This is a genomic window from Phytomonospora sp. NPDC050363 (assembly GCF_040655735.1).
GTDB lineage: Bacteria > Actinomycetota > Actinomycetes > Mycobacteriales > Micromonosporaceae > Phytomonospora.
The window spans coordinates 278,295-333,241 of sequence record NZ_JBFAKK010000005.1 but is presented as its reverse complement, the minus strand read 5'-3'; the positions used below and the strand labels follow the sequence as shown (position 1 = coordinate 333,241).

The following is a 54,947-nucleotide window of genomic DNA, read 5'->3' as shown; positions in this document are numbered from 1 at the left end:
CAGGAGCGTGTTGGGTTGCTCGGCGAGGAGGCGGAGTAGTTGGAGGCGCCGGCGTTGTCCGCCGGAGAGGTCGCGGACGTGGGTCCAGAGGTGTTTGTCGGTGAAGCCGAAGATCTCGGCGAGTTGTCCGGCGGTGACCTCGCGGTCTCCGAGGGTGAAGCGGTTGCCTTTTTCCTGGATGGCTTCGAGGAGGCGCAGGCCGCCGGGGAGGTCGTGGAGTTCCTGGGTGAGCATGGCGGGTTTGACGGTGGTGCCGGTGTCGACGGTGCCGTCGGTGGGTTTCTGGGTGCCGGTGAGCAGGCGGAAGAGGGTGGATTTGCCGGCGCCGTTGGCGCCGACGAGGCCGATGCGGTCGCCGGGGCCGGCGTGCCAGTCGACGTGGTCGAAGATTTTGCGGTCGTTGAATTCGACGGTGACGTTGTCGAGTTCGTAGCCGCGTTTGCCGAGGCGAGTCATGGCCAGGCGGGCGAGGGTGAGGGTGTCGCGGGGTTCGGGGACGTCGGCGATGAGGGCGTCGGCGGCGTTGATGCGGAATTTGGGTTTGCTGGTGCGGGCGGGGGCGCCGCGGCGTAGCCAGGCGAGTTCTTTGCGGACGAGGTTCTGGCGGCGTTCTTCGGTGGCGGCGGCTTGGCGGTCTCGTTCGGCGCGGGCGAGGATCCAGGCGGAGTAGCCGCCTTCGTAGGTGTTGATGGTCTGGTCGGTGACTTCCCAGGTCGTTTCGCAGACGGCGTCGAGGAACCAGCGGTCGTGGGTGACGGCGATGAGGGTGCGGGCGTTGGCGGTGAGCCAGCTGGCGAGCCAGTTGATGCCGGTGATGTCGAGGTGGTTGGTGGGTTCGTCGAGGATGAGGACGTCGACGGGGCGGGTGAGCAGGGCTGCCAGGGCGACGCGGCGGCGTTCTCCGCCGGACATGGTGTCGGTGGGGCTGTCGAGGCCGAGGTTGTGCATGCCGAGGCCGTCGAGGATGTTGCGGATGGCGGCGTCGCCGGCCCAGTGGTGTTCGGCGGTGTGCTCGGTGGGCAGCCATGCGTCGCCGAGGACGATGTCGGCGATGGTGGCGCCGGTGGGGTACTCGATGGTCTGCGGGAGCATGCCGACGCGCAGGTCGCGGCGGTGGGTGATGCGGCCGGTGTCGGGTTCCTCGGTTTTGGCGATCAGGCGCAGCAGCGTGGTCTTGCCGGTGCCGTTGAGCCCGACGATGCCGATGCGGTCGCCGGTGTTGACGCCGGTGGACAGGTCGTTGAACAGGGTGGTGGTGCCGTAGGACTTGCCGACGGTGTCGAGGTTGATGAGGTTTCCGGTGTTGGCCACGGTGTAACTGTAGGAGGGCCGGTGGCGGGCTGGTTTCAGGCTTCGGTGAGGGTGGCGCCGGGTACGGGGCTTTCGGCGGTGTGGATCTCGCGGGCGACGCGGCGGAGGGTGAGTCGTTTGGCGAGGCTTCCGGCGTGGCGTTCGTCGCGGGCGAGGAAGAGGCAGGAGGGGCCGGAGCCGGAGACGAGTGCGGTGAGGGCGCCTTCGTCGAGGCCGGCTTGGAGTGTGTCGGCCAGGCTCGGCATGAGGGTGGTGGCGGCTTGCTGCATGTCGTTGTGGAGGGCTTTGGCGACGGTGTCGGGGTCGCTGTTGCGGATGGCGGCGAGGAGCGCGTCGACGTTGTCGTGGTAGGTGCCGTGGCCGTTTTCGCGGAGGCGGTCGACTTCGCGGTAGACGGCGGGGGTGGCCAGTTCGCCGTGGGCGGTGGCGATGACCCAGTGGCGGGTGCCGGTGGACAGGACGGGGTGGAGTTGTTCGCCGCGTCCGGTGCCCAGGGCGGTGCCGCCGTGGAGGCAGAAGGGGACGTCGCTGCCGAGGGCGGCGGCGAGTTTGTCGAGTTCGGCGGGCGTGAGGCCGGTGTTCCACAGGGTGTTGCAGGCGATGAGGGCGGCGGCTGCGTCGGCGCTGCCGCCGGCGAGTCCGCCGGCGATGGGGATGCGTTTTTTGAGGTGGAGGTGGGCGCCGGTCCGGGTGCCGGTGTAGGCGGCGAGTTCGGCGGCGGCGAGGTGGGCGAGGTTGCGGCGGTCGGTGGGGAGGGTGTCTTGGCCTTCGCCTTCGATGGTGAGGGTGATGGTGTCGGCGGGGGTGGCGGTGAGTTCGTCGTAGAGGGAGATGGATTCGAAGACGGTGGTGAGGTCGTGGTAGCCGTCTTCGCGGAGGGGGCCGATGCCGAGGTGGAGGTTGATTTTGGCGGGGACGCGCACGCGCACGGTGGTGTCGGTGTGGGCGAGTGCTTCGGTCATGGTCGGTCCCCTGTGGGCTTGGCGGCGGCGATGGCGGCGAATTGTTCGATGGTGAGGGCTTCGCCGCGGGCGGTGGGGTCGACGCCTGCGGTGGTGAGGATGTCGGCGGCGTTGTTGGGGTTGCCGGCCCAGGTGGCGAGTGCGGAGCGGAGGGTTTTGCGGCGTTGGGCGAAGGCTGCGTCGATGACTTTGAAGGTGGCGTCGCGGTCGCCGGTGGGGGGTTCGTGGCGGGTGAAGGCGACGAGGCCTGAGTCGACGTTGGGGATGGGCCAGAAGACGCCGCGGGGGACGGGGCCGGCGCGTCGGGCGGTGGCGTACCAGGCGAGTTTGGCGCTGGGGATGCCGTAGGTCTTGTTGCCGGGGGGTGCGCAGAGGCGGTCGGCGACTTCGGATTGGACCATGACGAGGCCGTGGTCGAGGGTGGGGAGTTCGGAGAGGAGGTGGAGTACGACGGGGACGGCGACGTTGTAGGGGAGGTTGGCGACGAGGGCGGTGGGGGCGGGTCGGCCGATTTCGTCGCGGGTGACGCGCATGGCGTCGGCGGTGTGGATTTGGAGTTTGGGGGCGTCGGTGGGGGCGTGGACGCGGATGGTCTCGGGGAGGGCGCGGGCGAGTCGGGGGTCGATTTCGACGGCGTGGAGGTGGGTGCAGAGGGGGAGGAGGGCGAGGGTGAGGGAGCCGAGGCCGGGGCCGACTTCGATGACGGTGTCGCCGGGGTCGAGTTTGGCGGCGGCGGCGATGCGTCTGACGGTGTTGGCGTCGATGACGAAGTTTTGGCCGAGGGTCTTGGTGGGGCGCACGTCGAGGGCTTTGGCGAGGGCCCTGATGGTTGATGCGCCCAGTAGTTCGCTCACCGCCACGATCTTAGGGGGTGGTGTTTTCAGGCGAGGTGTTCGGCGAGGACGGCGCGTTGTGTCTCGCGGGCTTGGGCGTGTTTGGTGCGGCCGGTGTCGGTGATGCAGACGAAGATGGAGCGTCGGTCGTCGGGGCACATGCCGCGGTTGACGAGGCCGTCTCGTTCGAGTCGGGCGACGGCTCGGGAGAGGGCGCTTTGGGAGAGGTACATGTCGGTGGCGAGTTCGTTCATGCGGCGTTTGTCGCATTGGGCGTCGACGAGGCGGTCGAGGGCTTCGAATTCGCTCATGCCGATGCCGTGGGCGTCTTGGAGTGCGCGTTCGAGGGCGCAGGAGACGGCGGAGTAGCAGGAGAGGACGTCTCGCCACCGTTCTACGAGGTTCGTTTCGGGCGTCGCTGCCATGGTCGGCATCCTAGCATGAGCGTGCATTTGATGCAATTGCATTAACCAGCTTGCGCATCAAATGCACATGCATGTAGTGTCCGTCGACGTGACCGCTATCGCAACCACCCCCGCAACGCCCGCCCCCATCGGCGCCGATCCCGTCCCCGTCACGCCCGAGCGCTGGCCGCGCCGGATGTGGGGCCTGCTCATCGTCTTGTGCGTCGTGCTGTTCCTCGACGGTCTCGACATCTCCATGGTCGGCGTCGCGCTCCCCTCCATCGGCGGCGAACTGGGCCTGACCACCTCCAGCCTCCAGTGGATCGTGTCCGGCTACGTGCTGGGCTACGGCGGCCTGCTCCTGCTGGGCGGCCGCACCGCCGACCTGCTCGGCCGCCGCGACGTCTTCCTCATCGCGCTGGCCGTGTTCGCCGTGGCCTCGCTGCTGGGCGGGCTGGTCGACTCCGGGCCGCTGCTGATCGCCACCCGCTTCATCAAGGGCGTCAGCGCCGCGTTCACCGCCCCGACCGGACTGTCGATCATCACCACGACCTTCGCCGAGGGCAAGGCCCGCAACAAGGCCCTGTCGATCTACACCGTCTTCGGCGCCTCGGGCTACTCCTCCGGGCTCGTCTTCGGCGGGCTCATGACCGGGCTGGGCTGGCGCTGGACCTTCCTGCTGCCCGTCCCGATCGCCGCCGGCGCGCTGCTGGCCGCGTGGTTCCTCATCCCCCGCGACAAGCCCGCCACCGAAGGCGGACACGACATCCTCGGCGCCCTGTTCTCCACCGGCGGGATGCTGCTGCTGGTCTACACCGTCGTCGCCGCCCCCGAGCACGGCTGGGGCTCACCGCTGACGCTGCTGTCCTTCGCCGGCGCGATCGCCCTGCTGGCGGCGTTCATCGTCGTCGAACGCAAGGTCGAGCACCCCCTGGTACGCCTGTCGATCCTCAAGAAGGGGACGCTGCTGCGCGCCAACATCGCCGTCATCGCCCTGGGCGGGTCCTACATGTCCTTCCAGTTCATGGTCTCGCTCTACCTGCAGCAGGCACTGGGCTGGAGCCCCCTCGAAATGGCCCTCGCCCTGCTGCCCGCCGGACTGCTCGTCGCGTTCAGCGCGCCGTTCGCCGGCAACCTCATCGACCGCTTCGGCACCGCCCGCTTCATCATCGGCGGACTGACCGCCCTGACAGTCGGCTACGTGCTGTTCCTGCGCATCGACGTCCACCCCGTCTACGCCACCATGATCCTGCCCAGCGTCCTGCTGCTCGGCATGGGCTTCGCCCTGGGCTTCCCCTCCATCAACGTGCAGGCCACCGCCGGCATCCACGACGACGAGCAGGGCCTTGCCGCCGGTCTCGTCCAGACCGGCATGCAGGTCGGCTCCGCTCTCGTCCTGGCCGTCACCACCGCCATCATCGCCACCGACAACGCCACGCCCTCGGCCGAGGAGACCCTGAGCGCCTTTCGCCCCGGCCTGATCTTCGTGACCTTCGTGGCACTGGCCGGACTCCTCGTCGTCCTCACACCGCTGCTGCGCCGCCGCCGCGGCCGCCACGAGGCCGGCCGCGCCACCACCTGACCCGGGGAGGCGACACCCGAGGGCCCGCACTTGGTGGAGTGCGGGCCCTCGGCCTGTTCGGACCGCCCCACCCATCACCCGTCGACACCACGCCCCCTCCCCCGCAGCACATGCCACACCCCACCCGCCACCAGCGCGAGCAAGGCGACGTTCAGAAGCGCGCCCACCGGCCAGAACCGGGCGGCACGCCACAACGGCACCTCGATGAAGGACTCCCAAAGCAGCGAGAAGACGAGCACCGCGGCCACCACGAGGAAACTCGGCACCGCCGCCACCAGGCCCAGCCCCATCCAGAAACCCGACGGGTGCCCGCCGCGCCGCCCCACCGCCCGAGCGCCGCGCCACCCGGCGAACCCGCCCAGCACCGCGCCGACCAGGACCAGCCACGTATGCCACTGCGAAGGCACCCGCCACACCCCCACCGAGGGCGTCTCCCCACCCTCGGCGAAGAACCGCACGAGCACCCCGTCCCGGCGCCCCTCGACCACACCGGGGTCGGCGACGTGCGCCTCCCACCCCGCGGCGGCCAGCCGCTCCAAGGCCCCGGCCAGGCGGCGCTCATTGTCGGCGGGCGACTCGGGGTCGACGTGGGGCCGCCCTTCCGGCGCCTCCGCCCAGCCCTGCGGCGGCGGCCAGCCGACCAGGTGGCCACGGTCCTGCGTGTCATCACCGACCAGGGCCCGCAACCAGCCCGGCGCCGGCGGAAGGAGATCCTCGTGCGGGCCCTGGCTGTAGCCGTGGGAGCCCGGTTCGAGCGACCCGAGCGCGCGCTCGGGCCACACCGTCTCCGCGATCGCCACGACCTCGTCGCCGGAGGGCAACTCGCCCTCACCGTCGTCACCGGCGAGGGAACCGAGCATCGCGCCGAGAGTCAGGCCGACGCACGCGGCCAGCACGCGCACCAGCCTCCCGCCGGCCCGCGGCGGCACGCGATCCTCGAACCGCCGGCCCACCGCAAGCGCGCCCGGATCATCCGGCCAGGCGCCCGCCTGCGGCGCCGATCCCCCGAACCCGTCGACCACGAATCCACCTTCGCTCACTCGGATCTAGGACCGGCCGGGACGCGAACCGGACCCCGCTCGCCGCAGCACATGCCACACCACACCCGCCACCAGCGAGAGCAGGGCCACGTTCGAGAACGCCCCCAGCAGCCACATCCGCCCGTGCCGCCACAGCGGAACGTCGAGGTGCGGCAGCGCGAACAACAGGAGCACCAGCCCCGACCCGATCATCAGGAAACTCGGGACCGCCAGCACCAGGCCCAGCCCCATCAGGAAATCCGAGGGATGCGCGTCCCGCCCGGTATTGCGCCGCTGCACCAGCCGCGACCCGAAGTACCCGGCCGCGCCGCCCAGCAGCACCCCCACCAGAACGCACCACCCGTGCCAGTCGGAGGCCACCCGCCACACCGACATGAACGGCGTGTCCCCACCGCTGGCGAAGAACTGCACCAGGACACCGTCCCGGCGCGCCTCGATCATCTCGTCGTAGGGCCGGTGCACATCCCACCCGCCGGCCGACAGGCGCCGCTCGGCCTCGGCGAGCCGCCGCTCGTTGTCGGCGGGCGACTCGGGATCGACGTAAGGCCCGCCCTCCGGCGGCTCGGTGTAGCCCTCCGGGGCCGGCCAGTCGAGCTGGATCCCGGCGTCCTGCGTGGCGTCGCCGGCCAGGACCTGCAGCCAGCCTGGCACCTGCGGATAGATGTCCTCGTGCGGCTCCTGGCTGTAGCCGGGGCCGCCGGGCGCAATCGGGCCGAGCGCCCGCTCAGGCCACAGCTCCACCGCGATCGCGGCGACCTCGGCGTCGGAGGGCAACTCACCCTCGCCGTCATCGCCGGCCAGTGAGCCGATCATCGCCCCCAGCGTCACTCCGACGCAGACGGCGAGCACGCGAAAGACCTTGCGGGCGGTGGAGGGGGGTGTGGGGTCGTGGGGTGGCACGGCGTCTCCTCGACAGCGGGGCTATCGCGCTACTCTACATAGGGTCGCCGGGAAAGTCACCGCCCACAAGGGACGATCACGACCGGTAGGCGGTCTCCGTCGGCGGGCGGCGCTCGGGCTCCGCCGAGGGTGCCCAGCACTCGTAGACGCCCCGCTCGACGCACTCGGCGCCGGTCGTCAGCACCGAGCCCTCGTCGGGGGCGGCCAGTCGCAGGCGTGTCCACCCGTCCTGTTCACTCACCACCGACACGGCCACGCCCCGCCAGGAGGCCGTCTCGGCCGACCTGCGCACCGCGGTCACCGGGAAGCGCGCCGCCTGCGACTTCGCGGCCATCCGGAAGCCGTGCGGCGGGTCGGCCACCGCCGGGTGCCGCTGCCCCCGGTACTCCCCCGACAATCCCGCGAACGCGCTCGCGGGTACCGGGAACCACTCTTGGTGGGGTTCGACGCCGGGCAGTTCGGCCTGCACCTCGCGCCACCGCGAGCCCGCCATGCGCGTCCAGGCGCCCTGCTCCACGACGAGCTGGAACAAGGTCACCTCCGTTCCGTCACCGGTGTAGGCGAGGATCTCGCTGCGCGCGGGCAGCGGAACGTCGGCCAGGCCGGGGGTCACGAACTCCGGCAGCAGGTACTGGTTGCTCGGGGCGAACCCCGTGCCCAGGACCGGTCCGCCCCGCCGCGAGCTCCCCGGGATCCGGGCCAGGCCGGCGAAGGCCTCACCGGCCGGGACGATGTAGTCGGCGGGGTCACCGGCGCGCCAGCGCAGCGCGAAGGCCGCGAAGTCGTCGCCGGGCTGCGGGTCGCCGGCCAGGACCCGCCGCTGGCCGGGCGTGCGCAGATGCGCCACGTCGTGTTCGCGGAAGCAGAAGCCGGCCACCACCGGCGGCGAGGTCAGCAGGCGCACCACCTGGCGCGGCGAGAGCGGCTTGACCATCCGGGTGCCGCACCGCACGCGCGCCGAGTCGCGCACCGCGCGCAGCAGCGCCCGCGTCGGCTCGTCGCCGAACGGGGACTGGCTCTGCTCGTGGATGCGGCGCCACGACACGCCCGCCGCCAGCGGCGCCGACAGCAGCGACTCCGCGCACGCCACGATCGCCGACTCGCCCCCGACCTCGCTGACGTGCACGAAGCGGCGGTAGGGCCAGCGCGCCTCGGGACGTGGATTGGGCAGGAAACCCCGCGCGGGCTCGGCGGTGAACAACTCGTAGGCGGCACCGTCGGCGATCATCTCGGCCGCGTATCGCACACCCCGGTACTCGACAGTGGGCGGCTGTGTACTCACAGGAGGCACGCTAGGCGACCCGAGTGAATATCCGGTTAACCCGGCGCCTACGGTCGTGCCATCCTTGACCCGATGTCTCGATCGAATCGCAAAAGCGCAGGCCGCACCGGGGAGCGACCCCCGGCGCCCGAGCCACTGAACGTCGGCGTGCCCGACAGCCACACCCACCTCGACATCGTCTTGTCGGGCGAGTGGGGTGAGGACTCCGCCGGGCCGCCGGCGCCGGAGTCGGCGGCCGTCACCGCCGAACTCGACGCCGCCACCGCCACCGGGATCACCCGCGTCGTGCAGGTCGGCGTCGACGTCGGCAGCTCCCGCTGGGGCGCCGACCTCGCCGCCCACGACCCCCGCGTCGTGGCCGCCGTGGCCCTCCACCCGAACGAGGCGCCCGTTCTCGACGACCTGGAGGCGGCGCTGGCCGAGATCGACAAGATGGGCGCCGAACCCCGCGTCCGCGCCTTCGGTGAAACGGGACTCGACTCCTACCGCACCGGCGACGAGGGCCTGGCCGCCCAGGAGTACTCCTTCCGGCGGCACATCGGCATGGCCAAGGCGCACGGCAAGGCGCTGGTCATCCACGACCGCGAGATGCACGAGCAGGTCCTGCGCGTCCTCGACGACGAAGGCGCCCCCGACACCGTCGTCCTGCACTGCTTCTCCGGCGACGCCGACTTCGCGCGCGAATGCGTCTCCCGCGGCTACCACCTCAGCTACGCCGGCAACGTCACCTTCAAGAACGCCCAGAACCTCCGCGACGCCGCACTGGTGACACCCGTCGAGCAGATGCTCGTCGAAACCGACGCGCCGTTCCTCACCCCCATGCCCTACCGAGGCCGCAACAACGCGCCCTACCTGGTGCCCATCACGGTCAGGTACCTCGCCGAACTCAAGGGCGTCGACCTCGACGAGTTCTGCGCCGGCCTCGCCGCGACGGGGACACGGGTGTTCGGGGAGTGGTGACGCGGGGGACTGTACCGGCTTGTCCCGGCTTGTCCCGCCGGGGCGGCGGTGGACGCGCGCTCGCCGGCTTGACCGGTGACAGGCCCGCCGCTCGTTGCCGGTGAGCCGGTGAGCCGGTGAGAAGGACGTCAGGCGGAATCGGCTGACCGTTCGCCTCCCTCGCCGCCGAAGGCGCGGGGATGCGTCGGTCCGCCGACCAGGAGGAGCCGCCGAAGGCGCAGGGATGCGTAGGCCCGCCGACCGCGCAGCCCTCGCCCCGCCGACCGCCGCGTGGTCAAGCGGCCGTGCACCCCGCGGAGAGGCGGCAGGCGGAGAATCTCGCGATGCTGCGCCATCCGCCGCCAACACAACTCGCGCCGCCACCGGCTGCCACCTACATGGGTGGGCAAACGGGCAAACGGGGAGTGGGCAAGCGGGCGACGCCGGCCCGCGCTGCACGCCATGGCGCCACCTGCGTGAGGCGGGGGCGGCGGCCCGCCGCTTGCAAGCCGGCTTCGTCCAGCGCCGACCGCCGACCGCCGATCGCCCACCGCCGACCGACAGGCGGACGGGTGGGTGTGGCGGGCAGAGGGTCGCGAACTCCGCCAGTGCCTTGCCCTCGCCGGCGCCGGCGCCGTGGGAGTTCAACTTCCCCTCGCCGGCGCCGTGGGGAGGTTGACGGCGAGCGGCACCGCCGCAGGGACACACGCAACCACCGTCGTAGTAGGTACGGACGCGGGCGAGCGCGAAAGCGCGTCAGCAGACGGCGGGTTCGCACTGCGCCCACCATGGCGCCGCCAACGACGCAGGAGATAGCGGCGCCGTCCCCGACTGGCCGGTCTTCTCACCCAAGCGTCAATGGGGGGACCCGGCCACGCAATCTCTCCACCGCAGGCATAGCGGTCACGCGGTCACGCGGTCACGCGGTCACGCGGTCACGCGGTCACGCGGTCACGCGGTCACGCGGTGGATTGTCAAGCTCTCCAGCCCAGCCACCGTAGGCCGGCGGGCGACGGGTGGGCGCGAGGGCACTTCCGCCGCCCGAGATTGCCCGCAGTGCCGGCGACAACGAAGGGGATCCAGTTGCACAACCCGTCTGCCTCCGGCGTAGCCACCAGACGGACAGCCAGAGGATCGCCGTGCTGCCGAGCCCACCACCGCGCGCTCAGCGCCAAATCCCAGCGCCGGTGCTGGGCCCGGTGCCGACGCCGGGCCTGACGCAGGTGCAGGTGCAGGTGCTGAGCGGGGCGCAGGTCCTGAGCCCGGTGCCGGTACTGAGTCCGGTGCCGGGCCTGGCGCAGGTGCTGATGCTGATGCTGCAAGGCTCCGCAGATCCCGCCGCCGCAAGCGGCTAGGCGAGCAAGCGGGAGGCTCGATCGCGCTGCGCACCCCGACGCCGTCCAACGCGAAGCCGAAAGCCGCGGCGACCACCGGCAGCCGGCCAGCGCGCCAGGCGGCAAGGCGGCAAGGCACCAGCGATGGCTTCCGCTCAGCGCGGTCGGGCCGCAGTCCCGAGCGGGCCGGTCGGCCGGTCGGCCGGTCGGTGGATCGGTGGGTCGGTCGGGCCGCAGTCCCGAGCGGGCCGGTCGGCCGGTCGGCCGGTCACGAGAGGATTCGCCGGCCGGGCACCGCACTCGCGCCAGGACCTATCCGTCCTCGGGCGTCCGTCGGCGCTCACGGCGGCTCGCACTGCCATCCGCACGAACCTGCGCCGGCCCCACTACCCGCCAACCCGCTGCACCCACCGCCAGCCCACTGCACCCATGCCGCCCAACGCGCGGGGATGCCCGCGCCACTGCGGCGCCCCGCCAGTCGGCGGTCCACCGCACACCGGCGACGTCCGGCACCCGCGGAAGTCGGCCACGCGAAGCGCAACCCCAACCTGCCGGTGACGCCGTCGCCGTAGAACTCGACGAATTCGCCGACGACGCCGTGGCCCCGCACCCCGCCCCGCACCCCGCCCCTACCCCGCCGCCACCTCGCGCCCCTACCCTGTCTCCTCCAGCGCCTCCACGACCATGTCCACCGTCTCCTCCAGCCCTTCCGGGCTCTCCACCGTCACGCCGTCCTCGTCGGGGCGAAGCGGTTGGAGGTCGGCGAGTTGGCTGGCCAGGAGCTCGGGCGGCATGAAGTGGCCGGTGCGTTCGCGGACGCGCACGGCGATCTCCGCCGGCGCGGGCGCGAGGTGCACGAAGCGGACGCGGCCGGGGGCGGTGCGGAGGACCTCGCGGTAGGCGTACTTGAGCGCCGAGCAGGCGACGACCGTCGGCCGGCCCTCGTGGTCGTACTCGGCGGTCCAGGCGGCAACGGCGTGGAGCCAGGGTTCGCGGTCGGCATCGGTGAGGGGGTGTCCGGCGCGCATCTTGGCGACGTTGCGGGCGGGGTGGAAGTCGTCGGCGTCGGCGAAGGCGACGTCGAGGCGCGCGGCGAGGAGGCGGCCGACGGTGGTCTTCCCGCTGCCGCTGACGCCCATGACCACCAGATGCTCGGCCACGTCTACTCCTCCGCCTCCAGGCGGGCGAGTTCCTCGTCGACGACGGAGGGATCGAGTTTGGTGAAGATCGGGACGGGCTTGTCCAGGGGGGTGCCGACCTTGATGGGCGTCGACTCCCAGGCGGGGGCGCCGGTGTAGTCGCCGGTGATGACGGGGTAGGTGCGCTCGCCGATGGGTCCGGTGCCGTCGAGGTCGGGGACCTCTTCGATGCGGGGCATGGCGGCGAAGACGCCGGTGCCGCCGAGGAGTTCGTGGATCTTCTGGGAGGAGTGCGGCAGGAAGGGCGCCAGGAGGGTCTTGCAGTCGGCGACGGCCTGGAGGGTGACGTGCAGGATGGTGCCCTGGCGGGCGCGGTTCTCCTCGCCCTTGAGCTTCCAGGGCTCCGACTCCGAGACGTACTTGTTGGCCGCGGCGACGGCTTTCATGGCCTCGCCGATGGCGGCCTTCTGGCGGTGGCGGGAGATGAGGTCGCCGACGGCGGCGAACGCGGCGCGGGTGGTCTCCAGCAGCTCGCGGTCGACGTCGGTGAGCTCGCCGGCCTCGGGGATGCCGCCGAAGTTCTTGGCGGCCATGGCCACGGCGCGGTTGACGAGGTTGCCCCAGGAGGCGACGAGTTCGTCGTTGTTGCGGCGGACGAACTCCGCCCAGGTGAAGTCGGTGTCCTGGGTCTCGGGTCCGGCGACGGCGAAGAAGTAGCGCAGGGCGTCGGCGTCGTAGCGGGCGAGGAAGTCGCGGACGTAGATGACGACGCGGCGCGAGGAGGAGAACTTGCGTCCCTCCATGGTGAGGAACTCGCTGGAGACGACCTCGGTGGGCAGTTCGAGGGCGCCGAGGGCGCCGGGCTTGCCGCCCTTGGTGCCGCCGCCGTTGTTGCCCAGGAGCATCGCCGGCCAGATCTCGCTGTGGAAGACGATGTTGTCCTTGCCCATGAAGTAGTACGACAGGGCCTGCGGGTCTTGCCACCACTGGCGCCATGCGTCGGGGTCGCCGCTGCGGCGGGCCCACTCGATGCTGGCCGACAGGTAGCCGATGACGGCGTCGAACCAGACGTAGAGGCGCTTGTCCTTGCGGTCGCGCCAGCCGTCGAGGGGGACGGGGACGCCCCAGTCGAGGTCGCGGGAGATGGCGCGCGGCTTGAGGTCGCCCAGCAGGTTGCGGGTGAAGCGGACGACGTTGGGGCGCCAGCCGTCGCGGGTGTCGAGCCAGGCGCCGAGGGCGTCGGCGAAGGCGGGGAGGTCGAGGAAGAAGTGCTCCTCCTCGACGAACTTCGGGGTCTCGCCGTTGATGCGCGACACGGGGTTGATCAGGTCGGTGGGGTCGAGCTGGTTGCCGCAGTTGTCGCACTGGTCGCCGCGGGCGCCGTCGTAGCCGCAGATGGGGCAGGTGCCCTCGATGTAGCGGTCGGGCAGGGTCCGGCCGGTCGAGGGCGAGATGGCGCCGAGGGTCGTCTTGGGGAGGATGTAGCCGTTGTCGTACAGGGCCGTGAAGATCTCCTGCACCACCTGGTAGTGGTTGCCGGTGGTGGTGCGGGTGAACAGGTCGTAGGTGAGGCCGAGGGCGACGAGGTCTTCGACGATGACGCGGTTGTACTTGTCGGCCGCCTCGATCGCGGTGAGGCCCTCGTTGTCGGACTGGACGAGGATGGGCGTGCCGTGCTCGTCGGTTCCCGAGACCATGAGGACGTCGTGACCGGCCATGCGCATGTACCGGCTGAAGATGTCGGCGGGGACCCCGAAGCCGGAGACGTGGCCGATGTGACGCGGCCCGTTGGCGTAGGGCCAGGCGACGGCCGTCAAGACGTGACTCATGGTGCCCAAGCCTACCGGCGGCCTTCGCGGCCTCCGCCCCGCTATACGGCACGCCGACCGGGACGCAAATGCCGCGCACCCGACCTGCCTTGGGGTGGAATGGGAGCCATGTCCGAGAACGCGGGGGAACGTCCGTCCGCCGGCAACGGCGCCGATACGGGCACGTCCGAGGAGAGCAGCGAGCAGCCCCAGGCCCTCGCCGGCGTGGAGATGGTCAATCTCCCCCACCAGGAGGGCGAGCGGCACGTCGAGGCCGACGAGAAGGAGCCCGCGAAGAAGGCGCCCGAGCGCGCGCGGCCTCGCGCCGTGGAGAACATCGCGGCGATCTGGGACGACTCTCCGCGCCCACCGCTGGCGAAGCGGGCCAAGCCCGAGCCGCCGCCGAAGGCGTCGCGCGGTCCGCTGGCGGGTCTGGCGTGGCTGATCGCGCTGTCGCTGCTGGCGGCGTTCTTCGCGTGGGTGTCGGCCGAGCCGTTCTGGATGTCGGTGGGTCACGCCCAGGAGGGGACGGTGACGGTCACCAGCTGCAAGGGCGATGGGGCGACCCACCGGTGCGCGGGCGCGTTCGTGTCCGCCGACGGCGCGGTGCGCATTCCGTACGCGTCGATCACCGGAGGCGGGAGCGGGAGCCAACTGGGCCAGACACTGCCGGCAGTGGCCGTCGACGACGGTGGGCGCACGATCTACACCGGCGACACCACCGGGTTGTTCCTGCGCTGGGGCATCGGCCTGGTCCTCGTCCTGATCTGCGCGTCCGCGCTGACCTTCGCCACCGGCGCGTGGCGGCTGACCGGGCGCCACCGGCGCCTGGCGGTCGGTCTGAGCTTCAGCGGGCCGATCCTGCTGGCCGTCGGCATCATCGCCGCGGCCTGGTTAGCGGCCCGCCGCGAGGTTGACCGCGACGGTGACCAGCGCCGCCAGCGCGTAGGCGGCCGCGCCGGAGGCGACGACGCGGGTGCGGCGGCGCTCGTCGAGGCGGGTCGCCGACAGCACCAGCGCCAGCACCGGCAGGACACCGACGGCGTGCATGGTCACCGCGTGGGTGGGCTTGAGCCATCCGGCGGTCTCGTAGGCGGCGGTCTGCTCACCGCCGTTGGCGAGCGTGACGCCGACGGCGATCATCACCGCGCCGCTGATCATCGCGCCCATGAGAATGACCAGCCCGGCACGAACGGCAAGGCGCATGCTCGGCGCGGTCGCAGGAGCCGGGCGCAACGACAGGACCGTCAGGACCAGCACGGAGGCGACGATGACCGCTCCCCCGGCGGCCAGCGTCGCGGTGATCGCCGAGGACGTGCCGTCTTCGTAGTTGAAGTGCGAGGGCACCTCGCGCCAGGCCTGCGCGGTGATGCCGGCGACCTCGGCGACCGACGCGGCGGTGAAGGCGCCGAGGAGAACGCGACGCACGACCGGCCGCATCGCGACGTACGACGAGACCCACACCAGGCACGCCAGCGTCACTCCGAACGACACGCCGAAGGTGACGGCTTTGCGCCAGGAAACCGGCCCCGCCCACGGGCCGCCGTCGACGAGGAACACCACGGCGTGGAACAGACCGGAGGTGAACAAGACGGCCGCGGCAAGGTGAGCGGCGCGCTCGACGGGACGGCCATGAGTCCACAAGGAGGTGACGGCGCGAAACAGGCGTTGGGGCATGTCGGCAACGCTATGGAGCGACGGCGGCCGGCGCGTCGGGCGAGCGCGGTAACCGTGTCTACGCCCGGCGGAGTAGGGGCGGGCGGGTCAACCGTGAAGGTGTTTCACGCGTGTCCTGTAAGGAGCGGAGAACCATCGATGGGGCGGATCACGTTGTGACCGTGCGCACCCGAGTGCACTCGTTGCGTGTCGGGGGGCGTCTACTGCACGTAACGTCGGGGCTCGATTCAGGCGCGGAGGCGAGTGTGGCGGGGACGGTATACCGGGGAACGGGCGCGCGGGCGCCGATGACGAGGGGCCGGGCGGTCCTCACGCTGCTGATGACGGGGGTCATCGGGGGGCTGGTGGTCGCGTTGGCGATGCTGCCGCTGGTCGGCGGGACGGGCCTGGCGACGAAGGCGGGGGCCGACTCGTTCACGACGACGCCCGACGACCTGCGTCTGCCGCCGCCTCCGAAGGCCTCGACGCTGTACGCGTCGGACGGCACGACGGTCATCACGACCTTCTACGACCAGTACCGTGTCGACATCGCCAGCGAGGACATCCCGCAGGTGATGAAGGACGCGATCATCGCCGCCGAGGACCAGCGCTTCTACGAGCACCAGGGCGTCGATCCCAAGGGCGTGCTGCGTTCGCTGTTCGCCAACCTCGCCGAGGGCGGGGTCGCGCAGGGCGCCTCGACGCTGACGATGCAGTACGTGCGCAACGCGCTCCTGTACGGCGCCACGACGCCCGAGGAGGCGCGTGCGGCCACCGACCAGACGCCGGCGCGCAAGCTGCGCGAGGCGCGTCTGGCGCTGGGGGTCGAAAAGCAGCTCGACAAGGAGCAGATCCTCACCAACTACCTCAACATCACCTACTTCGGCAACGGCGCCTACGGGATCGGCGCGGCGGCGTGGGTGTACTTCGGCAAGACCGCGCAGGAGCTGAACCTGGCCGAGGCGGCGACGCTGGCCGCGCTCGTGCAGTCGCCGACCGCCTACGACCCGATCAACGGGGACAAGGAAGCCGCCAAGACCCGCCGCAACTACGTCGTCGACCAGATGGTGAAGACCGGCGCGATCGACCAGGCCACCGCCGACGCCACCAAGCCCGGGAAGATCAAGACGCACGCGAAGTCGATCCCGAACAGCTCCGGCGGCGCCAGCGACCCCGACTGGGGCTTCTTCGCCGACTACTTCTCGCAGTGGTGGCAGCAGCAGACCGCCTTCGGCGCCACGCCCGAGGAGCGGCTCAACCTGCTGCGCCGCGGTGGGTACCAGATCGTCTCGACGCTCGACGTCGACGTGCAGAACGCCGCCGACGAGGCCACCGCCGCGCAGATCGGGAAGGACTCGCCCTACGCGCTCGGGTCGGTCACCGTCGAGCCCGGCACCGGGTACGTGCGCAACATGTCGGTGAACCGGAAGTACTCCACCGACCTGTCGAAGAACGGCGACAACACCGGCGGTCCCGGCAAGGGCACCTATCCGGCCACGACGAACCCGCTGCTGTCGGGCGGGGGTTCGGTCTCGGGCTACCAGGCCGGTTCGACGTTCAAGATGTTCACCATGCTCGCCGCCCTCGACGCGGGCATGACCCTCGACACGACGATCTACTCGCCGCACCAGTACCGGTCGAAGTACTTCGGCGGGGCCGGGTCGAGCGCCTGCGGGAACATGTACTGCCCCAGCAACGACAGCACGTCGATGACGGGCAACCAGACCATGTGGTCGGGCTTCGGGAAGTCGGTGAACACCTACTTCATCCAACTGGAGGAGCGCGTGGGGGCCGACAAGGCCGTCGCGATGGCCGAGCGGCTGGGCATCACCTGGAAGACCGGGGTCGACCGGCAGCAGGCCGCCAACGCCGTCGACTGGGGGTCGTTCACGCTCGGCGTGGCCGACGTGACACCGCTGGAGATGGCCGCCGCGTACGCCACCATCGCCGCCGAGGGCATCTACGCCACGCCTACGCCGGTCGTGTCGATCAGCGGCGCCTCGGGTGCCGAGGTCGCCGTCGAGCGCCCCGAGCCGCGGCGCGTCATCAGCGCCGACGTGGCGCGCGCCGCCACCGACGCCGCCCGCTGCACCACCGGCTACGGCTCGGCCGCAGGGTCCTGCGGCGGCTGGTCCACCGCGCCCGGCGTGTCCGGGACCGTCGGCGGGCCCGTCGCGGGCAAGACCGGTACCACCGAGAACAACCAGGCCGGCTGGTTCGTCGGGTACACGCCGCACCTCGCCGTCGCCTCCTTCATCTCCGACCCCGACAACCCCAACAACGCCGTCGACTACCGCTCCCACATGCCGACCGACATCGGTTCCCGCGTGCTGGCGAAGAGCTGGCAGGACAACCCGAACGGCTCGTTCACCGCGCCGACGAAGCTCGTCGGCAACGGCGTGTCCTCGGGGACGCCGTACGGCGAGGGCTCCGGCAGCGGGAACCCCGGCGGGGAACCGGGACCGGGCGGCGGGGACCCGTCGGGGGAGCCGGGGGATCCCGGGGATCCGGGACCTGGTGACCCGGGCGACCCGGGGCCCGGGGATCCGGGCGATCCGGGGCCGGGCGACCCGTCGGGCGGGCCGGAGGGGATCTTGCCGAGGGATTAGGTGCGCAGATACATTTCGGAGTGTCGGGAAGTGTACTGGGCATATTAGTTGTGCGTACCGTTACACTCAACTACATGGGACAGTCCATAATAGGTGAGCCGACTCCGTATAGCACCAAGGCGGATCTGGACGAGCTGGAGAAGCTCGGCCGACGACACGACCGCCCGGCCGGGCAGATCCTCATCGAGGAGAACGAGGATTCGGACCACGTACTGTTCCTGCTCAGCGGCTACGTCAAGATCCTCGTGAGCTGGCCGAAGCGAGCGGTCGCCATCCGCGCGCCGGGCTACTTCATCGGCGAGATGGCCGCGATCCGCAAGCAGAAGCGTTCGGCGCAGGTGGTGGCGCTGACCGACATTCAGGCACTGCTGATCCCGGCCGACAAGTTCCTGCAATACCTGGTCGATCACCCGACGGTCATGCTGGGCCTCCTCCGCGAAACCGACGAACGCCTCCTCGAACTGACTCGGAAGACAGCCAGCGCCGAGCTCAACAGTGAACTGAAACTGGCCAAGGTCATCCTCGAACTCATCGACCTGGGGTTGGGCACATCCAATGGGACCGCGGTCCGTCTGAGGTTCGGACAACGTGATCTCGGCGAGCTCGCCGGGGTGTCGCGTGAGTCGGTGGCCAAAGCGGTCGCCGCGTTCAAGAAGCAGGACCTGGTCAGCGTCGGGCGCGGGTCGGTCACGATCCTCGACCCGCAAGGGCTCCGTCGGCTCGCCGACTCCGAGACGGACGGGTGAGCGGGGAGGTGTCGGGACATGTCGCCACGAGTGGAGACCTTGATAGGTCTGACCGCGACCTTGGCCTCGGTTTCAGTGCCGGAGACCGAGCTGTCGGCGGCGGGATTCCATTCACGCCTGTTGCATCGCCGGCGGGTCTCGGGACGGGCTTCGGTGGCTCGCCAGCCGGACGGCCCGTTACCGACGGGCTCACCTTCACGGACTGCGGTCCGACGCTCCAAACGCATGTGAAACCGGGATTCCGCAGGCTCTCGCCGCATCAGACCGAACTGTTCCGGCTTCTGCTCCGGTTCGAGCTCCTTCCCGGCGAGTACGCCGTGGTCGGCGCGGCCGCCCTCATTCCGCACGGCCTGCAACGTGAGATCGGGGATCTCGACGTGGTCGTACAACCCCACGCGCTGGAGAAGGTGGAGCGGCAGTATCTACGGACCGAGAAGGTCGGAGCCGTCAAGGACTTCGGGGCCCTGACCGGTGAACCCGTCGTGCGACTCTTCGACGGCCGCCTGGAGTTCAGCACGACCTGGTTCGGTCCGTCCAGCGCCGCCGAGATCATCGGCAATGCCGACTGGTTGCGCTTCACCGACCATTCGAGCTGCACCAGGGTCGCCTTCGCCAGCCAGAACTGCGCACTGGGCTACAAACTAGACGGAAAGCGGGAAAGCGACCGAGCCGATCTGCGGTCGCTGCGCTGGCTGCTCACCGACTCGGAAGCGTTAACGCCGCAGCGGCCAATCCCAGGAGGCCCGCGCCCAGCAGAAGGTTCAGGGCGCGCCGGATCACCCGATACTTGGACTCCGCCAACGACGCCACCCCGGCGAGTTCCGTCGCGAGTGCCTCGATCCCCTCAGGTGCTCCCCCGCCGGCGCGAAGCGCGTGGTGGGCCAGCTCCTCGGGTGACATGCGCGCGTACTTCATCAACCCGAAGCGGCCTTTCAGGAAAGGACGGATCGCCAGCGCCAGCAGGATCACCGCGACGAACGCGATCGCCACGGCGGTGCCGCCTACAATCTGCGCGACACGAGGGGCGCCACCGAGAGCCGAGATGCCGATGATCAGTGCTGCACTCGCACCGGCGAGCAGAGCCTGGGCCTTGAGATCGGCTCTGGCGAGCTCCATGCGGACCATCGTGATGGCCGAATTGAGCTGAACTGACGCGTTCTCCACCACGGTCGGGTCAGCGTCAGCAGGTTCGACGTCGGGCGGCTCTCTGACGGCGGGTTTTCGGCCGGTCGCCCCGACCACCCCGGGCACCGGTGTGCTCTGCTGTCCTTTCGCCGCCATCGCCCAGCCTCCCGCACCGCCGCCCGGTCTACCTAAACGACCGACGCTACCCACCACCCCACAAGATCACAATCCCTCGCATTCCCCCCACCGCCCTCAGCCACGGCACAGCCCGGGCCACTACCCTTGCGCCATGTCGGACCTCGTGTACCCGCCGGTCATCGCCGCGGCCAAGCTCCTGTTCCGCGTCCTCGACCTGCGGATCCGGGTCGAGGGCGCGCAGAACATCCCTCGCGAGGGCGGCGCGGTCATCGCCTGCAACCACGTGAGCTACCTCGACTTCATCTTCGCCGGCTACGGCGCCCAGCCCGCCAAGCGGCTGGTGCGCTTCATGGCGAAGAAGTCGGTCTTCGGCAACAAGATCTCCGGCCCGCTGATGCGCGGGATGCACCACATCCCCGTCGACCGGGCCAGCGGCCAGCGCGCCTACGAGGAGGCGGTGGCCGCGCTGAAGGACGGCGAGGTCGTCGGCGTGTTCCCCGAGGCCACGATCAGCCGGTCGTTCACCGTCAAGGAGATCAAGAGCGGCGCGGTCCGGATGGCCGCCGAGGCCGGCGTGCCGCTGGTCCCGATGGCCCTGTGGGGCAGTCAGCGGCTGTGGACGAAGGGCCGCAAGAAGGAGCTCACGAAGCGGCACGTCCCGGTGACCATCATCGCCGGTGAGCCGCTGCCCTCGCAGGGCCCGCCTGACGACGTCACCGCCGAACTGCGCGTGCGCATGACCGAACTCCTCGACCGCGCGCAGCGCACCTACCCCGATCAGCCCGTCGCGCGCGACGACTGGTGGCAGCCGGCTCACCTGGGCGGTTCGGCACCGACGCCGGAAGAGGCACGCGGGGACTGACGTCCTACAATGCCGGGTCCCGGCTTCACGTACACATCACCCCTGGCCGGGCCGACAAGGAGCCAAGCATGATCCTCTGGGGATGGCGGACGACCGTCCGTCACCTGGCCACCGTCGTCTACATGTGCAGCCAGACGGGGCAGCAGGCCGGCTACGCGGTGCTCAAGCGCGTCACGAAGTTCACGCTGTTCTTCATCCCGCTCTTCCCGCTGTCCGTCAAGTACACGCTCGAGTGCTCGCTGTGCGGCGAGTCGCGCAAGATCTCCCGCGAGGACGCCGACCAGGCCGTCGCCTCGCAGGGCCACAACCAGCAGCACCACCACTCCCAGGGCGGGCACCCGACGCCTCCCCCGCAGCAGCAGCCGTACCCGGCCCCGCAGCAGATCCCGGGCCAGTACCCGCAGCAGCAGGCGCAGCCCCAGCAGTACCACTAGTCCACCGTCGGGCGCGGCCCTCGCGGGCCGCGCCCGATATCGTGCCCTGGTGGCAGAGCAGACCGTGGACATCTACACCGACGGCGCGTGCAGCGGCAATCCCGGCCCGGGCGGGTGGGGCGCGCTGCTGCGCTACGGCCCGCATGAGAAGGAACTCTGCGGCGGTGAGGCGGGCGAGACCACGAACAACCGCATGGAGCTGACCGCGCCGATCGAGGCGCTGAACCTGCTCACCCGGCGTTCGGAGGTCCGCATCCACACCGACTCGACCTACGTCCGCGACGGCATCACCAAGTGGGTGCCCCGCTGGAAGGTCAACGGCTGGCGGACCTCCGACAAGAAGCCGGTCAAGAACTCCGACCTCTGGCGGGCCCTCGATGAGGCCGTGACCAGGCACGACGTCGCGTGGTTCTGGGTGAAGGGCCACGCCGGGCATGTCGAGAACGAGCGCGCCGACCGGCTGGCCGCGCGCGGTCTCGCCGAAGCGGTCGCGGCGGTCGCGGCCGTCTAGTCCGCGACCACGATGTCGCGGAGGCGCGGGTCAGCCGCGAGCGGCGGGACTGTCGTCGGCGACGCTGACCGGGTCGACCTGGATGCGGTAGACGCCGAGGGGCTTGAGCATGGTCCGCAGGGCCGGCTCGGACAGGCGGATCCAGCTCTGGGTGTCGCCCATGGCGGCGACGAGGCGGTCGAGGGCGGTGAACGCGAAGGCCACGCGCCCGCCTTCGCGGAGGCGGCAGGTGCGGACGACGACGGCGTCGATGAGGCGCGCGGGCCGGACGGGGACGTAGAGAACAGATGCGGGCTCGTCCACGGTGGTGCTCCTAGCTACAGGTGGTCACCGCCACGCGGCGGTGTGCTCTCGACGCTAGGCCGCCGCGCGCGCGTCGCCGGGCCCACTGACGGGATCGCGACATCGCCGGCGCCGACCGCGATGCGGTCTTGACGCCCGGGGCACCCGCGACCGCCGTCGGCGGCGGGTGAGGAGGCGACGCACAGCGGCGGCGCGGGCGCACAACGGGCGTCCCGGTAGCATCGTCCGGATCCCCCGCAGAACGCCACGGACACGGAGAGTTTGATGGACACAGCCCATACGCCGGAAGCGATCGCACTACCGTCGCCATGGTCGGACAGCAGTGTCGCCATCGTGGTCCCGACCTACAACGAGCGCGACAACATGCGCGAGCTCCTCGACCGGGTCGCGGCCCTCCCCCTGACGAACCTGCGGGTCATCATCGTCGACGACGGCTCCCCCGACGGCACCGCCGACGAGGCCGAGCTGATCGGCAAGGAGTTCACCGAGTCGCGGCCCGACTTCGTGACCGTCCTGCGCCGCACCACCAAGGACGGCCTCGGGCGCGCCTACATCGCCGGTTTCGGCCTGGCGCTGTCCACCGACGCCGACTACATCGTGCAGATGGACGCCGACCTCAGCCACCCGCCCGAGTACATCCCGGCGCTGCTCGGCGGGCTGCTGTCGACCGGCGCGAGCATGGTCATCGGCAGCCGCTACGTCTCCGGCGGCTCACTGGCCGACGAGTGGAAACTGCACCGCCGCTTCCTGTCGGGCTGGGCCAACGTCTACGTCAACACCATCCTGGGCCTGCACATCCGCGACGCCACCGCCGGATTCAAGATCTGGACGCGCGAGGCCCTCGTCGCCGCCGAACTCGACAACCTGCACAGCCAGGGGTACAGCTTCCAGGTCGAGATGAACTACGTGACGAAACTGGCCGGCGGGAAGATCGTGGAGATCCCCATCCGCTTCCACGAGCGCAGCGCCGGCGTGAGCAAGATGAGCCTCAACGTCAAGATCGAGTCGGCGAAACTCCCCTTCCGGCTCCGCTTCGGCGGCCGCCGCAAACGGGCGTAAGGGCTAGCCGCCCCCCGCCATCGGCCGGCCCCAGGTCACCGTCGCCTTCACGTCCATCTCCAGCACCCCGTCGACCGCGTACGGCATGACGACCTCGGTCAGCGCGCGGTCGAAGGCGACGGCCTCCTCGGCGGGCATGAGCTCCCGAGCCAGGCTCGACATGGAGTGGTACTGCTCCACATAGGACTCGACCGGCTGACGAAGACCCACCGGACCGACCCCGGCGCTGCCGGCCACCTCGAAGTGCCCGCTCTTCGTGACCAGGTCGATGACGGAGAAGTCCGGGTCGTAGTCCGGATTGCGCGAGTGCCGCACGATCACCTCGATCATGGCCGCACGCCACGGAACCTCGTCCGCCCCATGCCCCACGATCGCCAGGTACGCGCCGGGGACCGTGACCTCCACCAGCCGCGCCATCAGGGCGGGCCATGCCATCCAGTGCAAACTCGCACCCGCCGTGACCAGCCCGTAGGGCCCGGAGAGCGCGGTGGTCTCGGCCGCCCCCTCGATCCAGCGCAAGTTCTCCCGCCGCCCACCCGGCCGCTCACGCCCCACCGCGATCATCGCCGCCGACACGTCGACCGCGTCCACCCGCCCCACCCGCTCGGCCAGAGGCCGGGCAAGAGCGCCCTCCCCCGCGCCGATGTCAAGGACGGCAGGGGATTCGTCGACGACAAGACCGGCGAGGACGTCGAAGACCCCCGCCGGATAAGGCGGGCGGTGCCGATAGGCGGCGGCGACGCCCTCGTGGGCGAAGACGGCGGCGAAGTCGGAGCGTTCCATCCCGCGATCGTGTCACCACACGACCCCGCTGTCAGCCCCCGGCGGGTGGGGTGGGGTGAGGTTCCAGAGTCGCCCGCCCCCGCGCTTAAGCCATCGCCTCGCGCAGCGTCAGGTTCGGATTCTCACCGCACCGGTATGCGACGTTGTACACCGTCCACGGGTGGCCGGCGTCGGCGAGCCCGAGTTCCAGCCCGATGCGCTTCACCGCTTCGTCACGAGTCATGGCGTCGGTCAGCAGAAACTGTTCGCAGGTCGAATCGGCGTCGAGGGTCGCCGCGTCCACGGCTTCGGACACCGCTCCGATGATTTTGATTCCACCCCAGATGATCGCCACGACAATGATCACCGCGACGACCGCGAGGACGCCTCCGAATTGAGTCGAACGTTTACTCTGGTCGATGTCGGCGTTTCCTCCGACGGCGATCGACCTTTTACCCGAGGCCGTTGTCGTGCGTGTCTCATGGCGAACGCTCTGCACCATGGTCGGGCGTTCCTGGTTCGCAACGGCCGCGCGCAGTGCCGCGGCGAAGGAGGGGTCGTCCTCGATCGCCTCGGCGATCGTCCTGGTGAGGACGAGCCGCGCCTCACCGCTCTTCCCGACGCACGCCTGCGCGCGGGAGCGAGCCTCCTCGTGTTCTCGCCTCCCGTGCTCACCTCTCGCCGCTTCTCGGCCATACGCCAACCCGCGAAGCCCACCCCGGTCCTGTCCGGTCAGGGCCGCGTCGCCGGGGGAAACCCCGTCCAGCGCAGTTCGGGGCGCAGGTGGCTCATGTCGTTGAACATCGTGATGCCCGGCGGGGTGCCGGGCCGGTACTCGATGACGGTCAGTGCCGCGTTCGCGCTGTTCAGGCCGAGCCACTGGACCGGCGGCGCGGCGAGCGCGTCGCGGACGAGCCACGCGATGGGGTAGGCGTGGGTGATGAGTACTTCGTGTACGTCGTCGCCTTGGTCGGGCGCGCACGCGAACCGGGAGGTGAGGCTGTCGGCGATAGCGTTTCCCGCGGCCGCCTCGGCGGGGCTGTATCCGTCGAAGAACGCAGTCCACGAGGGGGGAGTCTCGTCGGTCGTGGGGACGTAGGGGACGTGGTCGATGAGTTCGAGGGCCTCACCGACTTGCGGGTTGCCGCCGAGGAACACGTCGAGCTCGCGGGCGGTCGCCGCCGCGCGCGGCAGCGGCGAGTGCCAGACGGCGCCGACGGGAAGGGGTGCCAGCCGTTTGCCGAGTAGCCGGGCCTGCTCCCGGCCGGTGGCGGTGAGCTCGCCGAACGCGTCGGCCTCGCCGTGGCGGGCGATGTAGAGATACCTGGTCGCCATGGGTGTGTCGGGAGGACGGGCCTCCCGTTCTCCTCTCTCGTTGCGGTGGCCGGTCAGTGCGGGGTAAGGGTTCCCGCAGTGCCGTCGAGGGTGACGCGTGCGCCGTCGTGGACGCGTGTCATGGCGCCGGTGATGCCGAGCACGGCGGGGATGCCGTACTCGCGGGCGACGATCGCCGCATGGGAGAGCGTCCCGCCGATCTCGGTGACGACGCCGCCCGCGATCGTGAACAGGGGTGTCCAGGCCGGGTCGGTGTAGGGGCAGATGACGATGTCGCCGGCCTGTACCCGCTGGAAGTCGCCGGGGCCGCCGACGATTCGCGCGGTGCCGGTCGCGACACCATGGGCACCGGGCGCTCCACGCAGCGCGGCGGCGGCGAACGACGGGGACCCGTTCGGCGCCGGCGGAAGTGGGGCCGTGACAGGGCGGGCCTGCAACAGCCACGTCGTGCCCCCGGCGACGGCCCACTCGATGTCCTGAGAGCCACCGAAAAGCCCCGCGACGCGGCCGCCGAGTGCAGCCAAGTGGGCAGCGGCGGCGTCGGAGAGTGCGGGCAAGGCGCGCTGGTGTTCGGGGACTCCGCGGGCGACGACGCCGGCGTTCCCCTCGTGGCGATCGAGTCGAGTCGTCTTGTCGCCGATGGTGCGGCCGACCGTTCCGTCCGCACCCACCTCGAAGGCATCCGGAGTGACCGTTCCGCCGACCACGGTGAGACCGAGTCCCCAGCTCGCCTCAATGCGAGTGGAGTCGCCGGGACGGGAAGGAGTGAACATCACGCCCGAGACCTCGGCGTCGATGTGGCGCTGAACGAGGACGGCCATCGGCGGCACCGATGAGGTCGTGCCGCCCGCGTGGCGCCAGTAGTCGGCGACACGGGCGGCGGAGGCCGAGTCCCAGCAGTCGCGGATCGCGTCAGTGACAGCCTTCGCGCCCTGGACGGCGAGGAAACTCTCGTACTGACCGGCGGCGGAGGCGCCCGGGGTGTCCTCGTTCGCGGCCGAAGAGCGCACGGCGACCGGCGGATCCCCCATCCGCGCAAGGGCTTCGGCGACCACGCGGCGGAGGGCGTCGAGGTCGGCCCGGTGGGCGGCGAAGGGGACGGCGAATCCCTCAGGGACCGGCATCCCTTCCCGCAGGAGGGCACCGAGAGTGGCGGCCTTGCCGCCACAGGTGTCCCGAGCCGCGTCCGCAAGTCTCGTTAGCATGACCACCCATCAACACTATGTTGACAACATTTCGTTGATTGTGCAGGATGGTGGCCATGGAAAGCAAGCACGACCACGCGCACGCCCAACGCGAACGCGAGGCGCAGGACCGGCTCCGCGAACTCGGCGGCGACGCCCTCGGCCCCCGCCCCTGGCGCCCGGCACCCGTCCCGCCGACCGCGGTCGACCTGACGCAGTTCGCCCTCTGGCGCTCGGCCGATCTCACACCCGACGACCTCCTCGCCGCGCTCACGATGCTCCCGGCGGCACGCGCGGAAGTCGAGGGCGTGGAGATCGGACTGCTGTTCACCGCACGCAACGCCGGACTCACCTGGTCGCAAATAGCCGAGGCGACCGGCTTCCGCTCACCGCAGGCATGCCAGCAGTACTACACGCGGATGACCGCACGACAGGGAGAAAAGGCATGACCCGACAGTCACCGACCGACCTGCGGATCCTCCACGCCGTGCGGCTCCTCGGCTTCGCCGACGACACGGCGATCGCCACCCGCGCCGCCGCCTCCCCCGACGAGGTCGCGGAGTGGCTCCGGACCGGCGAAGGTCAAGGGTGGGTGCAGCAGTTCGCCTTCGCCGACCTGCGGGGCTGGTCGCTCAGCGAGACGGGCAAGGCCGAGAACGAACGGCGGCTCGCCGAGGAACGGGCCGAAGCCGATCCCGAGCGGAGGATCGAGGAGGTCTACCGGGAGTTCTTGCCGCTGAACGCGAGGTTGTTGAAGGCCTGCACGGACTGGCAGATGAAGCCGGGGACGGATGGGCGCCTCACAACGAACCGGCACGAGGACAAGGGCTGGGACGAGCAGGTGCTGGAGGAGCTGAGGCTGCTCAGCGAGGAGCTGGATCCGTTGGTGGGGCGGCTACGCGGGGTGCTGGCGAGGTTCGCGGGATACGACCTGCGGTTCGAGCGAGCATGGAGCCGGGCCCGGGCAGGGGAGACGGAGTGGGTGGACAAGTCGGATGTGGACTCGTGCCACCGGGTGTGGTTCCAACTGCACGAGGATTTGGTGGCGACGCTGGGCGTGGACCGTAGCGAGGAGGGGAGAGTGGGGGCCGGGTAAAGGTGGGGCAGCGGTGGGGTAGAAGCGCGGCGGGGTTGGAGCGGAGGACTTGCGGCCCCGAGCCCGACCGAGGCTAAAGATGTGGGGCCGGGAGCGGGGCGAGGCAGGGCGGGGCAGGGGGCAGCGCGACGGCGGGGGCGGGGGCGAGGGCGGGAGGGCGAGGGCGGGCGCGGGCGGGCGCGGGGGCGGGATCCGCCGGACGAACAGGGCGAGAGGGCGAGGGTGAGGGCGGGAAAGAGAGGGCGGGCGATGCGTGCGGCTGCCGTCCGAACCAGCGTGTGAGCCGCTGTTGGCCGAACCACCCCGTGCGCAGCTGACGGCCGAGCCACCCCGTGCGCGGCTGCCGGCCGGACCACCCCGTGTGCGGCTGTTGGCCGGACCGACTCGTGTGCGGCTGCCGCTGACGTCTTCGGCGTCCGCGAGCCGTGCGAAGCACGGCAGAAGGCTTCCCTGGAGGTGTGTTTCCGTCGGTCGGCCGGTGATTGGACCTACCTGGGGGTTCTGGCGGGGTCAAGGGCGCACTTTCCCTTGACCCCGACAGGTCCCCCAGGTGCCCTTGAACCAGCCGTGAGACGGAAACACCCCACGTCACAACCGCGACCTTCTGCAGGGTGAAGCGCCAGTGGGGCGCCAGCCAGAAACCCGAAGCACCCCACCGTTTCCAGAGCGAGGCCCGGGGTCTGGGGCAGCGCCCCAGGAACTCACGCCGGGAACCGCAGCAGCCGCACGAGATGGAAGCGAGCGACGGGAGAAGGGGCGAGCGCGCAGCCGCAAGACGCAGAGGGACGAAGGGCAGAGGTGGAGGTGGAGGAACGAAGGCGCGAAGGGGCGGAGGTGCGGAGGTGCCTGCATGACGCGAGGCGCGAGGGCACGGAGGCGCAGAGGCGCGAGGCGCGGAGGCGCGGAGGCGCGGAGGCGCGGAGGTCACGGAGGTCACGGAGGGGGCGGCGGACCGGAGGCACGAAGCCTCAGAAACGTGGATGCAAGGCGCGGAGAGGCGGGGCGGGGCCCAGAGGCACGGAGGCGCAGACGTGACGCAAGGCGAGGACGCGAAGGCGCGACGACGCAGGAGCAGACGGGGCACGGTGAAAGGCGCCGCAAGCTGGCCCGCAGGCATGAGGGCAAAGCGGAGACCGTAGACCAACGGCGGCAAGGACGCGCTGAGGCAACACCGCCCGCCAGCCAGAGTCACTGTGGCCGACCCCACACCCGCACCCACACCCGCGAGCCCGCCCGCACCCCACACCCGCGAGCCCGCCCGCACCCCACACCCGCGAGCCCGCCCCCGAAACCAGTCCCCCCAAAACCAAGCCGTCCCCCCGAAGAACCAAGCCGTCCCCCGAAAACCAAGAAAGACCCGGCCCCCTCACGGGAACCGGGCCTTGACTCGGTGGAGCTGAGGAGATTCGAACTCCTGGCCTCCTCGATGCGAACGAGGCGCGCTACCAACTGCGCCACAGCCCCAGGTCACCCGCACGTGGCGAGTGAACCGGGGATTACCTTAACACGCCCCCCCAGGGCCCCATCAAATCCATAGCTTGTCGAGCCACATGCGCGCGTACCACTCGTCATACGGGATCGCCATACCGGTATAGATCGGGTAAAAGTACGCGAAGCACAACGCGATCACCGTGACGTACCCCGCGACGATGAAGGCCCCGGTCAGCCGTCGCTCCACTGTGGACGTGCGACTGTATCCGCCGATCATCCCCAGGGCGAACACGACCGCCAGGATCAAGAAGGGCTCAGCGGGCAACGCATAGAAGTAGAACATCGTACGGTCGGGATAGTTCAGCCACGGAAGGAAACCGGCGGCGACCGCGACCAGCAGCGCCCACGACCGCCAATCACGCTTGGCCAGCCCCCACACGATGATCGCGACCAGCGCGGGGATGAACGACCACCACAGCAGCGGCGTCCCGAGCAGCAGCACCTCGGCGGCGCAGGACCCGGCACCGCAGTCGACCTCGGTGCTCCAGTAGTAGGCGACGGGCCTGGCGTCGAGCAGCCACTGCCACGGCCACGACTGGTAGGTGTGCGGAGAGCTGAGTCCCTCATGGAACTCCAGCACTTCCTGGTGGTACTTGATGAGGTTGCTCAGCGCGCCCCAGACGGGCGGTTCGCTCTGCCCGTGCTCGGCGGCCCAGTGGCGGCCCCACCCGTCGTCGGTGACGAACCAGCCGGTCCACGTCGCGAGGTAGACCAGGGCGACGATCATCCCGAAGGCGAAGAGCCAGCCGAGTTCGTCGATGAGGGTGTCGCGGAAGGCGTGGGGGACGCCGACCGAACGGCGGGCGCGCCACTCCCACACGAAGATGAGCAGCATGAAGGCCGCGATGTACCAGACCGCGCTCCACTTGACGCCCAGCGCGCAACCGAGCATCACCGCGGCGGCCAGCCTCCACCAGGGGACGGCGAAGCCGGGCCGGCGGCGCTTGGGGTCGAGGCCGTTGTCCAGGGCGCTCAGCCAGCGGCGGCGCCGCTGCTCGCGGTCGCGGATCAGGAAGTAGAACCCGGCGAGCACGAAGACCATGAGGAACACGTCGAGCAGGGCGGTGCGGCCGGTGACGAAGGCCATCCCGTCGAGGGCCATCAGCAGTCCGGCGACGCCGGCCAGGACGGTCGACCCGAACAGGCGGCGCGCGATGCGGACGATCAGCAGGACGGAGATCAGCGAGGCGACGACCGCGGAGATGCGCCAGCCGAACTCGTTGAAACCGAAGAGCCACTCCCCCAGCGCGATGCACCACTTCCCCAGCGGGGGGTGGGCGACGAAGGCGCCGGTGTTGTTGCGGTCCTCCCACTCCACACCGTGGTGCAGCAGGTCCCAGGCGTCCTGGGCGTAGTAGACCTCGTCGAAGATCATGCCGCGGGGGTGGACGAGCCCGACCAGCCGCAGGACGGCGGCGATCGCCACGACGGCACCCGTGACGATCCAGCCGCGAAGGCGGTCGTCGGGGGCCGGGGGGGCGAGCCGGTCGCGGACGTCGGGGGCGACCGAGGGCACGCTGACGGCGGCGTCCTCCCGTTCGGCGATGGCGGTCATCCACGCGATCCTAAGCTGAGCGGGTGTCTACCGCAGCATCCGGCCGCTTGATCCTCCTTGGCGCGCCCCTGGGAAACCCCGCCGACGCCTCTCCCCGCATCGCCGAGATCCTCCGTACGGCCGACGTTGTCGCCGCTGAGGACACTCGCCGGCTCCAACGCCTCGCCCGCGAGATCGGCGTCTCACCCGAAGGGAAGGTGGTGTCGTACTTCGAGGGCAACGAGTCCGAAAGGGAGGCCGGCCTCATGGAGGTGCTGGAGGCGGGCTTCACCGTCGCGGTCATCTCCGACGGTGGAATGCCGAGCGTCTCCGACCCCGGCTACCGGCTCGTGCGGGCCGCGATCGACGCCGGGGTACCGGTCACCTCGGTGCCGGGCCCTTCGGCGGTGACGACGGCGCTGGCGGTGTCGGGACTGCCGTGCGACCGCTTCTGCTTCGAGGGGTTCCCGCCGAGGAAGCCCGGCGCGCGCCGGCAGCTGTTCGCCTCGCTGGCCGCCGAGCAGCGCACGATGGTGTTCTTCGAGTCGCCGCACCGCATCGAGGCGACCGTCGCCGACATGCGCGACGAGTTCGGCGCCGAGCGTCCGGCCGCGCTGTGCCGCGAGCTGACCAAGACCTACGAGGAGGTGCGGCGGGGGACGCTGGCGGAGCTGGCCGACTCGGTCGTCGCCGACGCGCCGCGCGGTGAGATCACTCTCGTCGTCGCCGGTGCCGAACCGCCGGAGCCCGCGGAGCTGTCCGACGCCGACATCGCCGAGGCCGTCGCGGTCCGCGAGGCCGACGGCATGTCCCGCAAGGAGGCGATGTCGGAGGTCGCGCAGCGCCACGGCCTCAAGCGCCGCGACGTGTTCGACGCCCTGCTGAGGGCCAAGGAGGACGAGGACGATGAGTGAGCACCGGCCCGACTGGGCGGCTCTGGCCCCCGACTGGGATCCGGCGAGCCGCACAGCCGAGTCCGACGCCGCTGCCGAGGAGACCCTCGACGACATCAAGCGGACCGCCGACCGGGTCGCCGGCGGCGGGATCCGCGCGGCGGTCCTCGGCGTCAACGACGGCCTGGTCACCAACCTCTGCCTGACGCTCGGCGTGGCGGGGGCGGCGACCGATCCGGGGACCGTGCGCCTGTCGGGGATGGCGAGCCTGCTGGCGGGCGCACTGTCGATGGCGGCGGGCGAGTGGGTGTCGGTGCGCAGTCAGGTCGAGGTCGCCGGCGGCATCGAGGGCTCACTGAACAAGGCGTGGCGGCTGTCCCCGCCGGTGGTCCTGTCGCGGCTGGCGGGGAGCATGCGGCAGCACGGCCTGGACGCCAGGACGGCCGAAAAGGCCAGCCGGGGCGTGCTGTCGGTGAAGCGGACGGCGGCCAAGGACAGCACGCGGATCCTCTTCGGGGTGGGGGCCGACGACTCCGGCTCCCCCGTGGTCGCGGCGGTCTCCTCGCTGCTGCTGTTCGCGCTGGGTGCCCTGGTCCCGCTGCTGCCGTGGTTCATCACCGACGGCGCCACGGCGGTGGCGTGGTCGGCGGCGGCCACGGCCGTCGCCTCACTGTCCGTCGGCGGATACCTGGGCGTCGGCTCGGGCCGCGGCCCGTGGTGGGGCGCGGCCCGGCAGCTGCTGATCGTCGCGATCGTCGCAGGGGGCACCTACGTGGTCGGCGACGTCTTCGGAGGGGCGGTCTTGTAGGCGGCGGTCTTGTAGGCGGCAACGAGCAGCAGCGTCGCGGGAATCAGGGTGAGCACGAACGGGGTGGGTTCGAGCAGGTAGGCGCCGAGTGCTCCCCACACGCCCACACCCCAGCCGACATATGCGGGCGGGGCCTCACCGCGCCTGCCGAGACGCACGACCAGGGCGCCCAGCAGGAGCAGCGGGAGCCCGAAACTGCCCAAGGAGAGCCAGAAGGCACCGGCCTCGGGCGGCAGCGCCGACATCGACATCTCCGACTCGCCGGACAGCCACAGCTCGCGAGCGAACCAGCCGGGGAGGTGGTCGGCCGAGATCACCAGGGTGCTCGCCAGGTGCAGCACACCGAGCGCCAGCAGGATGCCGCCGGCCCAGACCACTTTTCGCGAGGCACGCATGAGGGGCTCTCCTTCGATCGAGGTGTCGTTGTCCGTGAACGCGCCGGCGACCTAGGTGGCCTCGTGCCACACCGGCCGGCGGCTTCGGCTGCCGACCAGGGCCGCGACCCAGCCGGCCACCCACACCGCGCCGACCGCGAGCGCCGCCCAGGCCTGCCGGCCGGTCGGCTCCCAGTCGGGCGAGGAGGTCACGCCGGCGGCGCGCAGCGCGAAGCCGGCCACACCGGCGGCGATCATGGCCGCGCCGAGCCAGTTCGCGGCGAGCAGTGCCCAGCGCAGTGGGCGGGCGTTCGGCGGGCGGAGCAGCGCCAGGGCCGCCAGCGCGGCGGCCACGCCGACGGCGGCGTTCGCCAGCTGCGGGACGGTGGCGTCACCGAAGGCGGCGTTGGCCTCCGGTGTGACGTGGAAGCCGGCGAAACCGAGTTCGCCGATGACGGCGAAGTGCACCTTGCTCAGGGCGTAGGCGAGTCCGCCGCCGACGGCGACGAGGACGGGGGCCAAGGCTGCGCGACGGGCTTCGGTCATGCCTTCAGCCTCGCCCGGCGGCCGGGCCCGGCGACTCCCGCTCGGGCGGGGGCCCGGTCCCCCGAGTGGGGGAGGGTTCAGCGCCTGCGCTTGACGTACGGCTCGATGGTGCGGACGCGTTCCAGCTGGCGCTCGTAGATGCCTCGCGTGAGGCGCAGGAAACCGATGACGAGTTCCAGCTCCTCCTCGGTGTAGTCGACCGTGAGCCGGTCGCCCTCCTCGACCATCGGCTGGTAGATGCCTCCGGCGCGGTCGCGGATCACCTCGGTGGCGCGGACGACGACGCGGCGGCGGTCGCCCGGGTCGGGGCTGCGGGTGAGGTAGCCGAGCTTCTCCAGGCGGTCGAGCATGGCGGTGACGCTGCCGGTGGTGAGCCCCAGGTGGGCGCCGAGCTCGGTCGGGGCGGCCTCGCCGGCCGACAGGAGGTGTTCGAGGCAGCGCATGTCGGTGCGGTTGATGCCGAGGATCGTCGCCGCCCGCTCGTCGAAGGCGTCCACGGCCGACTGGTTCGCCTGCACCTCGGCGCCCAGGGTCGCGCGCAGCTCACCGAGGTTATTGCTTGACATTCAAGTAGCTCGACCTTCAAGATAGAATTGCTCGACAGTCGAGCTACATGATAACCAAGGGAGTTCGCGATGGCCCGCCACAGCGGAGGCGACGACCGCCTCCACGTCCTGATCATCGGCGCGGGCACCGGCGGCATGTGCCTGGCCCACGGCCTGCGCAACGCCGGGATCTCCGTGGCCGTCTACGAACGCGACAAGACCCGCGCCGACGGCCTGCACGGCTACCGGGTCGGCATCAGCCCGACCGGCGCGCGCTCGCTGCGCGAGTGCCTGTCCCCCGAACTCTTCGATACCTTCGTGGCCACCTGCGCCCGGCCCCCGCGGCATTTCAACGTCTACACCGAGAAGCTCGGACGGGTCGCGTCCTTCGAGATCGAACCGCCCGAGGACCCCGGCCAGGCCGAGCACTCCGTCTCCCGCATGACCCTGCGGCAGGTGCTGCTGTCCGACATGGACGACGTCGTCGAGTACGGCAAGACCTTCACCCGCTACGAGCAGACCCCCGACGGCAGGGTCACCGCCCACTTCGCCGACGGCACCACCGCCACCGGCGACCTCCTCGTCGCCGCCGACGGCACCAACTCCCCCGTGCGCCGCCAGTTCCTCCCCGACGCCGTCGTGCGCGACTCCGGCGTCATCGCCATCGCCGCGAAAGCCCCCTCGACGCCCGAGAACCGCGCCCTGGTGCCCGAGGTCGCCCTCAACGGCATCTCGACCTTCTTCGCCCCCAAGGGGCAGTTCATGATCCTGCACTCGATGGAGTTCCCCTGGGACCACGACGGCAAGGTCAAGGACGGCGTCGGCGGCAACGACGCCGAACTCATCGCCCGCTGGCCGGGCCTGCTCTACGACAACACCCGCGACTACCTCAACTGGGGCCTGTCGGCCTCCGCCGGCAAGTTCCCCGCCGACGTCATGAACCTGCGCGGCCCCGAACTGATGCGCGTCGCCCTCGACATGACCGGCGCGTGGCACGCCGACGTGCGCGAGCTCATGCGCCGCTCCGACCCCGCCAGCTGCTTCGCGGTGCGCATCCGCACCTCCGAACCCGTCGAAGCCTGGCAACCGGGCAACGTGACGCTCCTCGGCGACGCGATCCACACGATGACGCCGGGCATGGGCGTCGGCGCCAACACCGCCCTGCGGGACGCCACCCTGCTCACCCGCGAACTCGTCGCGGTCGCCGAAGGCGGAAAGAAGCTCACCGAGGCCGTCGGCGACTACGAGGCCGAGATGCTCCCCTACGGCACCGCGCGCGTCGCCGACTCGCTCGCGCAGAACGGGATGAGCGGCTCCGACCCCCTGCACCGGCCCTTCATCGGCCGGATCGTGCTGGCCGTGGCCCGCACCTTCTTCCGCGCCAACGACAAGATCCCCGCCCTGCGCCGCAGGTTCATCGCCGGACTGCGCGAATACCGGGGCTCCGACGCCGAGGCCTGAGGCGAACACCGAAAAGAAAGGGGGGGCGGGAAACCCGCCCCCCTTTTTTTACACGTTCGCGGCCGGTGACTCGTAGGACCGGCCCCGGATCCCGCCGCCCCTGCGACGCGGCGGCTCGACCGGAGAGTCGTCTTCGGGCTCCTCGTCGTCCTCGTCGTCGACGTAGTCGACCGGCGCCGGCTCCTGCGGCCAGCGGGAATCGGAGTCGCCCGACTCCTCGACCCACTCCGGATCCGACTCGTTCAGCGGACTCTGCGTCTGACGCGGCAGGTGCCGCTTCGGCCGCTCCGCCGACGGCAGCGCCTTGCGCTGCCCGCGAGCCGAGGCCAGCGCCCGAAGGCGCAGGTAGCGCACATACCAGAGGGTCACCAGGAACACCCCGGCGAAACCGACCCAGAAACCCGGGCCGACGAAGATGACGCCCAGCAGCTCCAGAAAACTCAGGCCGAGCATGCCGATGAGGATGCGGCGATGCCGACGGCGCCACCAGGCACGTCGCTCGATCGTTGCCACGTCCGTCTCACCCACCGGAACTTGAGAAGTCTGAGCGCTCAACCGTACCGAGGTCGCGCGCGCACGGCCAACACGCGACCACCCGCCGCGCCCACTGTCGGAAGGCGGACTCGGCAACGCGTCCCCGGCGCAACCGACCGTATCGTCACCCGTGACGTGATCGTCCGGCTGCGGAGGGTTCAGGGGAACGGCCCCGGGCACCGTCCGCTTGCGACGGTCGCGGGACAGGACCCGCGCGTCCGAGGTGGCCCGTTCGGCCGCGATGCGCTCGCCCGCGTCGTAGCGGCGCACCAGGGCCGGGGCAAGGGCCAGCAGCCCGGCTGCGGCGAGCACCGCGAGCAGCACCGACGTCGGCATCCTCAGCCCCCACCCTTCCGCTGTTACCCGAGGGTACGCCCAGGGGCGCGTCGAGCGTGCGGATATGTGGGGGCCGGAGGGCCCGCGTCCCGTCGTCGCAAGTGGACGCGGCGACCCTCCCCAGTCGACGGTAAGCGTTTACGGCTTATGCGCCTCGACGGCGTCTTGGCCGGTCGCGGGCCTCCGCCTTCGCCCAGCTTCTTGACCTTGACCGCTCCGCGCGGCGCTCCTACACTCCGGCGAAACCGCTTTCCACGGGAGCAGCATGTCGCCCATCGCCGCCGAATCCGGCGCCCTCGTCCTCAACCGTCTCAGCGAGACCCTCCGGGTCGAGGCCTGGGGTCCGCACGCGGTCCGGGTCCGGGCCGGGCGCTCCCCCGCGGCCGTCGAGCAGGAGCTTCCCGGCGCGCTCGACCTGCCGCCCGCGCCCACCGAGGCCGAGGCGGTCCTCGACGAGCACGGCGGCGGGCGCCTGGTCAACGGGCGGATCACCGTCGAGGTCGACGCCTCGGGTCGGGTGCGTTTCCTGCGCACCGGCACCGGTCGCGAACTGCTCGCCGAGAAGAAGGCCTACAGCTTCACGCCCGGGCCGAGGATCGTGGCGCCGGCCGAGGCGGGCACGCGCTCGGTCGAGCAGCACTTCGAGGCCTACGAGGGCGAGCGCCTCTACGGTCTGGGGCAGCAGTTGCACGGCCGGCTGGACCAGAAGGGGTGTGTGGTCGAGCTGGTGCAGCGCAACACGGTGGTGTCGATCCCGTTCCTGCATTCTTCGCGGGGTTATGGGCTGCTGTGGAACAACCCGGCGCTGGGGCGGGTGGAGTTGGGCGCGGACGCGACGCGGTGGGTGGCCGATTCGGCGCGGCGGATCGACTACTGGGTGACGGCCGGGGATTCGCCGGCCGAGATCGCGGCGGCCTATGCCGAGGCGACCGGTCCGGCGCCGGAGTTGCCGGCGTGGGCGAGCGGGTTCTGGCAGTCGAAGCTGCGTTATCGCGACCAGGAGGAGCTGCTGGGGGTGGCGCGGGAGCATCGGGGGCGGGGGCTGCCGATGTCGGTGATCGTGTGCGACTTCTTCCACTGGCCGAGGATGGGCGACTGGCGTTTCGACGCCGGGGCCTGGCCCGACCCGGCGGCGATGGTCGCGGAGTTGGCGGAGCTGGGGGTGAGACTGGCGGTCTCGGTGTGGCCGACGGTGGATCCGGACAGTGAGAGTTTCGGGGAGCTGCGGGAGTCGCGGCACCTGGTGCGGGACGTGCGGGGCGGGCTGCTCACGCACGAGTGGCCGGTCGAGGGGAGCGAGAAGGCGCCGTGCGCCTATGTCGACTCCACCGATCCGGGTGCGCGCGCGGCGATGTGGGCGCGGATCCGGCGCAACTACGCCGACAAGGGGGTGGCGGCGTTCTGGCTGGACGCGAACGAGCCGGTCGGGCCGCCGTGGCTGGGGCGGCGGGCGCTGTACGCGGCGGGTACCGGCGAGGAGGTCGGCAACATCTACGGCGCGCTGCACAACCGGGCCTTCGCCGAGGGGCAGCGGGAGGCCGGGGTCGAGCGTCCGCTGAGCCTGGTCCGGTCGACGTGGGCGGGCGGTCAGCGCGACGGGATCGCGCTGTGGTCGGGGGATGTGGCGCCGACCTTCGAGTCCTTCGCCGTGCAGGTCACCGCGGGGCTGAACGTGGCGATGAGCGGGATCCCGTGGTGGCACACCGACATCGGCGGCTTCTCGGGCGGGGACCCTGCGGACCCGGCCTACCGGGAGCTGCTGGTCCGCTGGTTCCAGTACGGGACTTTCAGTCCGGTCATGCGCCTGCACGGTGACCGGGTGCCGCATCACGGGTCCTTCTCGACCGAGATGTCCGGCGGCCCCAACGAGGTGTGGTCCTACGGGGAGGAGGCCTACGGCATCCTCACCGAGCATCTGGCGCTGCGGGAGCGGCTGCGGCCGTATCTGGCGGAGCTGTCGACGGCGGCGCACCGGACGGGCGCGCCGCCGATGCGGCCGCTGTTCTTCGACTTCCCCGGCGACGAGCGGGCGTGGACGGTCGCCGACCAGTTCATGCTCGGCCCCGACCTGCTCGTCGCGCCGGTCACCGAGGCCGGTGCGCGCGAGCGGGCGGTGTACCTGCCGTCGGGAACGCGGTGGCTGGACGTGCGGGCCGGGGCGGTGCACGAGGGTGGGGCCGAGGTCGACGCGAAGGCGCCGCTGCGGCACATCCCGGTGTTCGCGCGCGAGGGCGCGGCGGTGTCCGAGAAGGTGGCCGGTTAGACGGAGAGGGCTTTCAGGCGGCCGAGCAGGCCGCCGGGCTCGCTGATGTCCTCGATGGTGACGGCGTAGCCGATGTGGTCGCGCCAGCCGCCGTCGATGTAGAGGTAGCGCTCGTGCATGGCCTCGCGGCGAAAGCCCAGCTTCTCCACGACGCGCTGGCTCGGCCGGTTGTCGGGCTGGATGTTGACCTCGACGCGGTGCAGGCCGCCGTAGGCGAAGGCGTGGTCGACGGCCAGCGCCAGCGCGGTCGGGGTGATGCCGCGCCCGGCGTGTCCCTGGTCGACCCAGTAGCCGGCGTAGGCCGAGCGGAAGGCGCGCCGGACGATGTTGCCGATGGTCAGCTGCCCGACGAAGACGCCGTCGTAGCAGACGGCGAAGGGCATCGCGGCGCCCGACTTGGCCGACTTGGCGAGGTCTCGGTAGAGGGCCTTGAACGAGGCGGGGTGGTGCGTGTCGTACCAGGAGCCCAGGGGCGTGGGCTCCCATTTGGCCAGCCAGTTCTCGTTGGCCCGGCGCATCGCGCTCCACGGCTTGGCGTCGCGGCGCCGGTAGGGGCGGAGCGTGACAGGGCCGTCCGTGAGCACCACGGGCCAGCCCATTCGTTCGTCGGTCATCGTCGCCTGTCAAAGAGGAGTACGTCCACTGTGGATCCCGCGGGGGCGTTGGTGACCTTCTCCCCCAGAACCATCAGGCCACTCGCCACCGCCAGACCGGACAGAGTGTACGGACCCCCCGACAGCGGCGCCACGGTGAACCCGCCGCCCCGCCGCTCGGTGACCTCGGCGGGCCGGAACTCCCGCAGACCCGCCGGTGAGGACACCGTCTCCAGCAGGTGCGCCTTCACCTGGGAGCGGAAGACCGGCTCGACGCCGGCGAGCCGGCGGATGATCGGCCGCGCGAAGGCCTCGAAGGCGATCAGCGCGGCGCCGGGCTCGCCCGGCAGGCAGATGATGGGGATCTCCTCGGGGCCGATCGTGCCGAAGCCGAGCGTCGAGGAGGGGAAGATCGAGACGGTCGCGAAGTCGACGGCACCGTCGCGGCCGAAGGTGCGGCGGACCATGTCGCCGGGGCCGATCCCCGTCCCGCCGGTGGTGATGACCAGGTCGGAGCGCAGGGTCTGGTCGTCGAGGACGGTCCGCAGGGCCTCGGGCTCGTCGTCGCAGATGCCGATCCGGAACGCGTGCGCGCCCGCCTCGGCCGCCGCCGCGGTCAGTGCCGGGGAGTCCACGTCGACGACCTGCCCGGGCTGGCTGATCCGGCCGGCGTCCATGAGCTCGTCGCCGGTGGCGATGATGACCACGCGCGGTTCGGGCCGCACGTGGACGTCGCTGACGCCCGAGGCGGCGAACAGCGCGATCAGGTGCGGGTTCACCGTCTGACCCGCGCGGCCCAGGACCGCCCCGGCGGTGACCTCGTCGCCGGTCCGGCGCAGCCCGTACCCGCGTTTGGGGACCTCTGTTATCTCGACGGTGGCCATGCCCTGGTCGGTCCACGACAGCGGCACGACCGCCTCGGTGCCCGTGGGCAGCGGCGCGCCGGCGGCCACCGCGAAGCACGTGCCGGGCAGGATCCGCACCGGCCGCCACGACGCCGCCGCGACGTCCCCGAGGACCTTCAGCTGCACCGGGCGGCGCTCGGTCGCGGCGACGACGTCGTCGAAGCGGACCGCGTAGCCGTCCACCGTGGCGTGGTCGAATGCCGGGATCGGGCCGGGCGCGGTGACGTCGGCGGCGAGCGCGTGCCCGTGGGACTGGGTCAGGTGCACATCAATGGACGGCAGCGGCCGAACCCTGGCGAGCGCGTCGCTGAGAAACCGCACGAGTGGCACCACGTCTTCGCCCCGCTGTGCGTCCGGATGGAGTTCTGCCATCGAAGTACACCCCCAATCACTACTGGCGTTGAGTTTCCACGAATCGGGTCAGCCAGTCGCGAAACGCGCCGAGATCATCGCGTTGGCAGGCGAGCTGTACGACTGCCTGGAGGTAGCCGGCGGGCTCGCCGGTGTCGTAGCGGGTGCCTCGGAAGACGACGCCGTGCACGGGCGTGCCGGCTTCGAGGAGGCGGACCATCGCGTCGGTCAGCTGGATCTCGTTGCCGCGGCCGGGCTTGGTCTCGCGGATGGCGTCGAAGATGGTCGGGGGCAGGACGTAGCGGCCGATGAGGATGAGGTTGCTGGGGGCCTCGTCGACGGCGGGCTTCTCGACCAGGCCCGTGACGCGCAGGAGGTCGCCGTCGCCCACGACGGCGGCGACGCCGTAGCGGTCGACCTCGTCGCGCGGGACCTCCATGAGGGCGAGCACGATGCCGCCGGTCTCGGCCTGGAGTTCGATCATGCGCGGGAGGAGCCGGTCGCCGATCTCGGTGAACTCGTCGGCGAGCAGGACGGCGAAGGACTCGTCGCCGACGTGGGACTCGGCGTAGGAGATGGCGTGCCCGAGGCCGAGGGGTTCGCCCTGGCGGCAGGTGTAGATCTCGGCGAGGTCGCAGGGTTCGAGGATGGCGCGCAGGCGCTCGTCGTCGCCCTTCTCGATGAGCCGGGCCTCCAGGTCGGGGCGCCGGTCGAAGTGGTCGACCATGGAGGTCTTGCCGCGTCCGGTGACCAGGAGGATGTCGCGGATGTCGGCGGCCGCGGCCTCTTCGACGATGTACTGGAGCACCGGCCGGTCGACCACCGGCAGCAGTTCCTTCGGGACGGCCTTGGTCGCCGGGAGGAAGCGCGTGGCGAAACCGGCGGCCGGAATCACCGCCTTCAGTGGACGGACCGGGGGGGATGGCTCACGGTTCGACATGAGTAGGAGCCTACGGGTTCACCGTCCGAGGTTGCGGCAACAATCTAAGTGACGGGTGTTGCGTCACCGGGAGGTTTATCCGCATCGGTTTTGGACACACGGTAGGTGTCGCGCCCGGCGGCCTTGGCGGCGTAGAGGGCCTCGTCGGCGGCGGCGAGGACGTCGGCGCCGGTCTCTCCGTGGTCGGGGAAGATCGCGATGCCCATGGAGATGGTGACCTCGACGGTGCGGGCGGTGCCGTCGGCGGTGGGCGGGAGCGGGAAGGGGTCTCGGCGGATGGCCTCGCCGAGGCGGCGGGCGACGGGGATGGCGCCGTAGCGGTCGGTCTCGGGGAGCAGGACGACGAACTCCTCGCCGCCGTAGCGGAAGGCGAAGTCGACCTCGCGGATCTGGGCGGTGATGCGGGCGGCGAGTTCGATGAGGACCTGGTCGCCGACGGGGTGGCCGTAGGTGTCGTTGACGTCTTTGAAGCGGTCGAGGTCGATGGCGATGACGGCGGTGCGGCGACCGAAACGGTGGGCGCGTTCGACCTCCTTGTCCATGGTGACCTTGAGGTAGCGGTAGTTCCACAGGCCGGTGAGGGGGTCGGTGAGGGACAGGCGCTGTGCCTCTTCGTGGAGGAGGACGTTCTCGACGGCGACGGCGGCCTGCCCGGCGAAGGTGCGCAGGGTCGACAGGTCGGTGTCGTCGAACTCGTCGAAGCCGAGGCGGTCGTAGAGGGCGAGGACGCCGACGGGCCGGGCGGCGGGGCCGGCGACGCGGACGAGGCCGTCGGCGCCGGTGAAGGGCACGGCGATGTAGGTGTGGCAGCGGGGTTCCTGCGGGGCGAAGACGGTCTCGCCGGTGACGCGGCCGCGGCGGGACTCGCCGCCGGCGACTATGCCGCCGAGGAGGCCTTCGCCGACTTCGACGCGGATGACGCCGGCGGCGCGGGGGTCGCCGGCGGCGATCCCCGCGTGGCAGCGGGCGACGAGGACGGTGCCGGCCTCGTCGGCCTCCTCGTCGACGAGCAGGATCGCGCCGGACTGGGCGCCGGTGGCGGTCATGGCGGTGCTGAGGATGACTTCGAGGATGCGGTCGAGGTCGTGGGTGGAGGAGAGGGTGTCGCCGAGGAGGCCGAGGTTGCCGCGCAGCTGGTCGCGGCTGGCGGTGAGGGCCTGGACGTAGCCCTGCATCTCGCGGGTCATGCGGTTGAAGTTGTTGGCGAGGTGGGCGACCTCGTCGTTGCCGCGGACGGGGACGCGCGCCTCCAGGTCGCCGGCGGCGACGCGGTCGGCGGCGGTGGCGAGTTCGGTGACGGGTCTGGTGGTGGACCGGGCCAGCCACCAGGCGACGCCGACGGCGGCGAAGCCCGCGGCGGCCACGGACAGCAGCAGGAGGGGGTAGAGCCCGGAGGGGAGGTCCTTGTCGGTGGTGAGGACGAGTTCGAGGGGCTGGCCGCTGGCGGCGGGGACGACCTGGAGGAGGCCGCCGTCCTCGGTGTCGGTGGCCTCGCCGGGGTTGAGGCCGCGCGCGGCTTCGGCGACGGCGGCCGCGGCCTGCGGGGAGATGCTCGACAGGGGCGGGTCGCCGTCGCCGGTGAGGACGGTGACGTCGCAACCGGAGAGGGCGGCGAGGCTGTCGACGAGATCGGCGTCGAGGGCGACGCCGGCGCGGACGGTGCCCATGGCGCGGCCGTCGGCGTCGTAGAGGGCCACGTGCGCGGCGACGGCGGGCACCGACTCGGCGCCCACCGAGCCTGCGCCGGTGCCGGTGGTGACGGTGCCGGTGTCGGCGCAGTCGGTCCAGGTGTGGACGCGCGCGCCCGCCTCGGCGACGGCGGTGCCGCCGGCGTCGGTGACGGTGACGGCCTCGGCGAGGCCGCGCCGGACGAGGCGGCCGGCGTACTCGGCGGAGCGGACGGGGTCGAGGGTGCCCGACTCGGTGGCGAGCATGCCGACGGTCTCGGCGGCGCCCGACAGGCGCGAGCAGAGGGAGTCGACGGCGGTGTGCAGCGCGGCGGCGCCGTACTGGAGGCGTTCTTCGGCGCGGTTGTGGCCGACGGCGGTGACGGTGACGCCGACGAAGAGGGCGCCGACGAGGACCGGGCCGAGCACCACGGCGAGGAAGGCGGCGGTGAGCCGGGCGCGCAACGTCATGTCCGGGTCACCTCAGCTCGAGTGTCGGGGGTGGCCTGCGGCTCGCCGGGGCGGCCGCGATCTCGCGGTCCGGCACCGTGCGCACACACTGGTGGCGGTTCGCTCGATGCAATGTAACCATCGGTCCGCCTTGCCGGCACACCACGTTTGAACAACGATCGACCACCGGGTAGGGCTACGCGCGGCTTGTGTCCGCGGAAAGGTGAAATGGCATGGGATCACCGGAGAAATCGGAAAAGGCGGTGCTTCGGGGCCGTTTTCTGGCCCGCCGCCGCGCGCTGTCCACAGTGGATCGTACGACCGCCGACGCGGCCCTGCGCGCGGCCCTCGCCGAGGTCGTTTCGATGCTGGCCAAAGCCGGTTCGACGGTCGCCGCCTACGCTCCAATGAACGGTGAGCCGGGCGGTGCCGACCTGCCCGATTTTCTGCTCGGGACCGGCCACAGTGTCCTGCTGCCGGTGTTCCGCGCCGACTTCGATCTCGACTGGATCCCCTTCACCGGTGCGCTTACCGCCGGCGCGCTGCGCGGGCTGCGCGAACCGGTCGGCGAGGGGACGCGCGAAGCCGTCGGCGAGGCCGCGCTCGTGATCGTGCCCGCCTTGGCCGTCGGAGCCGACGGGACCCGGCTCGGTCGCGGCGGGGGTTCCTACGACCGCGCGCTGGCCCGCGTCGAGCCGTCCGTGCCCGTCATCGCGCTCATCGACGACGGCGAATTCGTCGACACCGTGCCCGGCGAGGAGCACGACCGGAGTGTGACGGGGATCATCACGCCGGGGACCGGGTACGTCGCGCTGGAGTGATGCGGCCGTTCTCACCGCGCCCCCGGCTGGACGATCGAGGCCGGCGGCTGCACAATTAGCACTTGGCGAAGCTGAGTGCTAAAGCTGCTGACCGGAGGAAAGAAGTGCCTACGTACCAATACGCCTGCACCAAGTGCGGCGACGAGCTGGAGGCGGTGCAGAAGTTCACCGACGAGCCGCTCAAGGAATGCCCCACGTGCTCGGGTGACCTGCGCAAGGTCTTCTCCGCGGTGGGCGTGGTCTTCAAGGGCAGTGGCTTCTACCGCACCGACAACCGCACCAACTCGTCGAAGGAGTCGTCGAAGAGCACCTCGACGACCGAGACGAAGAAGAGCGACTCGGGGTCGGGATCGTCGGGGTCGACGCCCGCGAAGTCGGAGAGCAAGCCCGCGGCCGAGTCGAAGCCGAAGGCCGCCGCCAACAAGGCGTGACGCGCAGCCGGACTTTCACCGCACCCACGCTTCGGCGGGGGTGCGGTTTTGTGTGTGGGGGTCAGGGTTCGGGCCGGCACGCCCGATCACTGAGCGAAGTCGATTCGTGACATAGGATCCGCGTCGTGCTGCCGGCTTATCTCGACGAGTCGTATACCCAGGACAAGTTCCTCATCGCGGCCCTGCTCTGCGACGGGAGCAGCACAAAGGCCTCGCAGATGCGAGGCCTAGGGCGGGATCGGAGGACATGTCCTCCTGCCGTCAATCTTACCTCGGAGACCTGGGGAACTGCGGTGACCTAGGCAAATACTCGCCTACGAGGATCACTCGGGCCGAAACACCGAAGGCAAGTGCCCCCGCCACCCCCACCCCATCGCCGTGTACAGGTCACGGCCGACGTCCGTGGCGACCAGCACGCCCGTCGACGCCCCCGTCTCCGCCGCGCGCGAGGTCAGCGCCCGCACCGCCACGCGCCCGAGGCCGCGCCTGCGGTGGGCCGGCTCGGTGCTGACGCGGTCGACGACGGCGAAGTCCCCGGCCGCGGCGAGGTGCGCGGCGGCGGCAGGCGTGCCGTCGGCGGTCTCGATGACGGCGGCGAGCACGGCGCCCTCCTCGATCCGCAGGGTGTATCCCTCGGGCGGCTCGGCCTTCTCCTGCCTCAGTTCCACCGTCATCAGGTGCCCGGGCGGGCCGTGGGTCCAGCCGGGGAGGGGCGGGAGCTCACCGGCCGTCTTGATCCACGTGCCGGGTTCGGTCCCGACGGCGGCGAGCAGGTCGCGGTCGTAGGTGTGGAAGACGTGCCGGACGCGGTGGCCGTGGTCGCCGACGTCGACGCGGAAGCCGCCGGGGATCTCGACGGGGGCGGGGGTCGCGCGCGACAGCGCCCACCCCACTCCCCAGGCGTTGACCAGTACGGGGAGGGGGTGGGCGATCATGCCGCCAGGCTATGCCGCGGCGAGCGCGGGCACACCGAGACGTAGCTCACGGCCGGCGAAGGAGGCGCGCATGCGCCGGTCGTGGGTGACCAGCACGACCGCGCCGGGGTAGCCGTCGAGGGCGGCTTCGAGCTCGTCGGCGAGGGCGGGTGTGAGGTGGTTGGTGGGTTCGTCGAGGAGCAGCAGGCCGGCGGGTTCGCCGAGGAGGCGGGCCAGTTCGAGCCTGCGGCGCTGCCCGGTGGACAGGGTCGCGACCTGGCGGGTGAGGTCGCGGGGGTGGAACAGTCCGAGGGCGAGGAGTTCTTCGGCGTGTTCGTCGGGCGGTCCGGGTCGTCCTTTCGCGTAGGCGGCCAGGAGGGTGCCGCCGTGGATGGCGGCGTCGTCCTGGCGCAGGTGGGCGACGCGGCCGGTGACGGCGACGCTGCCCGCGTCGGGTGCGAGTTCTCCGGCGAGCAGGCGCAGGAGCGTGGTCTTGCCCGAGCCGTTGGGGCCGGTGACGAGCAGCCGGTCGCCGGGGGCGAGGGTCAGCTCGTCGAGGGCGAGGCGGCCGTCGACGCGCACGTCGCGCAGTTCGGCGGCGACGGCCTCGCCGGTGAAGTGCCCGGCGAAGCGCAGCGGTTCGGGCGGCGCGGTGACCGGCGCGCTGTCGAGCCGGTGGAGCCGTTCCTTGGCGTCGCGGATGCGGCTCATGGCGCCGTGCGCGCGTGAGCGCGCTCGGAAGGCGCCGGCGCCGCTGAACGCGGCCGGTGCCTTGCGCGGGATGCCGGCGAGGCGGCCGGCGTTGGCGTCGACGAGGGCTTCCTGGCGGCGGTGCTCGTCGAGCCAGTCGCGGTGCTCGCGGGCGCGGCGGGCGCGCTCGGCGGCCTTGGCCCTCAGGTAGCCGGTGTAGCCGGAGCCGTAGCGCCGGACGGTGCGGGTCTCGTGGTCCACCTCCAGGATGGTCGTGGTGACGCGGTCGAGGAAGGACCGGTCGTGGGTGACGGCGACGACGGTCCCCCGGTGGCGGCGCAGGTGCTCCTCAAGCCAGGCGACGGCGGAGTCGTCGAGGTCGTTGGTGGGTTCGTCGAGGAGCAGCAGTTCGGGCCCGGCGGCGAGGGTCGCGGCCAGCGCCAGGCGGGAGAGCTGGCCGCCCGACAGGGTGCCGAGCTCCCGGGCGCGGTCGAGGCCGTCTTGGCCGAGGCCGTGCAGGGCGATGTCGACGCGGGTGTCGGCGCGGTAGCCGTCGACGGCCTCGAACCTGGCCTGTAGTTCGGCGTAGGCGGCGAGGTCGGCGGCGGTGGACAGGCTGGTCTCTGCCTCGCGGAGTTCGCGCTGGAGCGCGCGGATCTCGGCCAGGGCGAGGTCGATGGCGTCGCCGACGGTCGCGGTCGGCGGGAGGCCGATCGTCTGGGCGAGGTGCCCGACGCCGCCCGGCGCGTGGACGGTGACGGTGCCGTTGTCGGGGGCCTCGCCGCCGGTCATCAGGCGCAGGAGCGTGGACTTGCCGGAGCCGTTGTCGCCGACCACGCCGACCTTCTCACCGGGCTTGACCGCGAAGGTCACCTGGTCGAGGACGAGGGTGTCTCCGTAGCGCCTGGTGACACCGGACAGGGCGAGCTGGGTGCCGTGCGGGGATGGGGTGCGCATGGTCGCCTCCTGGAGGGTGGTGTGGCGGACGGTGGCCGGGGCGGCGGGACGGATCAGATCGGGCTCCTCAAGTAGAGACGAGACGTTTCGTCTCGCGGTCATGACATGACGATAGACGATCCTCCGCGATTAAGCAAGACGGATCGTCTCGTCTCGTTATTGAGGGCCCTCTACTCCCAGTGGGGCGGCCGGTCCTCCAGCAACCGGCGGTCGTCCTCGCTGACCGTCGGCCTGCGCTCGCCCCACCCGGCGTCGGTGTCGTCGCGGGTCTGGTCGGGCAGGATGTCGAGTCCACCGTCGTCGGACAGGTCGACCTCGCGGTCGTCGTCTTGAGCGGTCACGTACTTCTCCAAGCATGCTTCCTGCGTGCCGGGGCACGACCGATAACACCGAGGGAAGCCTACGACGCCGGCGGCCCCGCCACACCCCGGTCGCCCGGCAGTGTCCGGTTCCACAGGGGTCGCACGCGTGTACCAGACTTGCGGCCATGAGCACGAACGCCGACCTGGCCCACCAGCTGATCGTCACGCTCTGCCACCGGTACGCCTTCGGCGACGTGCGGGCGCTGCTGCCCGGCTTCGAGCTGCCCGCGCCGAAGCTGGCCCGGATGCGCCGGCTGTGCCTGTTCGGCCAGCGACTGGCCGACCTCGACGCCGAGGACTTCGACATGGACGGCCTCGAAGGCGCCCAGCCCGACCTCGTCTCGCTCGTCGAGCGCGCCAAGCGCTGCCGCATGCCGCAGGAGCCCGGCGAGGCCGACCGCGGCGCGCTCAAGACCATGCGCCCGGCCTTCCGCCTGCTCCTGGAGGTCCTGGAGGCCCGCTGGCGGCGCGCCGACATGGCCGGCCTCGTCTCGTGCGCGCACATCATGTCGGAGTACCTGCCCCTGCTGGTGTGGGAGTCGGTGTGGGGCCACGCCGCCGACCCCGCCCTGCTCCCCGCGACCGTCGACGTCATGGGCTCCCGCTTCGGCGACCGCCAGGCGCAGGAGGAGCGCCGCTGCGACCACAACCGCACCGACGCCGGCGCCACCCAGCGCGCCCTGAAGGTCGCCTCCGGACCCGGCGAGGGCTGGCGCGCCTACCTCGACCGCCAGCACAGCAACGTCTCGCACGCCCTGGCCGTGTGCGCCAGCCGCTGCCGCAACCGCTGCGGGGTGGTCAACTCCCTCGACAAGCCCGTGCGCGATTCCCTCGAAGACCGCTGCTCGGTGGCGCTGTCCTTCGGCGACAGCGCCCTGATCCGCCTGCGGCACGCCGCCCCCGTCGGCCACGGCTTCGGCGTCCCCTCCCGCGAGGAGGTCAGCGAGGTGTGGGCGCGCAGCCGCGAGGCCCTGGCCAAGCGCGGCGAGATCGGCGCGGCCGTGGCCACCGACGACGGCTTCTGCCTGCCCGGACTGCCCAGCCTGTTCACCGCCCTCGCCGGCGTCGAACTCGTCCCCGACACGCTCCTGCGCGACGTCGCCGACCTGGCCGTGCGCACCCTGTCGGAGGCGTGAGCGCCGCCACCGGGCGTAACGCGTGCGACACCGTGCGGGGACGGCGAGCGCCGCGTGCCAAGATCTGAGGGTGGAAGCCGAGCTGAACAACGCCCTGGCCGAGTTGCGCGGCCTCCTCCTCGACGACGCCGGGTCCTTCGTGTCCGCCGTCGCCGCGGGCCGCCGTAAGGGCCAGGACGCCCCCGCGCCGACGAAGCTGCGCCCGGTCACCGTCAAGGGCCGCGAGCTGCTCCAGCTGGAGACCGCCGACGGCGCCGGGCCGACCGTCCGCAACGTCGAGCCGGGCGAGGCGGCGGCCGTCGTGGACGAACTCCTCGCGCGGCCCTACGGCAACTGGCACGTGGTGACCACCGACCGGACCGTCGCGGTGCGGATCACCAAACGCGGAAAGGCCTTCGTGCACCGCACCGATGAGGGTGGGCAGCGCGTCACCGCCCACGACCGCGTCAAGTCGCACCTGCTGGCGCCCGACGACCCGCTGTTCGCCGCCGTCGGCGCCGACGCGGCCAAGCGCCGCCAGGTCGACCGCTTCCTCACCCTCGTCGACGGCAAGCTCGGCGAGGTCGCCGCGCCGCTCCACGTCGTCGACTTCGGTTGCGGCAACGCCTACCTCACCTTCGCCGCCTACAAGTACCTCTCGGGCGTGCGCGCGCTCGACGTGACCGTCACCGGCGTCGAGATCCGCGAGGAGCAGCGCGTCCACAACAACGCCGTCGCCGACAAGCTCGGCTACGCCGGGGGCATGCACTTCGTCGCCGACACCGCGGCCGACGCCTCTCTTCCCGACACCGACGTCGTCCTCGCGCTGCACGCCTGCGACACCGCCACCGACGAGGCCATCGCCCGCGGTGTCGAGCTCGGCGCCGCGCACATCTTCGCCGCGCCCTGCTGCCACCACGACATCGCCGAGCAGCTCAAGCGGGTCAAGGCGCCCGCGCCCTACCGGTCGCTCGTGGCCGACGGGATCCTCCGCGAGCGTTTCGCCGACACCCTCACCGACGCACTGCGCGCCCTGCTGCTGCGCTCGCTGGGCTACGAGGTCGAGGTCTCGGAGTTCATCGCCTCGCAGCACACCCCGCGCAACTCGATGATCTGGGCGCGCCCGGCGCAGACCCCGGCGGCGCTGCGCACGGCCGCGCGGCTTGACTACGACGCGCTGGTCGAGCAGTGGGGGTTGCGGCCGAAGCTGGCCGAGCTCCTCGACGCGGGCTGAACCCGACCGAACCACCCTCTTTGCGGCGTATCCGCCCGTAGCATCCGAACGGGGGACGCGCCCGCGTCCGGAGGGGGACTTCAACATGCCCGGCCTGTACACCGACATCCCGAGCCGCCCGCAGATCGACACGCTGCTCAACCGGCGAGGCCCGGCGAGCGTCTCGATCTACCTCCCCACCGATCCGACCAATCCGAACGCGGCGCCGATCGCGTTCAAGGACCTCGCCAAGCGGGCGATCGACCAGCTCCGCGAGGCGGGGACCGGCAAGCACGAGGTCACCGCCCTTGAGGAGCACTTCGCCGACCTCGTCGACGACGGCGAATTCTGGCGCTTCCAGGCGCGCAGCCTCGCCGTGTTCGCCACGCCCGAGCGGCTGACGACGTTCCGGCTGCCCAACCACCTCCAGCCGCAGGCCGCGGTCGCCGACCGCTTCCACGTCAAGCCGCTGCTGCGCTCGGTGACCTTCCCGCAGACGGCGTACCTGCTGGCGCTGGCGCAGGGTTCGCTGCGGCTCCTGGAGATCGCCGAGGGCGTCACCCCCGAGCGGATCAAGGTCCCCGACCTGCCCGACGACGTCGCCGACGCGGTCGGCAAGGCCACCATCAAGCACCGGGCGCCCGAGCGGCGCGTCCAGGGCAGCGAGGGCCAGAAGATGCGGATGCGCCAGTACGCGCGCCAGATCGACGCCGCCCTGCGGCCGGTCCTGCCCGCCGACGGCGTCCCGCTGATCCTGGCCGGGACCGAGCCGCTGCTGAGCATCTTCCGCGAGGTCTGCTCCTACCCCGACGTCGCCGAGAACACCGTCGCGGGCAACCCCGAGGACCGCGGGGACGGCGAGCTGGCCGCCGCCGGGCGCGAAGTCCTCGACGAGGTGCACGCCGCGGAGCTCAAGGACCTCCAGACCCTCTTCGAGGAGCGCGCCTCGCGGGGGCGGACGCTGTTCGACCCCGGCGACGTGGCGCGCTTCGCGACGCAGGGCGCCGTCGACACCGTCTTCGTGGACTTCGACGCGACCGTCCCCGGCGAGGTGGACGATGCCGGCGAGGTCACCTACGCCGACGGCGACGACGCGGTCGCCTACGGGATCGTCGACGAGATCGCCCGGCGCGTGTGGCTGTCCGGCGGGCGGGTCCTGGCGGTACGCCGCGAGGACGTGCCCGGCGGCGGCGAGGTCGCCGCGATCCTGCGGTACGCGCCGCCCGTCTAGACGCTCACCAGTCGCGAGGGGAGATCAGCTTCTCGGCGTCGGCCTCGGTGAACCCGTAGGCGCCGGCGACGAACCAGAAGTCCTCACCGATCTCCTCGCGCGCGACGGTCTCGATCTCACTGCCGGCCGCGTCGAACTCGGCTTCGAGGAGGTTGAACTCCTCGGTCGCGGCATGGGTCAGCGCGTAGAGGGCGGTCAGGTCGGCGGGCTTGTCCGCCTCGATCCGCTCGCACAGGCGCAGCAGGATCGCCCGGCCCTTGTCGACGACGTGGTCGGGGAAGTACGGGTCGTCGTAGAGCCCTTGCAGGAACGCGTACTCCGCCACCCGCTGGTTCGTGATCGGCATGGGCCCGTCCGTCCGCTCGGGGAAATCGTCGCGCCGATCATGCACGAGGCCACCGACATCGGGCGCTACCCGCGGATGGGCACCAGCAGCCGCTTGGGCTCCCGCAGGGCGACACTGACCGGGTCCTCGCGCACGAAGTCGGCGTCGGGGCCGGGCCGGATCTCGACCTCGTCGGCGCCGACCGGCCCGCAGCTCGGGCACACCGATCCCCCGGTCAGCCGGCGCCCGCACTCGGCGTGGGCGTAGATGCGGGGCACCTCGCCGTCCATGACGTAGCGCGCCGACCAGGTCCCCAGCGCGGCCAGCACCGGCCACAGGGCGCGGCCGGCGTCGGTGAGGACGTACTCCTCGCGCACGGGCGAGTCGCTGTAGCGGCGCTTGGCGAGGATGCCGGCCGCCACCAGGTTCGAGAGGCGGTCGGCCAGGACCGCCCGGGGCGTCTCCAGGTGGGACAGGAAGTCGCTGTAGCGGCGGACGCCGAAGAACGCGTCGCGCACGATCAGCATCGTCCAGCGCTCGCCGACCAGTTCGAGGGCGCGCGCCAGTGAGCAGTCCCGCTGGTTGTCGTAGTCCTTGCCCAGTGCCATGGACCGATCCTAAACCCCGTGAGTTCGTTCAACGAACCGAGAGTGTTAGCGTGGCGCTCGCGAGTTCAATGAACGAACCAAGGAGCCGCCTTGACCACCCCGACGCTCACCAGAACCGAGACCCACACCACCACCCTCGCCATCGCCGCCGCCGCGCCCCTGCTCGTCCTGTCGGTCTACGTCGTCCCGCTCATCACGCTCCCCGAGACCGCCGCCGGCGTCGGGGCGGGCGTGACCGAGCAGACCTGGATCCTGAACGCCAACCCGCTCGGCCTCGCCGCACTGCTGCTGGTCACCGGCTCGCTCGCCGACAACCTCGGCCGCCGGCGCCTGTTCGCCTACGGCGCCGCCGCGCTCGCGGCCACCAGCGCCGTCGGCGCCCTCGCGACGACCCCCGCGCTGCTGATCGCCGCCCGCATCGGGCAGGGCGCGGCGGGCGCCGCCCTCCTCGCGGCGAGCCTCGGCATCGTCGGGCACGTCTTCGTCGACCCGATGGCCCGCGCGAAGGCCACCGGCATGTGGGCCGCCGCGCTCGGCGCCGGCCTGGCCGCCGGTCCACCGCTGGCCGGTGCGCTGACCTTGCTGAACTGGCGGGCCGTCTACTGGGTTCCCGTGGCCGGCGGCATCGCCCTGGTGATCGCCTCGCGGGCACTGCCGGAGTCGCGCGCGGGACACCGAAGCCGCACCGACCTGGCGGGCATGGCGCTGCTGGCCGCCGCACTGGTGGCGCTGCTGTCGGCGGTCACCCTCGGGCGGACCGGCTGGACCAGCCCCGAAGTACTCGGCCTGCTGGCCGCCACGGTCGTGTTCACCGCCGCCTTCGCCCTCGTCGAGTCGCGCACCGCCGAGCCGATGCTCGACCTCGCCCTGTTCCGCCAGCCGCTGTTCCTGCTGGCCACCGGAGGCGCGCTGCTCAACGGACTGGCCATCATCGGCGTCGGCAGCGTCACCGCGACCGTCTGGCAGCACGCGCACGGCTTCAGCGCCTTCGACACCTCGCTGATGTTCACGCTGTGGGCCTCGGCCTCGCTGGCCGCCGCGCTCACCGCCCGCCGGATCCCGATCCGGCCCTCACGACTGCTCGCGCTGGGCTACCTGCTCTCCTCGACGAACCTGCTGCTCCTGGGCACCGGCGCCGCCGGCGGCTGGGTCCTGTGGCGGGTGCTGCTCGGTTTCGGGCTCTCCGGGATCGGCGCCGGCCTGGTCAACGCGGCCTCGGCGCGGCTGGCCATCGACAGCGTCCCGCCGCACCGCGCCGGGATGGGGTCGGGCGCCAACAACACCGCCCGCTACATCGGTTCCTCGGTGGGCGTCGCGGTGGCCATCTCGACCCTCAGCTCACTGGGCTGGGACGCGGGAATGGACCGGATGCTGATCGTCGGCGTCGCGATGCTGCTGGCCGGCGCCGTCATCGCCTTCGCGGCGAAGGTCAGGGCCGGCACCACTCCATGATGTGACCGGTGGCCTCGAAGCGCTCGTTCCCGGCGAGCTTGCCGACCCGCGTCTCGACGACGGCGAAGCCCTCGGCCAGGTACAGCGCAAAAGCCGCGGGATTGCCGTCGAGGACGGTGGTCTCGACGCGCTCGTCGCCCGACGCGGCGAGCGCGTGGCGCAGCAGGGCCCGGCCGACGCCGCTGCGGTAGCGGCCGGGATCGACATAGAGCCAGGTGAGTTCGCCCTCGTCGTAGGCGGCGAAGCCGGCCACCTCTCCGTCCACTGTGGCCACCCAGAGGTCGCCGTCGAAGAGGCCTTCCTCCTCGGCGGTCGCCTCAAGGGTCAAGAAGGCCTCGACGCCGGCGGAGTCGCGCAGCTCGTCGAGCCGGGCTGCGTCGTGGATGCGGGAGACGGCGGGCCAGTCGTCATCGGCGTAGGCGCGGATGACGGGTGCCGAGGGGAGCATCCGGCCATGCTCGCCGCACTTGGCGGCGGCGGCAAGCGGATTACTCGACCACGACGACGTAGTCGGCGGTGTGGACCTTCCCGTCGACCTGGAAGTCGAGGTAGAGGCGGTAGGTGCCCGGGGTCGGCGCGGTGACCCAGAACTTCACGGCCCCGTCGAACAACTGGGGTTCGGGGTGGACGTGCACGAAGCCGAGGTCGCCGTCGCGCAGGGCCACGAGGTGGCCGAAGGCGCCGAGGTAGGGCTGGAGTCCGACCGGCCGCCCGTCGCGGGTCACGGTGAACAGGACCGGGCTGGCGACGCCAGGTGTGGCGGTGCCCGACATCGCGGCGGTCAAACCGTCCACAGTCGACTCGACGGCCGGGGCCGGGAGCTTCTCGGGGCGGTAGTCGCCGGAGACGGCGAGGTCGGCGCCGAGGGTGACCGCGGTCTGGGTGCCGGCGGCGTCGATCGCGGTGAAGTCGGCGTACATGCGGTAGGGGCCGGGGTCGGCGAGGGCCGCCTCGACGCTCCACGTTCCGTCGGGGGCCATCTCCGGGTGCAGGTGCCGGTAGTCGCCGAAGTCGCGGCGGACAACGAAGAAGTGCATGGACTTCTCGTGCACGACGGCGAACTCGGTGGCCGGTGTGCCGTCGGCGCGCAGGATCTGGAAGGAGATCGACTGCGGATCGCCGGCGGCGCCGAACTCGTCGGCGGCGGGGGCGAGGGTGTAGCCGGAGGCGGAGATCTCCAGGCCGCCGAGCGCGGGCGCGCCGCCGGCGGAGCCGCCCGCGCCGATGGTGCCGCCGTGGATGTGGCCGTCGGCGGCGACGACGGGTCCGCCGCCCTGCGGTGGGGCGGCGGCGCTCTGGTCGCCGGCGTTCTGCCCGGGATCGCCGGGGTAGGTGGACACCGGGCCGAGGACACGGCCGACGCCGACGCCCATCAGGACGGCGAGCACGAGCACGCCGACGTAGATGGGCAGCTTCGGATCTACTTTCCTGCCGCCGGTCTTCATGGGGTGAAGGGTACGCAGAGCGCTAGGAGCGAACGAGCCGGGCGATCGCGTCGGAGGCCTCTTTCACTTTCGCCGCGGCGGCGTCGGCATCGGTGCCGGCCTCCATGACGCAGTGGCCGATATGGCCTTCGAGCAGACTCACGGCGACGGCTTTGAGCGCTTTGTCGGCCGCCGAGATCTGGGTGAGGATGTCGATGCAGTACTCGTCGCCCTCGACCATGCGCTGGAGTCCGCGGACCTGCCCTTCGATCCGGCGAAGCCGCGAAAGGAGCGCCTTCTTGTCCGTGCTGTACCAATAGTCCGCCATGCCGCTCACCTCTGCATTTTCGCCGTCCGTA

The 54,947-nt window shown here is 71.4% G+C and carries 54 protein-coding genes and 1 tRNA gene (1 of these 55 only partly in view); 21 read left to right on the top strand and 34 right to left on the bottom strand.

Going from position 1 to position 54,947, the window contains the following annotated elements; all coding sequences use genetic code 11:
• The 4 genes in view from AB0I28_RS16105 to AB0I28_RS16090 are tightly spaced (at most 35 nt apart) and all read right to left on the bottom strand, a layout consistent with a single transcriptional unit that may run on beyond the window.
• A protein-coding gene (locus AB0I28_RS16105) for an ABC-F family ATP-binding cassette domain-containing protein (RefSeq protein ID WP_357493824.1) crosses the window boundary here: on the bottom strand, window positions 1-1,311 show its 5' portion. It extends 486 nt beyond the left edge of the window; 1,311 of the gene's 1,797 nt are visible here — the first part of the coding sequence; it begins with the start codon at window positions 1,309-1,311; its stop codon lies off the left edge, out of view.
• A 35-nt stretch (window positions 1,312-1,346) separates the two neighbouring features.
• A complete protein-coding gene (locus AB0I28_RS16100) occupies window positions 1,347-2,273 on the bottom strand; it encodes a 4-(cytidine 5'-diphospho)-2-C-methyl-D-erythritol kinase (protein ID WP_357493822.1) in 927 nt (308 codons plus the stop codon).
• The gene (gene rsmA / locus AB0I28_RS16095) at window positions 2,270-3,127 is read right to left on the bottom strand and encodes a 16S rRNA (adenine(1518)-N(6)/adenine(1519)-N(6))-dimethyltransferase RsmA (protein ID WP_357493820.1); all 858 of its coding nucleotides are present in this window, start codon (window positions 3,125-3,127) and stop codon (window positions 2,270-2,272) included. Before rsmA ends, AB0I28_RS16100 begins: the two co-directional genes overlap by 4 nt.
• Window positions 3,128-3,153: 26 nt before the next feature.
• Window positions 3,154-3,531 (bottom strand): MarR family transcriptional regulator, encoded by a 378-nt coding sequence (locus AB0I28_RS16090; RefSeq protein WP_357493818.1) that lies wholly within the window; start codon window positions 3,529-3,531, stop codon window positions 3,154-3,156.
• 88 nt (window positions 3,532-3,619) lie between these two features.
• Here AB0I28_RS16090 and AB0I28_RS16085 point away from each other — a divergent pair, with 88 nt between their 5' ends.
• Window positions 3,620-5,092 (top strand): MFS transporter, encoded by a 1,473-nt coding sequence (locus tag AB0I28_RS16085; protein WP_357493817.1) that lies wholly within the window; start codon window positions 3,620-3,622, stop codon window positions 5,090-5,092.
• Between the two features lie 74 nt (window positions 5,093-5,166).
• On the opposite strand, the gene AB0I28_RS16080 is transcribed toward AB0I28_RS16085, so the two are convergent.
• The 3 genes from AB0I28_RS16080 to AB0I28_RS16070 all read right to left on the bottom strand — a co-directional run bounded on the left by AB0I28_RS16080 (window position 5,167) and on the right by AB0I28_RS16070 (window position 8,314).
• Window positions 5,167-6,114, bottom strand: coding sequence for a hypothetical protein (locus AB0I28_RS16080; protein ID WP_357493815.1), 948 nt, complete (start codon window positions 6,112-6,114; stop codon window positions 5,167-5,169).
• Between the two features lie 24 nt (window positions 6,115-6,138).
• Window positions 6,139-7,032 (bottom strand): hypothetical protein, encoded by an 894-nt coding sequence (locus tag AB0I28_RS16075; RefSeq protein WP_357493813.1) that lies wholly within the window; start codon window positions 7,030-7,032, stop codon window positions 6,139-6,141.
• 76 nt (window positions 7,033-7,108) lie between these two features.
• The gene (locus AB0I28_RS16070; protein WP_357493811.1) at window positions 7,109-8,314 is read right to left on the bottom strand and encodes a hypothetical protein; all 1,206 of its coding nucleotides are present in this window, start codon (window positions 8,312-8,314) and stop codon (window positions 7,109-7,111) included.
• 72 nt (window positions 8,315-8,386) lie between these two features.
• Between AB0I28_RS16070 and AB0I28_RS16065 the strand changes: the two genes are divergently transcribed.
• Window positions 8,387-9,274: a TatD family hydrolase gene (locus AB0I28_RS16065; protein WP_357493809.1), complete on the top strand. Its 888-nt coding sequence runs from the start codon at window positions 8,387-8,389 to the stop codon at window positions 9,272-9,274.
• A 1,118-nt stretch (window positions 9,275-10,392) separates the two neighbouring features.
• A complete protein-coding gene (locus AB0I28_RS16060) occupies window positions 10,393-10,608 on the top strand; it encodes a hypothetical protein (RefSeq protein WP_357493807.1) in 216 nt (71 codons plus the stop codon).
• A gap of 632 nt (window positions 10,609-11,240) precedes the next feature.
• On the opposite strand, the gene AB0I28_RS16055 is transcribed toward AB0I28_RS16060, so the two are convergent.
• From AB0I28_RS16055 to AB0I28_RS16045, 3 genes are all read right to left on the bottom strand, one after another.
• Entirely contained in the window at window positions 11,241-11,747 is a 507-nt protein-coding gene (locus tag AB0I28_RS16055) for a gluconokinase (RefSeq protein ID WP_357493805.1), read from the bottom strand.
• 2 nt (window positions 11,748-11,749) lie between these two features.
• The gene (metG, locus tag AB0I28_RS16050; protein WP_357493804.1) at window positions 11,750-13,555 is read right to left on the bottom strand and encodes a methionine--tRNA ligase; all 1,806 of its coding nucleotides are present in this window, start codon (window positions 13,553-13,555) and stop codon (window positions 11,750-11,752) included.
• A gap of 873 nt (window positions 13,556-14,428) precedes the next feature.
• Window positions 14,429-15,211, bottom strand: a complete 783-nt coding sequence (locus AB0I28_RS16045) for a hypothetical protein (protein WP_357493802.1) — start codon at window positions 15,209-15,211, stop codon at window positions 14,429-14,431.
• A gap of 287 nt (window positions 15,212-15,498) precedes the next feature.
• On the opposite strand from AB0I28_RS16045, the gene AB0I28_RS16040 reads away from it, so the two are divergent.
• Window positions 15,499-17,799, top strand: a complete 2,301-nt coding sequence (locus AB0I28_RS16040; protein WP_357493800.1) for a transglycosylase domain-containing protein — start codon at window positions 15,499-15,501, stop codon at window positions 17,797-17,799.
• A 74-nt stretch (window positions 17,800-17,873) separates the two neighbouring features.
• Window positions 17,874-18,545 carry a Crp/Fnr family transcriptional regulator gene (locus AB0I28_RS16035; protein ID WP_357493798.1) on the top strand — a complete coding sequence of 224 codons (672 nt, stop codon included), beginning with the start codon at window positions 17,874-17,876 and terminating at the stop codon, window positions 18,543-18,545.
• A 696-nt stretch (window positions 18,546-19,241) separates the two neighbouring features.
• On the opposite strand, the gene AB0I28_RS16030 is transcribed toward AB0I28_RS16035, so the two are convergent.
• Window positions 19,242-19,826, bottom strand: coding sequence for a Pycsar system effector family protein (locus AB0I28_RS16030; RefSeq protein ID WP_357493797.1), 585 nt, complete (start codon window positions 19,824-19,826; stop codon window positions 19,242-19,244).
• 133 nt (window positions 19,827-19,959) lie between these two features.
• Between AB0I28_RS16030 and AB0I28_RS16025 the strand changes: the two genes are divergently transcribed.
• From AB0I28_RS16025 to rnhA, 3 genes are all read left to right on the top strand, one after another.
• On the top strand, window positions 19,960-20,670 hold the full coding sequence (locus AB0I28_RS16025) for a lysophospholipid acyltransferase family protein (RefSeq protein ID WP_357493795.1): 711 nt from the start codon (window positions 19,960-19,962) through the stop codon (window positions 20,668-20,670).
• Between the two features lie 68 nt (window positions 20,671-20,738).
• Complete coding sequence (locus AB0I28_RS16020; RefSeq protein ID WP_357493794.1) at window positions 20,739-21,104, top strand: hypothetical protein; 366 nt, start codon at window positions 20,739-20,741, stop codon at window positions 21,102-21,104.
• Between the two features lie 49 nt (window positions 21,105-21,153).
• The gene (gene rnhA, locus AB0I28_RS16015; protein WP_357493792.1) at window positions 21,154-21,615 is read left to right on the top strand and encodes a ribonuclease HI; all 462 of its coding nucleotides are present in this window, start codon (window positions 21,154-21,156) and stop codon (window positions 21,613-21,615) included.
• Window positions 21,616-21,645: 30 nt separating this feature from the next.
• Here the strand turns inward: rnhA and AB0I28_RS16010 are convergent, their stop codons facing one another.
• Entirely contained in the window at window positions 21,646-21,918 is a 273-nt protein-coding gene (locus AB0I28_RS16010) for an SAV_915 family protein (protein ID WP_357493790.1), read from the bottom strand.
• Between the two features lie 264 nt (window positions 21,919-22,182).
• On the opposite strand from AB0I28_RS16010, the gene AB0I28_RS16005 reads away from it, so the two are divergent.
• Window positions 22,183-22,977, top strand: a complete 795-nt coding sequence (locus AB0I28_RS16005; protein ID WP_357493788.1) for a polyprenol monophosphomannose synthase — start codon at window positions 22,183-22,185, stop codon at window positions 22,975-22,977.
• Between the two features lie 3 nt (window positions 22,978-22,980).
• On the opposite strand, the gene AB0I28_RS16000 is transcribed toward AB0I28_RS16005, so the two are convergent.
• The 4 genes from AB0I28_RS16000 to AB0I28_RS15985 all read right to left on the bottom strand — a co-directional run bounded on the left by AB0I28_RS16000 (window position 22,981) and on the right by AB0I28_RS15985 (window position 26,198).
• Window positions 22,981-23,760: a class I SAM-dependent methyltransferase gene (locus AB0I28_RS16000; protein ID WP_357493786.1), complete on the bottom strand. Its 780-nt coding sequence runs from the start codon at window positions 23,758-23,760 to the stop codon at window positions 22,981-22,983.
• Between the two features lie 85 nt (window positions 23,761-23,845).
• Window positions 23,846-24,241 carry a hypothetical protein gene (locus tag AB0I28_RS15995; RefSeq protein ID WP_357493784.1) on the bottom strand — a complete coding sequence of 132 codons (396 nt, stop codon included), beginning with the start codon at window positions 24,239-24,241 and terminating at the stop codon, window positions 23,846-23,848.
• Between the two features lie 230 nt (window positions 24,242-24,471).
• Window positions 24,472-25,074, bottom strand: coding sequence for a histidine phosphatase family protein (locus AB0I28_RS15990; RefSeq protein WP_357493782.1), 603 nt, complete (start codon window positions 25,072-25,074; stop codon window positions 24,472-24,474).
• 53 nt (window positions 25,075-25,127) lie between these two features.
• Window positions 25,128-26,198: a PEP/pyruvate-binding domain-containing protein gene (locus AB0I28_RS15985; protein WP_357493780.1), complete on the bottom strand. Its 1,071-nt coding sequence runs from the start codon at window positions 26,196-26,198 to the stop codon at window positions 25,128-25,130.
• 137 nt (window positions 26,199-26,335) lie between these two features.
• Here AB0I28_RS15985 and AB0I28_RS15980 point away from each other — a divergent pair, with 137 nt between their 5' ends.
• Together AB0I28_RS15980 and AB0I28_RS15975 are read left to right on the top strand one after the other, a co-directional pair.
• The gene (locus AB0I28_RS15980; RefSeq protein WP_357493778.1) at window positions 26,336-26,707 is read left to right on the top strand and encodes a DNA-binding protein; all 372 of its coding nucleotides are present in this window, start codon (window positions 26,336-26,338) and stop codon (window positions 26,705-26,707) included.
• Window positions 26,704-27,354, top strand: a complete 651-nt coding sequence (locus AB0I28_RS15975; protein ID WP_357493776.1) for a transcriptional regulator — start codon at window positions 26,704-26,706, stop codon at window positions 27,352-27,354. Before AB0I28_RS15980 ends, AB0I28_RS15975 begins: the two co-directional genes overlap by 4 nt.
• Window positions 27,355-28,745: 1,391 nt before the next feature.
• Here the strand turns inward: AB0I28_RS15975 and AB0I28_RS15970 are convergent.
• Window positions 28,746-28,818 (bottom strand) — tRNA-Ala (locus tag AB0I28_RS15970).
• Between the two features lie 61 nt (window positions 28,819-28,879).
• Window positions 28,880-30,400, bottom strand: coding sequence for a glycosyltransferase family 39 protein (locus tag AB0I28_RS15965; protein WP_357493774.1), 1,521 nt, complete (start codon window positions 30,398-30,400; stop codon window positions 28,880-28,882).
• Window positions 30,401-30,423: 23 nt separating this feature from the next.
• On the opposite strand from AB0I28_RS15965, the gene rsmI reads away from it, so the two are divergent.
• Window positions 30,424-31,293: a 16S rRNA (cytidine(1402)-2'-O)-methyltransferase gene (gene rsmI / locus AB0I28_RS15960; protein ID WP_357493773.1), complete on the top strand. Its 870-nt coding sequence runs from the start codon at window positions 30,424-30,426 to the stop codon at window positions 31,291-31,293.
• Window positions 31,286-32,080, top strand: a complete 795-nt coding sequence (locus AB0I28_RS15955) for a VIT1/CCC1 transporter family protein (protein WP_357493771.1) — start codon at window positions 31,286-31,288, stop codon at window positions 32,078-32,080. The genes rsmI and AB0I28_RS15955 overlap by 8 nt, the downstream gene beginning before the upstream one ends.
• On the opposite strand, the gene AB0I28_RS15950 is transcribed toward AB0I28_RS15955, so the two are convergent.
• The 3 genes from AB0I28_RS15950 to AB0I28_RS15940 all read right to left on the bottom strand — a co-directional run bounded on the left by AB0I28_RS15950 (window position 32,041) and on the right by AB0I28_RS15940 (window position 33,566).
• A complete protein-coding gene (locus tag AB0I28_RS15950; protein WP_357493769.1) occupies window positions 32,041-32,475 on the bottom strand; it encodes a DUF6463 family protein in 435 nt (144 codons plus the stop codon). The genes AB0I28_RS15955 and AB0I28_RS15950 overlap by 40 nt on opposite strands.
• A gap of 51 nt (window positions 32,476-32,526) precedes the next feature.
• Window positions 32,527-33,000, bottom strand: a complete 474-nt coding sequence (locus tag AB0I28_RS15945) for a hypothetical protein (protein ID WP_357493767.1) — start codon at window positions 32,998-33,000, stop codon at window positions 32,527-32,529.
• A 77-nt stretch (window positions 33,001-33,077) separates the two neighbouring features.
• Entirely contained in the window at window positions 33,078-33,566 is a 489-nt protein-coding gene (locus tag AB0I28_RS15940) for a MarR family transcriptional regulator (protein ID WP_357493765.1), read from the bottom strand.
• Window positions 33,567-33,635: 69 nt separating this feature from the next.
• Between AB0I28_RS15940 and AB0I28_RS15935 the strand changes: the two genes are divergently transcribed.
• Window positions 33,636-35,006: an NAD(P)/FAD-dependent oxidoreductase gene (locus AB0I28_RS15935; RefSeq protein WP_357493763.1), complete on the top strand. Its 1,371-nt coding sequence runs from the start codon at window positions 33,636-33,638 to the stop codon at window positions 35,004-35,006.
• A 48-nt stretch (window positions 35,007-35,054) separates the two neighbouring features.
• Here the strand turns inward: AB0I28_RS15935 and AB0I28_RS15930 are convergent, their stop codons facing one another.
• The gene (locus tag AB0I28_RS15930) at window positions 35,055-35,864 is read right to left on the bottom strand and encodes a hypothetical protein (protein WP_357493761.1); all 810 of its coding nucleotides are present in this window, start codon (window positions 35,862-35,864) and stop codon (window positions 35,055-35,057) included.
• A gap of 277 nt (window positions 35,865-36,141) precedes the next feature.
• Between AB0I28_RS15930 and AB0I28_RS15925 the strand changes: the two genes are divergently transcribed.
• A complete protein-coding gene (locus tag AB0I28_RS15925; RefSeq protein ID WP_357493759.1) occupies window positions 36,142-38,139 on the top strand; it encodes a TIM-barrel domain-containing protein in 1,998 nt (665 codons plus the stop codon).
• Here AB0I28_RS15925 and AB0I28_RS15920 read toward each other — a convergent pair.
• The 4 genes from AB0I28_RS15920 to AB0I28_RS15905 are packed head-to-tail and all read right to left on the bottom strand — an operon-like array spanning window position 38,136 to window position 43,066.
• A complete protein-coding gene (locus AB0I28_RS15920; protein ID WP_357493757.1) occupies window positions 38,136-38,753 on the bottom strand; it encodes a GNAT family protein in 618 nt (205 codons plus the stop codon). The genes AB0I28_RS15925 and AB0I28_RS15920 overlap by 4 nt on opposite strands.
• Entirely contained in the window at window positions 38,750-40,009 is a 1,260-nt protein-coding gene (gene glp / locus AB0I28_RS15915) for a gephyrin-like molybdotransferase Glp (RefSeq protein ID WP_357493755.1), read from the bottom strand. The genes AB0I28_RS15920 and glp overlap by 4 nt, the downstream gene beginning before the upstream one ends.
• 19 nt (window positions 40,010-40,028) lie before the next feature.
• Complete coding sequence (locus tag AB0I28_RS15910) at window positions 40,029-40,928, bottom strand: UTP--glucose-1-phosphate uridylyltransferase (protein WP_357493754.1); 900 nt, start codon at window positions 40,926-40,928, stop codon at window positions 40,029-40,031.
• 44 nt (window positions 40,929-40,972) lie between these two features.
• Window positions 40,973-43,066 carry a diguanylate cyclase gene (locus AB0I28_RS15905; protein WP_357493752.1) on the bottom strand — a complete coding sequence of 698 codons (2,094 nt, stop codon included), beginning with the start codon at window positions 43,064-43,066 and terminating at the stop codon, window positions 40,973-40,975.
• Between the two features lie 212 nt (window positions 43,067-43,278).
• On the opposite strand from AB0I28_RS15905, the gene AB0I28_RS15900 reads away from it, so the two are divergent.
• Complete coding sequence (locus tag AB0I28_RS15900) at window positions 43,279-43,866, top strand: 5-formyltetrahydrofolate cyclo-ligase (RefSeq protein WP_357493750.1); 588 nt, start codon at window positions 43,279-43,281, stop codon at window positions 43,864-43,866.
• A 104-nt stretch (window positions 43,867-43,970) separates the two neighbouring features.
• Window positions 43,971-44,297: an FmdB family zinc ribbon protein gene (locus AB0I28_RS15895; RefSeq protein WP_357493748.1), complete on the top strand. Its 327-nt coding sequence runs from the start codon at window positions 43,971-43,973 to the stop codon at window positions 44,295-44,297.
• A 323-nt stretch (window positions 44,298-44,620) separates the two neighbouring features.
• Here the strand turns inward: AB0I28_RS15895 and AB0I28_RS15890 are convergent, their stop codons facing one another.
• The 3 genes from AB0I28_RS15890 to AB0I28_RS15880 all read right to left on the bottom strand — a co-directional run bounded on the left by AB0I28_RS15890 (window position 44,621) and on the right by AB0I28_RS15880 (window position 47,199).
• Window positions 44,621-45,232, bottom strand: coding sequence for a GNAT family N-acetyltransferase (locus AB0I28_RS15890; protein WP_357493746.1), 612 nt, complete (start codon window positions 45,230-45,232; stop codon window positions 44,621-44,623).
• 9 nt (window positions 45,233-45,241) lie between these two features.
• Window positions 45,242-46,858 carry a ribosomal protection-like ABC-F family protein gene (abc-f, locus tag AB0I28_RS15885; protein WP_357494279.1) on the bottom strand — a complete coding sequence of 539 codons (1,617 nt, stop codon included), beginning with the start codon at window positions 46,856-46,858 and terminating at the stop codon, window positions 45,242-45,244.
• A gap of 170 nt (window positions 46,859-47,028) precedes the next feature.
• Entirely contained in the window at window positions 47,029-47,199 is a 171-nt protein-coding gene (locus AB0I28_RS15880) for a hypothetical protein (protein WP_357493744.1), read from the bottom strand.
• A 146-nt stretch (window positions 47,200-47,345) separates the two neighbouring features.
• Here AB0I28_RS15880 and AB0I28_RS15875 point away from each other — a divergent pair, with 146 nt between their 5' ends.
• From AB0I28_RS15875 to AB0I28_RS15865, 3 genes are all read left to right on the top strand, one after another.
• A complete protein-coding gene (locus AB0I28_RS15875; protein WP_357493742.1) occupies window positions 47,346-48,356 on the top strand; it encodes a hypothetical protein in 1,011 nt (336 codons plus the stop codon).
• A 70-nt stretch (window positions 48,357-48,426) separates the two neighbouring features.
• The gene (locus AB0I28_RS15870; protein WP_357493740.1) at window positions 48,427-49,569 is read left to right on the top strand and encodes an SAM-dependent methyltransferase; all 1,143 of its coding nucleotides are present in this window, start codon (window positions 48,427-48,429) and stop codon (window positions 49,567-49,569) included.
• Between the two features lie 85 nt (window positions 49,570-49,654).
• Complete coding sequence (locus AB0I28_RS15865; RefSeq protein ID WP_357493739.1) at window positions 49,655-50,779, top strand: hypothetical protein; 1,125 nt, start codon at window positions 49,655-49,657, stop codon at window positions 50,777-50,779.
• Between the two features lie 4 nt (window positions 50,780-50,783).
• Here the strand turns inward: AB0I28_RS15865 and AB0I28_RS15860 are convergent, their stop codons facing one another.
• Together AB0I28_RS15860 and AB0I28_RS15855 are read right to left on the bottom strand one after the other, a co-directional pair.
• A complete protein-coding gene (locus AB0I28_RS15860) occupies window positions 50,784-51,125 on the bottom strand; it encodes a DUF5713 family protein (protein ID WP_357493737.1) in 342 nt (113 codons plus the stop codon).
• A gap of 65 nt (window positions 51,126-51,190) precedes the next feature.
• Window positions 51,191-51,712: a helix-turn-helix domain-containing protein gene (locus AB0I28_RS15855; protein ID WP_357493735.1), complete on the bottom strand. Its 522-nt coding sequence runs from the start codon at window positions 51,710-51,712 to the stop codon at window positions 51,191-51,193.
• A 90-nt stretch (window positions 51,713-51,802) separates the two neighbouring features.
• On the opposite strand from AB0I28_RS15855, the gene AB0I28_RS15850 reads away from it, so the two are divergent.
• Window positions 51,803-53,164 carry an MFS transporter gene (locus tag AB0I28_RS15850; RefSeq protein WP_357493734.1) on the top strand — a complete coding sequence of 454 codons (1,362 nt, stop codon included), beginning with the start codon at window positions 51,803-51,805 and terminating at the stop codon, window positions 53,162-53,164.
• Here AB0I28_RS15850 and AB0I28_RS15845 read toward each other — a convergent pair.
• From AB0I28_RS15845 to AB0I28_RS15835, 3 genes are read right to left on the bottom strand one after another with little or no spacing between them, the layout of a single operon-like run.
• Window positions 53,142-53,612: a GNAT family N-acetyltransferase gene (locus tag AB0I28_RS15845; protein ID WP_357493732.1), complete on the bottom strand. Its 471-nt coding sequence runs from the start codon at window positions 53,610-53,612 to the stop codon at window positions 53,142-53,144. The genes AB0I28_RS15850 and AB0I28_RS15845 overlap by 23 nt on opposite strands.
• Before the next feature lie 40 nt (window positions 53,613-53,652).
• Entirely contained in the window at window positions 53,653-54,609 is a 957-nt protein-coding gene (locus tag AB0I28_RS15840; RefSeq protein ID WP_357493730.1) for a hypothetical protein, read from the bottom strand.
• A gap of 22 nt (window positions 54,610-54,631) precedes the next feature.
• The gene (locus AB0I28_RS15835) at window positions 54,632-54,916 is read right to left on the bottom strand and encodes a metal-sensitive transcriptional regulator (protein WP_357494277.1); all 285 of its coding nucleotides are present in this window, start codon (window positions 54,914-54,916) and stop codon (window positions 54,632-54,634) included.
• Window positions 54,917-54,947 lie beyond the last annotated feature (31 nt).

Excerpts from the sequence above, each read along its gene's own strand:
- AB0I28_RS16005 (WP_357493788.1), top strand. The coding sequence starts at position 22,183 with ATGGACACAGCCCATACGCCGGAAGCGATCGCACTACCGTCGCCATGG.
- AB0I28_RS15845 (WP_357493732.1), bottom strand. The coding sequence starts at position 53,612 with ATGCTCCCCTCGGCACCCGTCATCCGCGCCTACGCCGATGACGACTGG.
- AB0I28_RS15920 (WP_357493757.1), bottom strand. The coding sequence starts at position 38,753 with ATGACCGACGAACGAATGGGCTGGCCCGTGGTGCTCACGGACGGCCCT.
- AB0I28_RS16035 (WP_357493798.1), top strand. The coding sequence starts at position 17,874 with ATGGGACAGTCCATAATAGGTGAGCCGACTCCGTATAGCACCAAGGCG.
- AB0I28_RS16065 (WP_357493809.1), top strand. The coding sequence starts at position 8,387 with ATGTCTCGATCGAATCGCAAAAGCGCAGGCCGCACCGGGGAGCGACCC.
- abc-f (WP_357494279.1), bottom strand. The coding sequence starts at position 46,858 with ATGCGCACCCCATCCCCGCACGGCACCCAGCTCGCCCTGTCCGGTGTC.
- AB0I28_RS15985 (WP_357493780.1), bottom strand. The coding sequence starts at position 26,198 with ATGCCGGTCCCTGAGGGATTCGCCGTCCCCTTCGCCGCCCACCGGGCC.
- AB0I28_RS15995 (WP_357493784.1), bottom strand. The coding sequence starts at position 24,241 with ATGGTGCAGAGCGTTCGCCATGAGACACGCACGACAACGGCCTCGGGT.
- AB0I28_RS15935 (WP_357493763.1), top strand. The coding sequence starts at position 33,636 with ATGGCCCGCCACAGCGGAGGCGACGACCGCCTCCACGTCCTGATCATC.
- AB0I28_RS15910 (WP_357493754.1), bottom strand. The coding sequence starts at position 40,928 with ATGTCGAACCGTGAGCCATCCCCCCCGGTCCGTCCACTGAAGGCGGTG.
- AB0I28_RS16030 (WP_357493797.1), bottom strand. The coding sequence starts at position 19,826 with ATGGCGGCGAAAGGACAGCAGAGCACACCGGTGCCCGGGGTGGTCGGG.
- AB0I28_RS16000 (WP_357493786.1), bottom strand. The coding sequence starts at position 23,760 with ATGGAACGCTCCGACTTCGCCGCCGTCTTCGCCCACGAGGGCGTCGCC.
- AB0I28_RS15940 (WP_357493765.1), bottom strand. The coding sequence starts at position 33,566 with ATGTCAAGCAATAACCTCGGTGAGCTGCGCGCGACCCTGGGCGCCGAG.
- AB0I28_RS15965 (WP_357493774.1), bottom strand. The coding sequence starts at position 30,400 with ATGACCGCCATCGCCGAACGGGAGGACGCCGCCGTCAGCGTGCCCTCG.
- AB0I28_RS15865 (WP_357493739.1), top strand. The coding sequence starts at position 49,655 with ATGCCCGGCCTGTACACCGACATCCCGAGCCGCCCGCAGATCGACACG.
- AB0I28_RS15945 (WP_357493767.1), bottom strand. The coding sequence starts at position 33,000 with ATGACCGAAGCCCGTCGCGCAGCCTTGGCCCCCGTCCTCGTCGCCGTC.
- AB0I28_RS15875 (WP_357493742.1), top strand. The coding sequence starts at position 47,346 with ATGAGCACGAACGCCGACCTGGCCCACCAGCTGATCGTCACGCTCTGC.
- AB0I28_RS15955 (WP_357493771.1), top strand. The coding sequence starts at position 31,286 with ATGAGTGAGCACCGGCCCGACTGGGCGGCTCTGGCCCCCGACTGGGAT.
- AB0I28_RS16020 (WP_357493794.1), top strand. The coding sequence starts at position 20,739 with ATGATCCTCTGGGGATGGCGGACGACCGTCCGTCACCTGGCCACCGTC.
- AB0I28_RS15860 (WP_357493737.1), bottom strand. The coding sequence starts at position 51,125 with ATGCCGATCACGAACCAGCGGGTGGCGGAGTACGCGTTCCTGCAAGGG.
- AB0I28_RS15840 (WP_357493730.1), bottom strand. The coding sequence starts at position 54,609 with ATGAAGACCGGCGGCAGGAAAGTAGATCCGAAGCTGCCCATCTACGTC.
- AB0I28_RS15990 (WP_357493782.1), bottom strand. The coding sequence starts at position 25,074 with ATGGCGACCAGGTATCTCTACATCGCCCGCCACGGCGAGGCCGACGCG.
- AB0I28_RS15900 (WP_357493750.1), top strand. The coding sequence starts at position 43,279 with ATGGGATCACCGGAGAAATCGGAAAAGGCGGTGCTTCGGGGCCGTTTT.
- AB0I28_RS15950 (WP_357493769.1), bottom strand. The coding sequence starts at position 32,475 with ATGCGTGCCTCGCGAAAAGTGGTCTGGGCCGGCGGCATCCTGCTGGCG.
- AB0I28_RS15855 (WP_357493735.1), bottom strand. The coding sequence starts at position 51,712 with ATGGCACTGGGCAAGGACTACGACAACCAGCGGGACTGCTCACTGGCG.
- AB0I28_RS15975 (WP_357493776.1), top strand. The coding sequence starts at position 26,704 with ATGACCCGACAGTCACCGACCGACCTGCGGATCCTCCACGCCGTGCGG.
- AB0I28_RS16090 (WP_357493818.1), bottom strand. The coding sequence starts at position 3,531 with ATGGCAGCGACGCCCGAAACGAACCTCGTAGAACGGTGGCGAGACGTC.
- AB0I28_RS16100 (WP_357493822.1), bottom strand. The coding sequence starts at position 2,273 with ATGACCGAAGCACTCGCCCACACCGACACCACCGTGCGCGTGCGCGTC.
- AB0I28_RS15980 (WP_357493778.1), top strand. The coding sequence starts at position 26,336 with ATGGAAAGCAAGCACGACCACGCGCACGCCCAACGCGAACGCGAGGCG.
- glp (WP_357493755.1), bottom strand. The coding sequence starts at position 40,009 with ATGGCAGAACTCCATCCGGACGCACAGCGGGGCGAAGACGTGGTGCCA.
- AB0I28_RS15890 (WP_357493746.1), bottom strand. The coding sequence starts at position 45,232 with ATGATCGCCCACCCCCTCCCCGTACTGGTCAACGCCTGGGGAGTGGGG.
- metG (WP_357493804.1), bottom strand. The coding sequence starts at position 13,555 with ATGAGTCACGTCTTGACGGCCGTCGCCTGGCCCTACGCCAACGGGCCG.
- AB0I28_RS15835 (WP_357494277.1), bottom strand. The coding sequence starts at position 54,916 with ATGGCGGACTATTGGTACAGCACGGACAAGAAGGCGCTCCTTTCGCGG.
- AB0I28_RS16040 (WP_357493800.1), top strand. The coding sequence starts at position 15,499 with ATGACGAGGGGCCGGGCGGTCCTCACGCTGCTGATGACGGGGGTCATC.
- AB0I28_RS16045 (WP_357493802.1), bottom strand. The coding sequence starts at position 15,211 with ATGCCCCAACGCCTGTTTCGCGCCGTCACCTCCTTGTGGACTCATGGC.
- AB0I28_RS15925 (WP_357493759.1), top strand. The coding sequence starts at position 36,142 with ATGTCGCCCATCGCCGCCGAATCCGGCGCCCTCGTCCTCAACCGTCTC.
- AB0I28_RS15905 (WP_357493752.1), bottom strand. The coding sequence starts at position 43,066 with ATGACGTTGCGCGCCCGGCTCACCGCCGCCTTCCTCGCCGTGGTGCTC.
- AB0I28_RS16025 (WP_357493795.1), top strand. The coding sequence starts at position 19,960 with ATGTCGGACCTCGTGTACCCGCCGGTCATCGCCGCGGCCAAGCTCCTG.